Origin of the sequence: Nonomuraea wenchangensis (assembly GCF_900111685.1) — a bacterium.
Taxonomy (GTDB): Bacteria; Actinomycetota; Actinomycetes; order Streptosporangiales; family Streptosporangiaceae; genus Nonomuraea; species Nonomuraea wenchangensis.
Genome location: NZ_FOHX01000017.1, coordinates 1 through 55,510 on the forward strand (window position 1 = coordinate 1; position 55,510 = coordinate 55,510).

56 protein-coding genes and 1 pseudogene are annotated in these 55,510 nt (G+C 72.0%); 19 read left to right on the top strand and 38 right to left on the bottom strand.

The window, feature by feature from the left end; translation table 11 throughout:
* Together BMW85_RS36975 and BMW85_RS36980 are read left to right on the top strand one after the other, a co-directional pair.
* Positions 1-374, top strand: a pseudogene (locus BMW85_RS36975) (2-oxoacid:acceptor oxidoreductase subunit alpha); the annotation flags it as partial.
* Complete coding sequence (locus BMW85_RS36980) at positions 367-1,413, top strand: 2-oxoacid:ferredoxin oxidoreductase subunit beta (protein ID WP_091091128.1); 1,047 nt, start codon at positions 367-369, stop codon at positions 1,411-1,413. The pseudogene BMW85_RS36975 and the gene BMW85_RS36980, both read left to right, overlap by 8 nt.
* Positions 1,414-1,438: 25 nt before the next feature.
* Here BMW85_RS36980 and BMW85_RS36985 read toward each other — a convergent pair whose 3' ends face one another.
* From BMW85_RS36985 to BMW85_RS37025, 9 genes are read right to left on the bottom strand one after another with little or no spacing between them, the layout of a single operon-like run.
* Entirely contained in the window at positions 1,439-2,131 is a 693-nt protein-coding gene (locus BMW85_RS36985; RefSeq protein WP_091091577.1) for a hypothetical protein, read from the bottom strand.
* Positions 2,128-3,081 (bottom strand): NAD-dependent epimerase/dehydratase family protein, encoded by a 954-nt coding sequence (locus BMW85_RS36990; RefSeq protein ID WP_091091131.1) that lies wholly within the window; start codon positions 3,079-3,081, stop codon positions 2,128-2,130. Before BMW85_RS36990 ends, BMW85_RS36985 begins: the two co-directional genes overlap by 4 nt.
* Positions 3,078-4,379, bottom strand: a complete 1,302-nt coding sequence (locus BMW85_RS36995; protein ID WP_091091134.1) for a nucleotide sugar dehydrogenase — start codon at positions 4,377-4,379, stop codon at positions 3,078-3,080. The genes BMW85_RS36990 and BMW85_RS36995 overlap by 4 nt, the downstream gene beginning before the upstream one ends.
* 1 nt (position 4,380) lies before the next feature.
* The gene (locus BMW85_RS37000) at positions 4,381-5,283 is read right to left on the bottom strand and encodes a glycoside hydrolase family 191 protein (RefSeq protein ID WP_218156098.1); all 903 of its coding nucleotides are present in this window, start codon (positions 5,281-5,283) and stop codon (positions 4,381-4,383) included.
* Positions 5,280-6,149 carry an NAD-dependent epimerase/dehydratase family protein gene (locus BMW85_RS37005; protein WP_091091138.1) on the bottom strand — a complete coding sequence of 290 codons (870 nt, stop codon included), beginning with the start codon at positions 6,147-6,149 and terminating at the stop codon, positions 5,280-5,282. Before BMW85_RS37005 ends, BMW85_RS37000 begins: the two co-directional genes overlap by 4 nt.
* Entirely contained in the window at positions 6,146-6,874 is a 729-nt protein-coding gene (locus BMW85_RS37010) for a sugar phosphate nucleotidyltransferase (protein WP_091091139.1), read from the bottom strand. Before BMW85_RS37010 ends, BMW85_RS37005 begins: the two co-directional genes overlap by 4 nt.
* A 22-nt stretch (positions 6,875-6,896) precedes the next feature.
* Positions 6,897-8,303 carry a hypothetical protein gene (locus tag BMW85_RS37015; protein WP_143082529.1) on the bottom strand — a complete coding sequence of 469 codons (1,407 nt, stop codon included), beginning with the start codon at positions 8,301-8,303 and terminating at the stop codon, positions 6,897-6,899.
* Positions 8,300-9,709, bottom strand: a complete 1,410-nt coding sequence (pelF, locus tag BMW85_RS37020) for a GT4 family glycosyltransferase PelF (RefSeq protein ID WP_091091144.1) — start codon at positions 9,707-9,709, stop codon at positions 8,300-8,302. The genes BMW85_RS37015 and pelF overlap by 4 nt, the downstream gene beginning before the upstream one ends.
* Positions 9,706-11,697, bottom strand: a complete 1,992-nt coding sequence (locus BMW85_RS37025) for an Agd3-related carbohydrate deacetylase (protein WP_143082530.1) — start codon at positions 11,695-11,697, stop codon at positions 9,706-9,708. The genes pelF and BMW85_RS37025 overlap by 4 nt, the downstream gene beginning before the upstream one ends.
* Before the next feature lie 365 nt (positions 11,698-12,062).
* Here BMW85_RS37025 and BMW85_RS37030 point away from each other — a divergent pair, with 365 nt between their 5' ends.
* Positions 12,063-12,899 (top strand): AfsR/SARP family transcriptional regulator, encoded by an 837-nt coding sequence (locus tag BMW85_RS37030; protein ID WP_091091149.1) that lies wholly within the window; start codon positions 12,063-12,065, stop codon positions 12,897-12,899.
* Between the two features lie 2 nt (positions 12,900-12,901).
* Here BMW85_RS37030 and BMW85_RS37035 read toward each other — a convergent pair whose 3' ends face one another.
* Genes BMW85_RS37035 through BMW85_RS37045 form a run of 3 tightly spaced genes read right to left on the bottom strand, consistent with a single transcriptional unit; the run spans position 12,902 to position 17,027 of the window.
* Positions 12,902-14,245, bottom strand: a complete 1,344-nt coding sequence (locus tag BMW85_RS37035) for a hypothetical protein (protein ID WP_091091151.1) — start codon at positions 14,243-14,245, stop codon at positions 12,902-12,904.
* On the bottom strand, positions 14,242-16,290 hold the full coding sequence (locus BMW85_RS52140) for a glycosyltransferase (RefSeq protein ID WP_177241090.1): 2,049 nt from the start codon (positions 16,288-16,290) through the stop codon (positions 14,242-14,244). Before BMW85_RS52140 ends, BMW85_RS37035 begins: the two co-directional genes overlap by 4 nt.
* Before the next feature lie 2 nt (positions 16,291-16,292).
* Positions 16,293-17,027, bottom strand: coding sequence for a WecB/TagA/CpsF family glycosyltransferase (locus tag BMW85_RS37045; protein WP_177241076.1), 735 nt, complete (start codon positions 17,025-17,027; stop codon positions 16,293-16,295).
* Positions 17,028-17,216: 189 nt separating this feature from the next.
* Between BMW85_RS37045 and BMW85_RS37050 the strand changes: the two genes are divergently transcribed.
* A complete protein-coding gene (locus tag BMW85_RS37050) occupies positions 17,217-17,765 on the top strand; it encodes a dTDP-4-dehydrorhamnose 3,5-epimerase family protein (RefSeq protein WP_091091158.1) in 549 nt (182 codons plus the stop codon).
* On the opposite strand, the gene BMW85_RS37055 is transcribed toward BMW85_RS37050, so the two are convergent.
* Both BMW85_RS37055 and BMW85_RS37060 read right to left on the bottom strand, forming a co-directional pair.
* Positions 17,704-19,071 carry an O-antigen ligase family protein gene (locus BMW85_RS37055; protein ID WP_091091159.1) on the bottom strand — a complete coding sequence of 456 codons (1,368 nt, stop codon included), beginning with the start codon at positions 19,069-19,071 and terminating at the stop codon, positions 17,704-17,706. The two genes, BMW85_RS37050 and BMW85_RS37055, sit on opposite strands and share 62 nt — an antisense overlap.
* On the bottom strand, positions 19,068-19,781 hold the full coding sequence (locus BMW85_RS37060) for a hypothetical protein (RefSeq protein WP_091091162.1): 714 nt from the start codon (positions 19,779-19,781) through the stop codon (positions 19,068-19,070). Before BMW85_RS37060 ends, BMW85_RS37055 begins: the two co-directional genes overlap by 4 nt.
* Before the next feature lie 150 nt (positions 19,782-19,931).
* Here BMW85_RS37060 and BMW85_RS37065 point away from each other — a divergent pair, with 150 nt between their 5' ends.
* Entirely contained in the window at positions 19,932-20,732 is an 801-nt protein-coding gene (locus BMW85_RS37065; protein WP_091091165.1) for a 2OG-Fe(II) oxygenase, read from the top strand.
* Between the two features lie 3 nt (positions 20,733-20,735).
* On the opposite strand, the gene BMW85_RS37070 is transcribed toward BMW85_RS37065, so the two are convergent.
* On the bottom strand, positions 20,736-21,572 hold the full coding sequence (locus tag BMW85_RS37070; protein WP_091091168.1) for a GumC domain-containing protein: 837 nt from the start codon (positions 21,570-21,572) through the stop codon (positions 20,736-20,738).
* Between the two features lie 149 nt (positions 21,573-21,721).
* Here BMW85_RS37070 and BMW85_RS37075 point away from each other — a divergent pair, with 149 nt between their 5' ends.
* Positions 21,722-22,879 (top strand): acyltransferase family protein, encoded by a 1,158-nt coding sequence (locus BMW85_RS37075; protein WP_091091169.1) that lies wholly within the window; start codon positions 21,722-21,724, stop codon positions 22,877-22,879.
* Here BMW85_RS37075 and BMW85_RS37080 read toward each other — a convergent pair.
* Genes BMW85_RS37080 through BMW85_RS37115 form a run of 8 tightly spaced genes read right to left on the bottom strand, consistent with a single transcriptional unit; the run spans position 22,842 to position 31,077 of the window.
* Complete coding sequence (locus BMW85_RS37080) at positions 22,842-23,735, bottom strand: glycosyltransferase family 2 protein (protein ID WP_091091172.1); 894 nt, start codon at positions 23,733-23,735, stop codon at positions 22,842-22,844. The two genes, BMW85_RS37075 and BMW85_RS37080, sit on opposite strands and share 38 nt — an antisense overlap.
* Positions 23,735-25,183 (bottom strand): oligosaccharide flippase family protein, encoded by a 1,449-nt coding sequence (locus BMW85_RS37085; RefSeq protein ID WP_091091173.1) that lies wholly within the window; start codon positions 25,181-25,183, stop codon positions 23,735-23,737. The genes BMW85_RS37080 and BMW85_RS37085 overlap by 1 nt, the downstream gene beginning before the upstream one ends.
* A 19-nt stretch (positions 25,184-25,202) precedes the next feature.
* Positions 25,203-26,147 carry a hypothetical protein gene (locus BMW85_RS37090; RefSeq protein WP_091091176.1) on the bottom strand — a complete coding sequence of 315 codons (945 nt, stop codon included), beginning with the start codon at positions 26,145-26,147 and terminating at the stop codon, positions 25,203-25,205.
* Positions 26,147-27,415: a DUF4910 domain-containing protein gene (locus tag BMW85_RS37095; RefSeq protein WP_218156099.1), complete on the bottom strand. Its 1,269-nt coding sequence runs from the start codon at positions 27,413-27,415 to the stop codon at positions 26,147-26,149. Before BMW85_RS37095 ends, BMW85_RS37090 begins: the two co-directional genes overlap by 1 nt.
* Positions 27,412-28,431 (bottom strand): NAD-dependent epimerase/dehydratase family protein, encoded by a 1,020-nt coding sequence (locus BMW85_RS37100; protein ID WP_091091177.1) that lies wholly within the window; start codon positions 28,429-28,431, stop codon positions 27,412-27,414. Before BMW85_RS37100 ends, BMW85_RS37095 begins: the two co-directional genes overlap by 4 nt.
* 2 nt (positions 28,432-28,433) lie before the next feature.
* A complete protein-coding gene (locus BMW85_RS37105) occupies positions 28,434-29,105 on the bottom strand; it encodes a PIG-L deacetylase family protein (protein WP_245775279.1) in 672 nt (223 codons plus the stop codon).
* Positions 29,084-29,860 carry a sugar phosphate nucleotidyltransferase gene (locus tag BMW85_RS37110; RefSeq protein ID WP_091091183.1) on the bottom strand — a complete coding sequence of 259 codons (777 nt, stop codon included), beginning with the start codon at positions 29,858-29,860 and terminating at the stop codon, positions 29,084-29,086. The genes BMW85_RS37105 and BMW85_RS37110 overlap by 22 nt, the downstream gene beginning before the upstream one ends.
* The gene (locus tag BMW85_RS37115) at positions 29,857-31,077 is read right to left on the bottom strand and encodes a class I SAM-dependent methyltransferase (protein ID WP_245775280.1); all 1,221 of its coding nucleotides are present in this window, start codon (positions 31,075-31,077) and stop codon (positions 29,857-29,859) included. The genes BMW85_RS37110 and BMW85_RS37115 overlap by 4 nt, the downstream gene beginning before the upstream one ends.
* Positions 31,078-31,133: 56 nt before the next feature.
* On the opposite strand from BMW85_RS37115, the gene BMW85_RS37120 reads away from it, so the two are divergent.
* Positions 31,134-31,712, top strand: a complete 579-nt coding sequence (locus BMW85_RS37120; RefSeq protein WP_091091589.1) for a dTDP-4-dehydrorhamnose 3,5-epimerase family protein — start codon at positions 31,134-31,136, stop codon at positions 31,710-31,712.
* On the opposite strand, the gene rfbD is transcribed toward BMW85_RS37120, so the two are convergent.
* From rfbD to BMW85_RS37170, 10 genes are all read right to left on the bottom strand, one after another.
* Entirely contained in the window at positions 31,694-32,545 is an 852-nt protein-coding gene (gene rfbD / locus BMW85_RS37125) for a dTDP-4-dehydrorhamnose reductase (RefSeq protein WP_091091586.1), read from the bottom strand. The genes BMW85_RS37120 and rfbD overlap by 19 nt on opposite strands.
* Positions 32,542-33,468, bottom strand: a complete 927-nt coding sequence (gene rfbB / locus BMW85_RS37130; RefSeq protein WP_091091185.1) for a dTDP-glucose 4,6-dehydratase — start codon at positions 33,466-33,468, stop codon at positions 32,542-32,544. The genes rfbD and rfbB overlap by 4 nt, the downstream gene beginning before the upstream one ends.
* Positions 33,465-34,532: a glucose-1-phosphate thymidylyltransferase gene (locus BMW85_RS37135; RefSeq protein ID WP_091091187.1), complete on the bottom strand. Its 1,068-nt coding sequence runs from the start codon at positions 34,530-34,532 to the stop codon at positions 33,465-33,467. Before BMW85_RS37135 ends, rfbB begins: the two co-directional genes overlap by 4 nt.
* A gap of 2 nt (positions 34,533-34,534) precedes the next feature.
* Positions 34,535-35,992, bottom strand: coding sequence for a sugar transferase (locus BMW85_RS37140; protein WP_091091189.1), 1,458 nt, complete (start codon positions 35,990-35,992; stop codon positions 34,535-34,537).
* A 265-nt stretch (positions 35,993-36,257) separates the two neighbouring features.
* Positions 36,258-36,608 carry a hypothetical protein gene (locus BMW85_RS37145; protein ID WP_091091191.1) on the bottom strand — a complete coding sequence of 117 codons (351 nt, stop codon included), beginning with the start codon at positions 36,606-36,608 and terminating at the stop codon, positions 36,258-36,260.
* A gap of 77 nt (positions 36,609-36,685) precedes the next feature.
* The gene (locus tag BMW85_RS37150; RefSeq protein ID WP_245775297.1) at positions 36,686-37,306 is read right to left on the bottom strand and encodes a GntR family transcriptional regulator; all 621 of its coding nucleotides are present in this window, start codon (positions 37,304-37,306) and stop codon (positions 36,686-36,688) included.
* Between the two features lie 16 nt (positions 37,307-37,322).
* Positions 37,323-38,237 (bottom strand): DMT family transporter, encoded by a 915-nt coding sequence (locus tag BMW85_RS37155; RefSeq protein ID WP_177241077.1) that lies wholly within the window; start codon positions 38,235-38,237, stop codon positions 37,323-37,325.
* 54 nt (positions 38,238-38,291) lie between these two features.
* A complete protein-coding gene (locus BMW85_RS37160) occupies positions 38,292-38,687 on the bottom strand; it encodes a hypothetical protein (protein WP_091091198.1) in 396 nt (131 codons plus the stop codon).
* A gap of 46 nt (positions 38,688-38,733) precedes the next feature.
* The gene (locus BMW85_RS37165; protein WP_091091200.1) at positions 38,734-39,105 is read right to left on the bottom strand and encodes an MmcQ/YjbR family DNA-binding protein; all 372 of its coding nucleotides are present in this window, start codon (positions 39,103-39,105) and stop codon (positions 38,734-38,736) included.
* A 59-nt stretch (positions 39,106-39,164) separates the two neighbouring features.
* Positions 39,165-39,584: a VOC family protein gene (locus BMW85_RS37170; RefSeq protein ID WP_091091202.1), complete on the bottom strand. Its 420-nt coding sequence runs from the start codon at positions 39,582-39,584 to the stop codon at positions 39,165-39,167.
* 395 nt (positions 39,585-39,979) lie between these two features.
* Between BMW85_RS37170 and BMW85_RS51555 the strand changes: the two genes are divergently transcribed.
* The 7 genes from BMW85_RS51555 to cpt all read left to right on the top strand — a co-directional run bounded on the left by BMW85_RS51555 (position 39,980) and on the right by cpt (position 46,649).
* Complete coding sequence (locus BMW85_RS51555) at positions 39,980-41,875, top strand: glucuronyl esterase domain-containing protein (protein WP_091091204.1); 1,896 nt, start codon at positions 39,980-39,982, stop codon at positions 41,873-41,875.
* A gap of 97 nt (positions 41,876-41,972) precedes the next feature.
* Positions 41,973-42,377 carry a YbaB/EbfC family nucleoid-associated protein gene (locus BMW85_RS37180; RefSeq protein WP_091091206.1) on the top strand — a complete coding sequence of 135 codons (405 nt, stop codon included), beginning with the start codon at positions 41,973-41,975 and terminating at the stop codon, positions 42,375-42,377.
* Positions 42,370-42,753, top strand: a complete 384-nt coding sequence (locus tag BMW85_RS37185) for a hypothetical protein (protein WP_091091208.1) — start codon at positions 42,370-42,372, stop codon at positions 42,751-42,753. Before BMW85_RS37180 ends, BMW85_RS37185 begins: the two co-directional genes overlap by 8 nt.
* Before the next feature lie 27 nt (positions 42,754-42,780).
* Positions 42,781-44,985 carry an ADP-ribosyltransferase gene (locus tag BMW85_RS37190; protein ID WP_143082531.1) on the top strand — a complete coding sequence of 735 codons (2,205 nt, stop codon included), beginning with the start codon at positions 42,781-42,783 and terminating at the stop codon, positions 44,983-44,985.
* Between the two features lie 16 nt (positions 44,986-45,001).
* Positions 45,002-45,373: a hypothetical protein gene (locus BMW85_RS37195; protein WP_091091212.1), complete on the top strand. Its 372-nt coding sequence runs from the start codon at positions 45,002-45,004 to the stop codon at positions 45,371-45,373.
* Positions 45,374-45,408: 35 nt separating this feature from the next.
* The gene (locus tag BMW85_RS37200) at positions 45,409-46,083 is read left to right on the top strand and encodes an NADPH-dependent F420 reductase (RefSeq protein ID WP_091091214.1); all 675 of its coding nucleotides are present in this window, start codon (positions 45,409-45,411) and stop codon (positions 46,081-46,083) included.
* A gap of 32 nt (positions 46,084-46,115) precedes the next feature.
* Positions 46,116-46,649 carry a chloramphenicol phosphotransferase CPT gene (cpt, locus tag BMW85_RS37205; protein ID WP_091091217.1) on the top strand — a complete coding sequence of 178 codons (534 nt, stop codon included), beginning with the start codon at positions 46,116-46,118 and terminating at the stop codon, positions 46,647-46,649.
* Positions 46,650-46,664: 15 nt separating this feature from the next.
* Here cpt and BMW85_RS37210 read toward each other — a convergent pair whose 3' ends face one another.
* Positions 46,665-47,042, bottom strand: a complete 378-nt coding sequence (locus BMW85_RS37210; protein ID WP_091091219.1) for a glyoxalase superfamily protein — start codon at positions 47,040-47,042, stop codon at positions 46,665-46,667.
* A gap of 302 nt (positions 47,043-47,344) precedes the next feature.
* On the opposite strand from BMW85_RS37210, the gene BMW85_RS37215 reads away from it, so the two are divergent.
* Positions 47,345-47,800 carry a helix-turn-helix domain-containing protein gene (locus BMW85_RS37215; RefSeq protein WP_091091221.1) on the top strand — a complete coding sequence of 152 codons (456 nt, stop codon included), beginning with the start codon at positions 47,345-47,347 and terminating at the stop codon, positions 47,798-47,800.
* Here BMW85_RS37215 and BMW85_RS37220 read toward each other — a convergent pair.
* Entirely contained in the window at positions 47,739-48,416 is a 678-nt protein-coding gene (locus BMW85_RS37220) for a hypothetical protein (protein WP_091091223.1), read from the bottom strand. The genes BMW85_RS37215 and BMW85_RS37220 overlap by 62 nt on opposite strands.
* A 63-nt stretch (positions 48,417-48,479) precedes the next feature.
* On the opposite strand from BMW85_RS37220, the gene BMW85_RS52145 reads away from it, so the two are divergent.
* A complete protein-coding gene (locus tag BMW85_RS52145; protein WP_218156100.1) occupies positions 48,480-49,271 on the top strand; it encodes a MerR family transcriptional regulator in 792 nt (263 codons plus the stop codon).
* Here BMW85_RS52145 and BMW85_RS37230 read toward each other — a convergent pair.
* Together BMW85_RS37230 and BMW85_RS37235 are read right to left on the bottom strand one after the other, a co-directional pair.
* The gene (locus tag BMW85_RS37230; protein ID WP_091091226.1) at positions 49,228-49,944 is read right to left on the bottom strand and encodes a DUF4386 family protein; all 717 of its coding nucleotides are present in this window, start codon (positions 49,942-49,944) and stop codon (positions 49,228-49,230) included. The genes BMW85_RS52145 and BMW85_RS37230 overlap by 44 nt on opposite strands.
* A 40-nt stretch (positions 49,945-49,984) precedes the next feature.
* Positions 49,985-50,335, bottom strand: a complete 351-nt coding sequence (locus BMW85_RS37235) for a hypothetical protein (protein WP_091091228.1) — start codon at positions 50,333-50,335, stop codon at positions 49,985-49,987.
* A 145-nt stretch (positions 50,336-50,480) separates the two neighbouring features.
* Between BMW85_RS37235 and BMW85_RS37240 the strand changes: the two genes are divergently transcribed.
* From BMW85_RS37240 to BMW85_RS37250, 3 genes are all read left to right on the top strand, one after another.
* Entirely contained in the window at positions 50,481-52,475 is a 1,995-nt protein-coding gene (locus tag BMW85_RS37240; protein ID WP_091091230.1) for a sensor histidine kinase, read from the top strand.
* Positions 52,463-53,104: a response regulator gene (locus BMW85_RS37245; RefSeq protein WP_091091232.1), complete on the top strand. Its 642-nt coding sequence runs from the start codon at positions 52,463-52,465 to the stop codon at positions 53,102-53,104. Before BMW85_RS37240 ends, BMW85_RS37245 begins: the two co-directional genes overlap by 13 nt.
* Before the next feature lie 64 nt (positions 53,105-53,168).
* Complete coding sequence (locus BMW85_RS37250) at positions 53,169-53,777, top strand: DUF1707 SHOCT-like domain-containing protein (protein WP_091091235.1); 609 nt, start codon at positions 53,169-53,171, stop codon at positions 53,775-53,777.
* A gap of 26 nt (positions 53,778-53,803) precedes the next feature.
* On the opposite strand, the gene BMW85_RS37255 is transcribed toward BMW85_RS37250, so the two are convergent.
* The gene (locus BMW85_RS37255) at positions 53,804-55,129 is read right to left on the bottom strand and encodes a hypothetical protein (RefSeq protein ID WP_143082532.1); all 1,326 of its coding nucleotides are present in this window, start codon (positions 55,127-55,129) and stop codon (positions 53,804-53,806) included.
* Positions 55,130-55,510: the final 381 nt, after the last annotated feature.

A 55,510-nucleotide genomic window follows, 5' to 3' on the forward strand; every position in this document is an offset into this window, starting at 1 on the left:
GGGCCGCCAAGATCGCCGGCATCGACGTCCCCGACCTGGTCGTGGACGACCCCGACGGCGACGCGAAGGTGCTGGTCGTCGGGTGGGGCTCGACCTACGGGCCGATCGCCGCGGCCGCGCGCCGCATCAGGGCGGGCGGCGGCAAGGTCGCCCAGGCCCATCTGCGCCACCTCAACCCCCTGCCGGCCAACACCGGCGAGGTGCTCAAGCGTTACGACAAGGTGCTGCTGCCCGAGATCAACCTGGGCCAGCTCGCGCTGCTGCTGCGCGCCCGCTACCTCGTCGACGTCATCAGCTACAACCGTGTGCGCGGGCTCCCGTTCAAGGCCGAGGAGCTGGCCGGAGTCATCCAGGACGTGATCGACAGTGACTGAGCTCGTCAACGGCAGGGGCCTCAGCCTGGTCCCGAAGACCGACGTCAAGCAGGGCCTGAAGGACTTCAAGTCCGACCAGGAAGTGCGCTGGTGCCCCGGCTGCGGCGACTACGCCATCCTCGCCGCCGTCCAGTCCTTCCTGCCCGAACTCGGGCTCAAGCGGGAGAACATCGCCTTCATCTCCGGCATCGGCTGCTCCTCCCGCTTCCCCTACTACCTCAACACCTACGGCTTCCACTCGATCCACGGCCGTGCCCCCGCCATCGCCACGGGTCTGGCGGCCTCCCGCCCCGACCTCAGCGTCTGGGTCGTCACCGGCGACGGCGACGCCCTGTCCATCGGCGGCAACCACCTCATCCACGCGCTGCGCCGCAACGTCAACCTCAACATCCTGCTGTTCAACAACCGGATCTACGGGCTGACCAAGGGCCAGTACTCCCCCACGAGCGAAGTCGGCAAGATCACCAAGTCCACGCCGATGGGCTCGCTCGACAAGCCGTTCAACCCGATCTCGCTGGCCATCGGCGCCGAGGCATCGTTCGTGGCGCGGACCATCGACTCCGACCGCAAGCACCTGCAGTCGGTGCTGCGGGAGGCCACCGCCCACCGCGGCACCTCGCTGGTCGAGATCTACCAGAACTGCAACATCTTCAACGACAACGCCTTCGAGCCGCTCAAGGACCCGGGCCTGCGCGACGACATCACGCTGCGCCTGGAGCACGGCCGGCCGATCGCCAGCGCCACCAAGGCCGTGGTCCGCGGCGCGAACGGCGGGATCGAGGTCGTGGCCCGCGCGAGCGTGAGCGAGGACCAGATCCTCGTGCACGACGTGCACAACCCCGACCCCAGCCTCGCCTTCGCCCTGTCCCGCCTGGACGAGCCCGCCTTCGAGCACGTCCCGATCGGCATCTTCCGCAGCGTCGACCGGCCGTCCTACGAGACGCTGATGGCCGAGCAGCTCGACGAGGCGGCCGAGCGTCAGGGGCCCGGCGACCTGGGCGAGCTGCTGCTGGGCGGCGACACCTGGCGCATCAACTAGGCGCGTCAACTGACCGGCCGACAGCTCAGATCCGCGACAGCACCCTGTCGCTGACGAAGCAGAGCATCCCGAACTCGCGCGCCCGCCGGCGCGCGAAGTCGCACAGCTCGTCGTTGTCGGCGTAGTCGAGTGCGTAGAGGTCCACGTCGAGGCCGAGCAGCCGCTCGGCCACGGAGGCGTGGACCTCCAGCACGTCGTCCGGCCAGGGCGCGTAGCGGCCGGCGTCCACCCAGCGCGCCGAGAACGACTCGAACAGCACGCCGTCCACCAGGTCGGCGAGCTGCGGCAGCAGCCCGAAGCCCCGGTTGGCCAGCAGATACTCCGGCTGCGTCTCCTCGCGGATGGCGGCGATGAGATAGAGCAGGTGTGGCAGGTCCTCGGGGTAGGTCTGCTCGATGTTGAGCGTGTCGAGGAACAACCCGCGAAAGCCCTTCCCGATCGCCTCGCGGGCCTGCTCCAGCACGTGCGCCACCCAGCGGGGGTCGCCGGTGTGGACGAACGCGCCACCCCAGTCGGGGTTGTGCTCGGGGCGGTGCCACGGCGCGGGCGGCCCGACGTCCTCGGTCAGCGACAGGTAACCGAGGGTCTGCGTGCCGCGCCCGCGCAGCAGGTCCAGCTCGTCGGGGCGGTAGAAGTCCGCCTGGAGCACGACCTTGTCGAAGCCGGACAGCCGATCCAGCTCCCCCGCCCCGTAGTAGAACGCGATGGGCTGCGTCATCCGGTCCACGACTCCCGATACCAGGTGTAGGTCCGGCGGACGCCGTCCTCCAGGGCGACGCGCGGCTCGTACCCGGTCAGCTCGCGCAGCAGCGTGAGGTCGGGGCAGCGGCGCGCGACCGAGCCGGGGGGCGCGGGCACGTGCCGGATCTCCGGGTTCGTCCCCGCGATCCGCAGCACGAGCTTGGCCAGGTCGCCGATGTTGGTCTCGGCGTCGTTGCCGATGTGCACGATCCGGCCGGCCGCCCGCGGCTCGGCCATGAGCCGGACGACCGCCTCGACGGCGTCGTCCACGTGGCAGAAGGCGCGGCTCTGGTCGGCGCCGTAGAGCGTGAACGGGTCCTCGCCGCGCTCGGCCCGGAGCGACAGCTCGGGGATGACGTGGTCGGCGCCCATGCGGGGGCCGTAGACGTTGTGGAAGCGGCCGATGACCGCCTCGAACCCCTTGGCCCGCGCGGTGTGCAGCACCGCGGCCTCGCCGAGCAGCTTGCTGATCGCGTACGTGTGCCGCGCCGACCCCACGTCCTCGATGACGAGGGGGACGTCCTCGCCGGTCGGCACGGCGGCCAGCCCGGTGCTGACCGCCCCGGCGTACGCCTCGCTGGTGGAGGCGAAGAACAGCCGCCCGCGCCCCGGCCCCATCCAGTCCAGCAGGTGCATCAGGGCCAGCGTGTTGACCCGGAGCACGCGGGCCGGGTCGGACTCGACGTTGCGCACCCCGACGACGGCGGCCAGCATGAACACCTGGTCCCAGCCGGGTTCGAGGGCGTCGTACGCGGCCGGGTCGGTGAGGTCGGCCGAGCGCACCTCGACGGCCAGCCCGGCGAGCGCGTCGTCGCGCCGCCCCCGCGAGAAGTCGTCCACGACGGTCACCTCGTGCCCGTCGGCGAGCAGCCGGCGGGCCAGGTGCAGCCCGATGAAGCCGGCCCCGCCCAGCAGCAGTGTCCTCATGCCCGCTCCTCCGCCAGGTAGCCGATGCCGGCGTAGCGGACGCCGTGCCGGGTGATCGCCGCCTCGTCCAGGATGCGCCAGGAGTCGAACAGCACCCGCACCCCGGAGGTGGCGAGCCGGGACTCGACCTCCAGGCCGCGGTAGTCGGGATGGTCGTTGATGACGAGGAGGGCGTGGGCGTCGGCGAACGCCTTGTCCAGGCTGACGGGCTCGCCGCCGTACTCGCGGATGACCTCGTCGGGGACGAGCGGGTCGTGGCCGAGCACGGTCAGGCCGACGGCGCGGAAGAGCGGCATCATCTCGGCGATGGGCGTGCCGCGCATGTCGTCGGTGGCCGGCCAGCCCTTGTAAGCCCAGCCCAGCACCGACAGCCGCACCCCCTCGGTGCGTCCGGCGCTCTCGCGGATCAGCTCGACCATGCGTTCGGCGACGTGCGCGGGCAGCCGTTCGTTGAGCGCCCGCGCCCGGTCCACCAGGTAAGGCGGCCGCCGCGTGCTCGCGATCATCAGGTACGGGTCCTTCGACAGGCAGCCGCCACCGACGTACCCGGGCTTGGCCAGGTCGGGCCGGGGATAGTCGAGGTTGGCGGCCCTGATGACCTCCAGCGGGTCGAGGCCGTGCTGCTCGGCGATGAGCGCCAGCTCGTTGCCGAAGGCGTAGATCAGGTCGGTGTGGCAGTTGTTGGACAGCTTGACCATCTCGGCGGTCTCCAGGCCGGACACCGGCACGACCTGCTCGGCGAGGCCGGCGAACAGCTCGGCGCCCGCCCCCAGGCTCTCCTCGTCGAGCCCGCCGACGACCTGGGGCAGCTCGACCAGCTCGCGCAGCGCCTGGCCCTGGATGGTGCGCTCGGGCGCCATGACGAGCCGGACGTCGTCGCCCCAGCGGGCGGCGAGCGCGGGCAGCACGACGGAGCGGGAGGTGCCGATGGGTACGGTGCTGCGGACCACGACGAGGGTGCCGGGCCGGCAGGTGGCGGCGACGTGTTCGGCGGCGGCGGCCAGGTTGCGCAGGTCGGGCCGGCCCGTCGAGAGGTCCACGGGTGTGGAGACGGACAGGATCGCGGCGTCGAGCGGCGTGTCGGGCAGCCGGTCGGAGACGGTGATCCCGGTGCCGAGGTGCTCGGCGAACGCCTCCTGCACGCCGGGTTCGTACACGTGGATCCGGCCGTTGGACAGCGCCTCGACCACGCGGGGGTTCGCGTCCACGCCGTGCACGACGTACCCCTTGCGGGCCAGGGCGGCGGTCAGCGTCAGGCCCACGTAGCCCATGCCGATCACGCCGACGGTCTTCGGCATCTCAAGCTCCTTCTTTCGCAGCGGTGCAGAGGGGACTGACGCGGTCGAGGTCGACCACGGTGACGTTGCCCGCGATGCCGTGGCGGCGGTAGCGGGCGCAGGCCGCGGCCACGTCGGCCGGGCGGGTGGCGTAGTCGGTGGCGAGCACGGCCTTGCCGAGCCGGCGCAGGGCGAGCGCGTGCGCCAGGTTCTCGGCGCACCAGCCGGTGGTGCACGGCCGGCCGGTGGCGCGGAAGAACAGCTCCTCCATGCCGATGCCGTCGATCGCCTCGACGTAGCCGGGCTGGAGGCGCAGCTCGGGCGAGTTCTGCGGGACGACGAGGAAGCCGGGGCGCGCCTTCTTGGCATAGCGGCTGATCTTGACGATCAGCTCGTTCATCCGGCGGGCGAGGCTCGCGCGGGTCTCGCCGGGCACGCGGTCGAGGTGGATCTCCTCGTACGCGAGCGGCGTGTCGAGGTAGACCCCGTCGAACCCGGCCCGCAGCGCCTGGTCGACGCGCGGGCGCAGCACGAGGTCCCACCAGCGGGAGTCCCAGTAGCGGACGAAGTGCTCCTCCGGCCAGTCGAGCCAGCGGTTGAGCCGCAGGTCGGCGGGCAGGGTGCGGGCCTCGGTGCGGAAGCGTTCGATGCTGCCGATCTCGAAGTAGGCGAGGACGGTCTTGCCGGAGTCCCGGACCTTGGCGACCTCCTTCGCGGAGAAGTAGCCGGCCGTGGTGCCGTCGCGGGACAGGTCCACGATGGCGAGCTGGTGCGGCGCGCGGGCGACCGCGTCGAGCCGGCCGCCGGGGTAGTTCTGCAGGACGTAGGTGAAGGAGCGCACCTCGGTCAGCGGGACGCGGGGGGCGCAGGACGTGAGCGCGGCCGGCAGGCCGGCCAGCATCACGGCCGTCCAGAGCCTCCTCACGCGCTCTCCTTCACCGTCATGGCCTTGATCGAGTCGGTCAGCGGGACGGTGGCCCGCCAGCCGAGCACCCGCAGCGCCCGCCCGGTGTCGGCCTGGCTCCAACTGGTGTCGGAGCGGCCGGACTCGGGGGCGTTCTCCCGGATCTCGCCGGTGAACCCGCTCGCCGCGGCGAGCAGCCTGACCGCCTGCCGGACGGGCACGGGCCGGCCGCTGCCGACGTTGATCACCCGTTCGGCGGGATCGTCGGCGAAGGCGGCGCCGACCACCGCCGCGGCGACGTCGCGTACGTCCACGAAGTCGCGGGTGGCGTCGAGCGGGCCCAGCTCGATGTCGCCCGTCGCGGCGCCGATCAGGTCGCGGACCCGGCCGAGCACGTTGGCGGCGGACACCCCGGGGCCGACCGGGTTGAAGACGCGCAGGGACATGGCGTCCACCTCGCGGGCCCGTTCGACCAGCAGGGTGCCGGCCAGGTGGCTGATGCCGTACGCGCCGGTGGGGCGGGTGGGGCCGTCCTCCCGCTGGGCGGTGCCGGGGAGGGCGGGGCCGTACTCGGCGGCCGAGCCGAGCCGGACCAGCCGGGCGCGCGGCGCGGCGGCGGCCAGGGCCTCCAGCAGCACGGCGGTGACCCCGGCGTTGCCGCGGACCAGCTCGTCGTAGCGGCCGGACAGCCGGCCGACGCAGTTGAGCACGACCGAGGGGCGGCTCTCGCCCAGCAGGTCGGCCACATCGGCGGGGGCGGCGGCCAGCAGGTCGAGCTCGGCCCGGCGCGGGCAGATCAGGCGGGACACCCGTGGATCGCCCGCCAGCAGTTCGGCCACCGGGCTGCCCAGGAAGCCGGTGGAGCCGAAGACGACGACAGTGCTCATCGAACCCTTTCCCGATCCGTCGGCAGCAGCAGCGAGCGGATCTCCTCGAACCGGGCGTTGGCCTCGTCGTAGTCGTCGGGGCGGCCGATGTCGAGCCAGTAGCCGTCGAACTCGAAGCAGCCCGGCTGCCGGCCGTGGGCGAGCAGGTCGAGCACCAGCTCGTCGAAGCCGAACGGCATGCCCTCCGGGTAGTGGGCGATGGTGTCGCGCGACAGCGCGTAGACGCCCATGCTGACCAGGTAGCTGAGCAGCGGCTTCTCGCGGAAGCCGGTGATGTGGCCGCCGCTCGTCTCCAGCACCCCGAAGTCGATCTTCACGACTCTCGGGGAGGTCGCCACGGTCAGCGGCGCGCCGGCCTCGACGTGCCTGGACAGCAGCTCGGCGTAGTTGAGCGTGGTGAGGACGTCGCCGTTCATCACCAGGAAGTGCTCGGGCAGCCGGTCCCTGATCGGGAAGAGCGGCCCGATCGTGGACAGCGGGGTGACCTCCTCGGTGTAGTCCACCTCGAGCCCCCAGCGGGAGCCGTCGCCCACGAACGCCCGGATGAGCGGGCTGAGGTGGCCGACCGCGAGCGTGGCCCGGGTGAAGCCCTGGCTGGTGAGCTGCCTGAGGATGATGTCGAGGATCGCGTACTCCTCCCCTATGGGCACCAGGGGCTTGGGCAGCGCCGAGGTGTACGGGCGCAGCCGCACCCCTTTGCCGCCTGCGAGGATGACGACGTGCATGGGAAGCCTCCCGGTCGATGGTTCAGCGGTACTGCCTGACGTCCCTGAGTCCGCGGCTCATGAGGACCAGCAGGATCAGCAGGAACAGCAGCGCGGCGGCGGCGAAGAGCAGCACGTCGGCCTGCGCGGAGCCGCCCCCCGGCAGCAGGAGCCGCCCTGTGGGATGGACGGCCAGCGCCGCCGCCTGGGCCAGGCACAGGTGGATGACCTTGCCCTGGTTGGCGAGCAGGAACGCCACGAAGTAGGCGCCCCCGACGGTCACGTGGGCGACCGCCATGGTCACGCTCTCCGTGGTGAGCCCGCCCTTGACGTACAGGAAGACCAGCGGCAGCGAGGAGAGCGCCGACAGCGCCGCGAGGCAGATCAGCACGCCCTTGGCGACCAGCCACCGGCCGCGGCGGGTGAAGTCGGCGGGGTAGCAGACGTCGCGGACGGAGGCCCGCGCGTCGTCGTCGAACCGGTGCGCCCGGTACTCCAGGAGGCCCATGCCGAGCACGAGCCCCGCGCCGGCGACGGCGATGTCGCTCCGGTCGAGCACGTAGCGGGCCTCGGCCTGGAGCAGGAAGAGCGCGGTCAGCGTGGCCCAGGCCAGCGCGGGCAGCAGCCCGCGCAGGTGGGAGCGCGACAGGCGGCGCAGCGGTGGCTCGGCCGCGGCCGGCTCGCCCTGCGCGAGTGTGAGCAGCAGCGCGGACCCGACGACGCCGGCCACGCACACCACGCCGACGCAGACGGCCAGCAGGCCCACCCACCGGTCGGCGAGCGCGATGTAGGCGATGCCGGCGATGACCGCGGGCAGCATGATCACGCCGAGCCAGAGCTCGCGCCGGTAGAACAGCAGCATGCCGGAGGCGATCTGGAAGGCCAGCTGCGTGACGCAGAGCGCGACCAGCGCGAGCGGCCCGCCCATGGCGAGGGCGAGCAGGCCGGCCATCGCCGTGGCCCCGAGCACCCCGAGCAACATGCCTGACCGCAGCACCCGACCGGCCGAGCGGGGATAGCCCCGCCCCACCAGCGTGTACGCGAGATGCGCCGCCCCGCTGCCGATCACCCAGCCGAGCCCGGTGGTGAGCACCAGGCCCGGCATCAGCCACCGGGCGCCCACGAGCCCGGAGGCCGCGGGCAGCAGCGCGGCGGGCAGGCCGTAGAGCAGCCCGTGCAGCATCTGGGCGAGCGGCCTGGCCCGTTTGAGCGGCGCCTCGGCGAGCGGCGGGCGCGGCCTGTCCAGGGTCTTGATGTGCGTGTACGCGGCCTCGGCCAGGGAGAACACGTCGTCGTGCCCGTACCGCTCGCGGGCGATCCTGTCGCTCAGCCCCTGCGACTCCAGCATCGCCGCGACCTGCAGCGGTTCGACGGCGCGGAAGGCGCCGGTCCCCATCGGCTCGATGAGGTCGTCCATGGAGCGCGACGTCGACGGCTCCACAGCGGTCATGCGGTGACCCCCAGCAGTTCCTCGTAGACCGAGCGGTAGTCGTCCAGCGACTGCCGCAGGGTGAAGCGGGCGAGCACCCGCTCGCGGGCCAGCGCGCCGAGCCGGCGGCGCAGCCCCGTGTCGCGCAGCAGGCGCACCATCGCCTCGGCGGCGGCCACGTGGTCGCGCGGCGGCACCACGATCCCGGCCTCGCCGACCGCCTCGGCCACCCCGCCGACGTTGGTGACGACCACCGGCAGGCCGCACGCCATGGCCTCGACCACGGTGTAGGGGAACCCCTCGGAGATGCTGGTCAGCGCCACCACGTCGCCCGCGTGGTAGGCGGCGGCCGGGGTGGTGACGCGGCCCTCGAACCGGGCCGCGTCCGTGACCCCCAGCTCCTCGGCGAGCTCCATGCAGCTCTCCTGGTAGGGCTCGTTGCCGGCCGGGACGCCGCCGAAGATGCGCAGCCGCGCGTCGGGCACCTTCTCCCGCACGATGGCGAACGCGCGCAGCAGCGTGTGCAGGTCCTTCAGCGGGTCGATGCGCCCCATGAAGACCAGCGTGGGCTCGTCGGGGCCCGACTCGACCGGCGGGAAGTCGTCCGGATCCACGCCGTTGTACATGATCCGGATCCGGTCCGGGTCGGCGCCGTTGCGGATCTGCCAGCGCCGGTTGTACGACGAGTGCGGCGCGATCCGGTCGGCCGCCACGTACGCCGCCCCTGCCAGGCGGCGGAAGAAGCTGAGCAGCAGCACCCTGACGGCGTGCGAGACCGGCTCGTCCACGTACTGGAGGTAGCGTTCGCGCAGGTAGACGCCGTGCTCGGAGAGCACGATCGGGGTGCCGTGCCGCCACTTGGCGGTCATCGCGGTCAGCATGCTGAGGCCGTTCATGGCCACGTGCATGAGGTCCGTACGCGGTGCCGGCTCGGCCAGCGGGCGCAGCATGTGCCCCATCAGGTCGCCGGCCGTGATGGCGTCGGCCAGGGTGAGGCCGTCGGTCCTGTTCCAGTACCAGGCGTCCATGAGCTGGGTCAGCGACTCGTTGGCCGTGAGCGCGCCCACCAGGTCGCCGCCCTCGTGCGCGAAGCGGTGCAGCGACTCCAGCACCGCCAGGAACTCGGCGCTGCCGTCGCCCATGACGGCCGGCGTCAGCACCATCTCCAGGAAGCGTCCGTACGCCTCGGTGAAAGCGCCCCCCGGCGCCCGCGAGGGGCGCCGGGGCGCGTTGCCCCACAGTGGCACGGAGACCACCTGTTCGAGGTTGGCCGGCAGATCCCACACCGGCCGTTCCTCGCCGTCCACGGTCATCGTCACGACGTCCCAGCGGTAGTCCGGCATGCCCCGGATGAGCTGGTCCATCCAGACGCTGACGCCGCCCATCGCGAACGGGTAGGTGCCCTCGGACACCAGCGTCACCTTCACGGGCGCACGCTCGCGGGGACGGTGACAGGGACCCCGGCGGTGAGCGTGAGGCGGGCGACCTTGTCGGTGCCGTACGCCGTGGCGCCGGAGGCGTTGACGTTCGTCGCGAAGACGGCGGCGTCACTGCCGGCGGTGAAGGTGACCGTGCCCGCCACCCGGTCGTAGACCGCGCTGACGCCGGACAGCCCGGCGAAGTGCGTGGTCCGCTGGTCGACGTACTGGGCAAGCGAGCCCCAGTTCGGCGTGAGGAGCGGGACCTTGTACCAGGTGTTGTACCTGGCCATGACGCCGTTCAGCCAGTCGAAGACCAGGCTGCGGTTGGAGCCGTAGTTGCGCAGGTTGCCCTGGTGGAAGGTGTGCGTGTAGACCGACCCGGACATGACGTGCTGCATCGCCACGTCGCTCTCGTGGTCGATGACCTGGGTGTAGGTCTGGTTGACCGGCCAGTAGGGGAACTTGCCGCTGGGGCCGTAGTAGGAGTTGTAGAAGAGCGTCTCCTCGGCCGGCGTGGTGGTGTGGTAGGCGATGTTGGTCGGCCAGTCGGGCACGATCGTCAGCGCCGGCTGCAGCGGGTGGCGGATGCCGCAGTTGAAGCAGGACGGCTGGTGGCTGGCGAACGACATGTTGCCGTGCAGGTACTTCACGCCGAGGTCCTTGGCGGCCTGCAGCAGGTTGGGGTTGGAGGCGGCCAGGCCGTAGTCGGTGGGCGGGTCGATGTCGTTGTTGGGGTCGGGGTGGTAGACGCCGAGGCCGGAGTACTCACCGGTCTTCAGCACCGTCGGGTCCACGGAGAGGCCGAGCGCGGCGGCCCTGGTGAGGTTGTTCTGGATCTCCGCCCGGCTCGTCGCGTAGTCCGTGGAGTTCATCTTCGGGTGCGAGAACGTGTGGTTGACCCAGGTGAAGGAGGAGGCCCGGCAGCGCGAGTAGTTGGTGAGGGCGTCCTGCAGGAGGATCGGGAGCAGGCAGGACGGGAGGGCGTACTGGTCGGCGCCCTCGCCGTTGTAGGCGATGTTCAGCTTGAACGCGTTCGCCAGCGTGTTGGCCGACCGGAAGCTGTTCTGCTGGTTGTACGTGCTCACCGCGTCCGACCAGGTCAGCCGGTAGCCGGGGTTGGTCTCCAGGTGGCCGTCGGCGTAGAGGTGGTCGGTGTTGTTGAACCAGTCGTCCACGTCGGCGTTGAGGTAGTGACGCTGCTCGCCGAGGAACAGCCCCCGGGTGGCCCAGCGGAACAGGCCGTAGGTGAGCAGGTCCGCCTGTGGCAGGTACTGGTTGGAGGTGAACGTCAGCGCCATGCGCTCACGGCCGTCGGCGGACGTGCTGCGGACGCCGAGCACGTCGGAGCCGCTGGTCAGCACGGCGTCGGCGGTGCAACCGGAGGCCAGCGTGGAGCGGTAGACGTAGGACTGCGAGATCGGGACGTTCGCGGTGTTCTTGAGGTAGTCGAAGACGCCGGCGCCGGTCGTGGTGAGCGCGGTCGCGATCGGGGTGGCGCCGACGCCGCCCTCGCTGCCGGCGCGCAGGCAGTAGTCCTCGGGCCAGGTGCCGTAGGCGGTGTAGAGGGAGACCTGGCGGACGCCGTAGTCGCGTTCGTAGGCCCAGAGAACGTTCCATTCCGAGGCGTCGAGGCCGCTGACGTAGCCGGAGCCGTCGGAGTAGAGCAGCGAGTTGTTGCTCAGCAGGACAGCGTTGTACTTGCCGGCCCCGTCGGCCTGCACGAGGTCGGCGGCGGTCAGCGGCTGGGTCTTGCTGTAGAGCACGTCGTACTGGGCGCCGACCCGGTTGAGCACCGAGCGCCAGGTGGCGACGCCCCAGTCGTCCTCGTCCACGCCGACGACGAGCACGCGCAGCCCGACGCGGTCGTTGGCGGCGGCGGCGAGCGCGGCGGAGGAGCGAGCGGCCGTGGTCGAACGTTCTACGGGTATTGTTCCTTTCTTCTCCGGTAGTGGTCCGAGTTTGTCTACTTTCGGACGGTCGATGGGCGCACGCAAAGGAGCTGCGTGCGCGTAATGATCGCCGGTTTCGGTTTCGGTTTCGGTCGTGGTCGCCAGCGCCGGAACGGCGCTCGGACCGATGATGATGGCGGTGGCGCTGACCAGGGCCAGCGCACGCCTCGACGGCACAAAAGCCGTCATTCGGAAATGCCGAAAAGAACCCACCATATCCCCCCATTCGGCACTGATGGCACGAATGCTCCGTTGGCTGACGTACGCACCATCAGCCAGTTCACGAGTGTGCGGATGACCAATTTCATTTACGTTTCAACACAGTTTCCTCACGAGCGTTTTACGGCGCATTCGCGCGGCATATCCTCGGTCAGCGAAAAGAAGATCGGACACGTGCAGCTGGGGGAACCATGCAGTTCCGCATCCTGGGCGCTCTGGAGGCGACCGGCGCAGGCGGCCTCGTGCCCCTGCGCTCGGTCAAGCAACGCAGCCTCCTCGCCCTGCTGCTCTGCCACGACGGGACCGTCGCGCACAGCGACGTCCTCATCGACGCGCTCTGGGGAGCCGAGGCCGGGGACGCCGGGCAACAACGCCTGCGTCTCCAGCTCCACCGGCTCAGACGCACGCTCGGCGAGCACGTCCCCATCGCCCACCAGGCCACGGGCTACCGGCTCAGGGTGCCGGCGGAGGACGTGGACGCCCGCCGGTTCGAGCTGCTGGTCCGGCAGGGCCGCTCGGCGCTCGCCTCCGGGAACGATGCAAAAGGCAGCGCCCTGCTCCGCGCGGGCCTCGACCTGTGGCGCGGCCCGGCGCTGTCCGGGCTGGACGACATCCACCTGCTGCACCGCCAGGCCACCCGGCTGGAGGAGCTGCGGCTGGCGGCGCTCGGCGAACGCGTCGAGGCCGACTTACGGCTCGGCCGGCACGCCGCCCTGGTCGGCGAGCTGTCCACGCTGGTGCGCGAGCACCCGCTGCGCGAGACGTTCCGCGGGCAGCTCATGCTGGCGCTCTACCGCAGCGGGCGGCAGGCCGAGGCGCTGGACGTCTACCAGTCCGGGCGGCACATCCTCACCACCGACCTCGGCCTGGAGCCAGGCCCCGAGCTGCGCAAACTGCACGCGGCCATCCTCAGCAGCGACTCCTCGCTGTCGGCCGGGCGGGCGGCGCCGCACGGCCGGCACGTGCACCGGCGCGCCGGCCCCCGGCACGGGCGCGGCTGCCCGCACTGCGCCTCCCGGCGTCACTGATGTCAGGAGGGCGTGATCCGGTAGATGTGATAGGAGCTCTCGCTGGTGAAGGTGTCGGTGAAACGTCCTGAGGAGTCCACGGGCAACCGCCGGTTCTCGAACATGACCTCGACCTGACCGGGTGACAGGCCGCCGGGCAGCGCGAACGTGTGCGCTCCCGGCCGGCCCTCCACCGACGGCATGGCGAACAGGTAGTACGCGCCCTGGTGCGCCTTCAGCATGGTGTCCACGCCGGGGCCGAAGCCGTACTCGACGGACTGGGTGTTGAGCACGGGGGCGAGCTGCCTGATCTGCCGGTTCACCTCGATCACGGCGGGCCGGGTGGTGACGCCGCAGGCGTCGCGGAGCACGTGCTGGCTCTGGCAGGGGCCGCCGAAGCTGTGGTTGAAGTAGATGACGCCCCTGGCCCCGTGGATCAGGGAGCTCATCACCGCGCCCTTGACCTCGTCCGGCTCGATCTGCCGCCGGTCCTCGGCGGCGGGGCGGCCGACCTCGACGAAGGCGTAGATGGGCTGGAGCTTGCCGTCGAGGGCGTCCAGCTTGCGCTGGCGGTCGATGAGCAGGCCGTAGTTGGCCGCGCGGCGGCACCGCTCCTCGCCGGACCAGTGCAGCCAGTTCTGGCCGTCCAGGCAGGCGAAGTAGCTGGTGTACCAGTAGACGTCGAGGGAGACGAGATCGGTGTAGTCGTTGAGGAACCGGCCGGCCTGGCGGTCGTCCTGGTAGATCATGACGCCTTTGCCGTAGTTGGCGTAGTGCGGGCGGCCGTCCTTGGGCAGCCGGTCCTTCAGCGTCTTCATGACGGTGTAGCCGCAGCGTTCCTTGTGCGGGTCGTCCGGGATGCAGAGGGGGCCCTCACCGGGGAAGTTGCCGGTCCAGCCGTCGTCGCCGGGTCCTGCCCACATGTCGGCCTCGTCGGTGATCAGCCAGGCGACGGTCTCGGCCCCGTAGTCCTTCAACGGCTTGCTGGGGACGGCGAACAGGCCGTTCTTCCTGATCAGCGCCATGTCGCTGGTCTCGGTCAGCTCGATGTAGGTGTTGATGCCGGCCTCGACGTCCTTGTCCACGTCGTCCTGGGTGATGACGGACTCGTACCAGACGCCGACGGGGAAGAACGCCGGGTTCGTCCAGCCGGCGGCCTTGGTGCTCGCGAAGCGGTCGTAGTAGGCGGGGCCGCCCTCCCAGGGGACGCGGGGCAGCCCGGCGACGTCCGGGCGGGGGGCGGCCGTGCCGGACGCCGACGGGCGCGGGCCCGGCTCGCCCTCCGACATGCCGGCGACCGCCCACACCAGGGCCGCGGCGGCGAGCAGCGCCACCGCGCCGAGGACCAGCCGGCTCGCCCGCGTCAACGCTCCCCCTCGGCCAGCTCCAGAAGCCGCTCGGCCTGCAACGACCAGGACATCCCCAGCACCGACGCCCGCAGCTCGGCGGCCGGCCGCGGGCCGCCCTCCGCCAGCGCGGCCTTGACGGCCGCCACGAACGCGTCGGGCGTGGCCGCGACCCGCACCCGGTCCCGGTAGTGGGCGAGCTCGGGGAAGTCCGTGCTGACCACCGGCAGGCCCAGGGCCAGGTACTCCTTCAGCTTGATCGGGTTGGCGTGCCTGATCCACGCGTTGTCCTGCCACGGCATGATCGCCACGTCGAAGCCGGACGCGTACGCCGGGATGCGCTCGTAGGGCACGAAGCCGAACCAGCGCACGTTGGGATGGGCGGTCAGCCGGTCCATCGGCGCGGTGGCGTCGCCGATGAGCACGAGCGAGGCCTGCGGCAGCTCGGCGGCCAGGCGTTCGAGCAGCCCGACGTCCACGACGAACTCGTCCAGCGCGCCGAAGAACCCCACCCGCGGCCCCGGCACGGCGGCGAGGTCGGGAGGCGGCTCCGCGACCCTGGTGAAGTGGTCGAGGTCCACGCCGTGGTCGAGGAAGCACGCCCGCTCGCCGGTCAGCTCGCGCTCCTCGGCCATCAGCGTGCGGCTCGCGTAGAGGACCCGGTCGGCGCGGGCCAGCAGCTCGTTCTCCAGGGCCCCGATGACGGCGGCGTCCGCCTCGGGGAAGGCCGAGTGCCGGTCGGAGCGGTTGTAGAGGAGCGCGTGCCGGGGCATCGGGCGCACCACGTCCCAGGCCGTGGGGATGGTGACCACCATCACCGGGCGGCGCAGGCCGAGCGCCAGGCACACCGCCCGCACCTGGGCGCGTACGAGCAGGGCGTTGACCCGGCGCAGGACCGGCGAGCCGTAGAACGGCAGCGGCAGCGGCGACATCACGTGGAAGCCCGGGAACGGCTGCCGCAGGAACTTCGCCACGCTGCGCAGCTTGCGCAGGATACGGCGGGTGACGTGGGTGGTGGTGCCCGGCGCGGGCATGCGCATGCCGATGCTGTTGACCACCAGCACCTTGCGCCGGCCGGCGATGGCGCGCATGAGCTGGAAGTCGGAGTGCGCCCGGTTGTGGTACCACCAGTCCTGGGCCGCGAAGCAGACGTAACCCGGCGGGTCGGGCGCGCCGGGCGGCTCGGGCCAGCGCGGCAGGCGGACGAGGGCGCGCAGGGCCGCCCGGTGCTTGGCGCCGCCCTCGCCGGTCCTGGCGAGCGCCCGGATCGCCTCGTTGAGCAGCACCGCGCCGCGCATGGCGAGGGCGCGCGCCCGGCCGTGCCGCTCGCGGTGCAGCCGGACCCGGTTGGCGGTGGCGAGCGCCCAGAGCCGGCTGGAGGTGGCCTGCTCGCCGCCCAGGTGCACGGCCCGTGCCCGCGGCTCGTAGCGGACGGCGAAGCCGTGGTCGCCGGCCCGCAGCATGTACTCGGTCTCCTCGGAGTAGAGGAAGTAGCGCTCGTCCAGCGGCCCGAGCGCGTCCAGGCAGGCGCGGGAGACGAGCCAGGCCGCGCCGGTCGCCCAGTCGGCGGTGCCCGGCCGCTCGTACGCGCCGGCCGCCACGACCAGCTCCCCGAGCGCCGGGATCCGCCCGGCCCGGTGGCCGCCGAGCAGCGCCTCGCCGAGCGCGCGCGGCACGGTGGGCCGCCTGCGCAGCGAGAGGTGGACGGTCCCGTCCTCGGCGGTGAGCCGGGGCACCGCGATCCCGGTGCCGGGCACGGCCAGCGCCTCCTTCAGCGCGGTGATCGCGCCGGGGGCGAGCCGGATGTCCGGGTTGAGCACGAGCACGTCGCAGCCGGACGCGGCGGCGATCCCGGCGTTCACGCCGCCGGCGAAGCCCGCGTTGCGGCCGGTCGGGACCACCTCGACGGCGGGCAGGGCGGCGCGGGCCGCCGCGATCGTGCCGTCGGCCGAGTCGTTGTCCACGACCAGCACCCGGGCGTCTCCCGCGCCGGCGTCCTGGAGCGAGCGCAGGCAGTCGCCGATGACGCGCTCGCTGAAGTACGTGACGATGACGATCGCCAGCATGCTCACCTTCCCAGGAGACGGAGACGGGCGCGGAGCGCGCCGGTCAGCAGGCGCACGGCGAAGGGTGCGTCGTGAAGCAGGTAGCGCCGGAGCAGACGGCGCGGTTCGAGGGCGAGCCGGTGCAGCCACTCGCCGCCCGCCCGCTGCAGGGCCTCGGGGGCGCGGCTGAACTGGCCGGCGGCCATCGCGATGCCCGCGCCGCAGCCCAGGAACCAGGCGGCGGGCAGCTCCGGCCGCAGCTCCATGATCAGCCGTTCCTGTTTGGGGAAGCCGAGTCCGACGAGCACGAGGCCCGGCCCGGCCTCCCTGACGCGCTCGACGACCGCGCGCCGCGCTGCGGGGTCGGCGTCGAACCCGTACGGCGGTGAGTGCGTGCCCGCGATCCGCAGCCCCGGGTAACGTTCCAACAGGGCCCGCGCGGCGGCCTCCGGCACTCCTTCGTCGCCGCCGAGCAGGTAGACGGGCCGGCCGTCGCGGGCGGCGCGCCCGGCGAGTGTGTGCACGAGCGAGGAGCCGGTCACCCGCTCCGGGATCGCGGCGCCGGCCAGGCGGCCCGCCCACACGACCGGCATGCCGTCGGCGACGACGAGCTCCGCGCGGGCGACGAGGGCGGCGAGCGCCGGGTCGCGGGTGGCGGCGCGGACGATGTCCACGTTCGCGGTGACGATCGCGCCGCCCCGGCCGGCGGCCCACTCGCGGGAGACGTGGTCGGCCACTCCGGTCTCGGTGACGGCCATGACGTGCACGGCTCCCACGCGCACGCGCGCGGGAGGACCGGCCGTGGTGAAGGGGTCCGCCGGAATGTCCTCGCTCCTTCGCCCTGGCCCAGCCCAGCCCGACCTTTCGCCCGAATCATCGGCATAACGGAGAAATCCGTTACGTGTGGGTCTGGCAGGAAGTGTGGGCCCGCCAGCAGGATGAGGGGCATGAGAGTGGAGCGCGGCGCCCTGGAAGGCGTCCTTCTCTTCGTTCCGACGCCGCACCACGACGACCGGGGGTGCTTCACCCGGACGTTCGACGCCGCCGTCGCCGCGAAACACGGTCTCGATCCCGGCGCCTTCATCCAGGACAGCCAGTCGCGCTCGCGGCTCGGCACGGTCCGGGCCCTGCACGGGCGGGTGGGGCGCGGCGAGGCCAAGCTCGTCAGGTGCGCCCGCGGCGCGGTCCACGACGTGCTGGTGGACGCCAGGCCCGGCTCGCCGACGTACGGCCGGAGCATGAGCGTGCGCCTCGACGACGAGGACTTCGCCTGCCTGTACGTGCCACGCGGCTTCCTGCACGGCTTCCAGGCGCTCACCGAGCAGGCCGACGTCTGCTACCGCATCGACAGGGAGCACGACCCGGCCGAGGACGTCTCGGTCCGCTACGACGACCCGGACCTGGCCGTCGCCTGGCCGCTGCCGGTGACCGCGATCAGCGCGCGGGACCTGGCGGCGGGGTCGTGGCGGGAGGCGCAGGCGCGGCTGCTCGCCTGAGCCGGGCCTCCCTGGCCAGCGCGCCCGCCGAACCGACCAGCAGGAACGACAGCCCGGTGATCACCGCGTACGAGCGCAGGTCGAAGGTAGCGGCCCCGATGAGCGGCACCACCAGGCAGGCGGCCAGCGTCAGCCCGAGGTCGCGGTCCGCGGGGTCGGTGAGCAGCCGGCGGGCGCGCAGCGCCGACCAGATCCCGGCCAGGAAGAGCCCGGCGAAGGCCAGCACGCCGATGATCCCGGTCTCGACCGTGGAGAGGATGTACTGGTTGTCGAAGACCAGGTATTTGGGGGCGTACCAGGTGCCGAGGCCGCGGCCCAGCCACGGGTGGCGGGAGATCTCGGTGGCCGCGGCGGCGTAGTCCATGGTCCGCCAGCGCAGGCTGGAGTCCGTGGACAGGCCCGTGAACAGGTCCAGGATCGCGCCGAGCACCCCCGGCACGACCACCTTGACCGCGCCCAGGAAGAGCACCATCGCGCCCAGCGCGAGCAGCCGCCGCCGGCGCGGCCAGCCCACCAGCAGCACCGCCGCCGCCCCCGCCACGCCGACGAAGGCCGAGCGCGACACCGAGAACACCATCCCGGCCGCGATCAGCCCCGCGCACAGCCACCAGCGCAGGTGCGGCTGCCGGCGTTCCATCGCCTGGAAGGCGAAGTGCAGCGCGATCGGCAGGATCATCGCGCACACCACCGCGAACTCGATCGGATGCCCGGTGGTCGCCGCCACCCTGCTCAGCCCGTTGCGCTCCACCACGAACAGCTCCTCCTGCGTGAAGCGCAGGCCGGGCAGCACCATGTACGGGGTCGGGTCGAACCTGAGCAGGAACTGCGCCGCGCCGATCACGCCGAGCACCGCGCCCATCACCGCGACGGTCTTCAGCACCAGGTCGAGCCGGGCCCGGCCGCGTACGCCGTCCACGACGAGCAGCACGATCCCGATCATCGCGAACGCGCTCACCAGCATGTGGTCGGCGAGGTCGAGCTCGTCCCTCGGCAGGTTCCCCGCGGCGGCGTAGGCGTAGGTGGCGATCAGCGAGGAGGCGTAGACGAAAACCGCGCTGCGGACGAGGGTGCGGCCCTTGGCCGCGCCGAGCGTGGTGGTGAGCTGCGCGCAGAACCACCACACCAGCGCGAACAGCCCCACGGCCTCGGCCGGCGTGATGGCGAACGAGAGCCCGCGGAACACCAGCCGGGCCGGGACGATCATCAGGATGACCACGAAGACGACGCCCAGCGTGGCCCCGTCGGCCGGGTGCGGCCGGGGCAGGCCGGCCACGGGCTCCGTCCCGGTGAGGGCGATCGCCTTCACAGGCGCAGCGCCAGCGGCTCGGCGCGCTCCGCCGGCTCGACGGGGCCCGGCCCGGCCCGTCTGCGGCGCAGCGCCGCGGCGAGGCTCTCCATCGCGTAGCCGGCGGTCAGGGCGGCGAACAGGCCGAGCGCCAGCACCGCCATGGCCGTGCGGCTCTTGCCGCCGCGCTGCTCCTGCGGCTCGGTCGGCGGCACCATCGGCGTGAGCTGGATGTAGGTGCTCACGGGCGCCCCCAGCGCGGCCTGACGGGCGGCGAGCTCGCGCCCCGCCTGCTCCACGAGCCGGGTGACCAGCGTGTGCGCGGTCCCGGCGGACGGCGACCTGGCGTTGATGATCACGAACGGCCCGCTGGCCAGCAGCTCGGGGTTGGGGCTGCCGTTGTGGACGACGTACGTGGTCTCGCCGCCGGGCGGCGCCCCCAGCCGGGCGGCGGTCTCCGGGGCGCTCAGCGCCTGGAGCAGGATCGAGGCCGCGACGTTGAGCGAGCCGTTGTAGTTGAGCAGCGGGTTGGTACGGGGGTTCGGATAGGCGGGATCCGTTGGAACGCTCCCGCCCGTCACGGGGATGGTGAGCACGAGGACCGCGCCCGACTGGTAGACGGTCGGGACGGTGCGGTAGACGGCGTACGAGCCGCCGAGGGCCAGCAGCAACGCGGGTATGGTGACGTACCAGCGCCGGAACACGACCAGGACCGTCCCCCAGAAGTCCAAGGCGTTTTCCCTCCCGAACCGGATCAACCCTCGATACGGTCATCGGCCCCGGACATATCCGGCGTTACGCGGAAATCCGTAACGAGATCACGTTATTTCACGATGTCACACCCGGGGTATTCACGCCATTTCCGTAGGGTGGGAGCATCGATGCCGTTTTCCGGCTTCACCTTCAAACGTGACAATCTCCTTCCGCTGGCGGACAGCCTGCGGGAGTCCTTCCTCAAGGCCAGTCCCTTCCGGCACGTGGTGATCGACGACTTCCTGCCCCCGGAGGCGCTGGAGCCGGTGCTCGCCGAGTTCCCCGAGCCGCGCGACGTCGAGTGGCAGCGCTTCGACAACGCCCGCGAGATCAAGCTCGCCCTCGCCGACACCGAGAAGATGGGGCCGGCCACCCGGCACCTGCTGTCGGAGTTCAACGGGCAGGTGTTCGTCGACTTCCTCGAACGGCTCACCGGCATCGAGCACCTGGTGTCCGACCCGCACTACGACGGCGGCGGCCTGCACCAGATCAGGCCGGGCGGCTACCTGAAGGTGCACGTCGACTTCAACCGGCACCGCAGGCTCAACCTCGACCGCCGGCTCAACGGCCTGCTCTATCTCAACAAGGACTGGGAGGAGTCCTACGGCGGGCACCTGCAGCTCTGGAACAAGGACATGACCCGCTGCGAGCACAAGGTCCTGCCGGTGTTCAACCGTTTCGTGGTCTTCGCCACCACCGACGACGCCAACCACGGCCATCCCGAGCCGCTGACCTGCCCGGAGGACCGGGCCCGGCGCTCGATGGCGCTCTACTACTACACCAACGGCCGGCCGGACGACGAGACGCTCGACGAGCACGACACCAGGTTCAAGCAGCGGCCCGGCGAGGAGTGGAAGAGCAATTTCCGCCAGGTGGCCAGGCGGTGGGTGCCGCCCGCGCTGGCCGACCTGGTCGGGCCGCGCAAGTAGGGCTCAGCGGTCGCCGCCGCCCCTGATGACGTCGATGGGACCGGTCTCGGCGTCCGCGTCGGCGGCGGCCTGGTCCGTGGCGGCCTGGTCCGTGGCGGCCTTCTCGTGCGGGGTCCTGCCGTTGAGGCTGCCGGTCTTCTGGAGGGTCCCGTTCTCCTTGTTCTCCCGCACAGGAGGTTCAGGGTGGAGGCGGGCGGGCAGGCGCAGCTTCCCGCGTACGGCCGCGTAGGCCGCCCCGAACCCCGCCACCAGGCCGAGCAGCGCGCCGCCGACCGCCCCTTGGAGCTTGGGCGCGCGGTCCGCCTCCGGTCCGAGCCGCACCACGTCGTCGAGCTGGACGAACGTGACGGGGTGCGCCTTGAGCTCGTTCTGCCGGTCCTCCAGCTCCTCGCGGAGCCGTTCCTGGGCCGCCGCCAGCACCTTCGTCACCTCGGCCCTGGAGGCGGCCTCGACCTCGACGTAGACGAACGGGCCGGTGGTGCCGACGCCGAGCAGGGTCGGGTTCGTCCGCCCGTCGTCGATGGTGAGCTCGACCGGGCCGTCCTCGGGGGCGCCGACGGACTTGAAGACGTCGGGCGAGTTCATGGCCAGGATGAGGATGCTGGCGGTGGTCCTGAGGTCGTCGGAGAACTGCAGCAGCGGGTTGGTCTGCGCCAGCGGTTTGGTCCGGTCGATCGAGCCGCCGCCCGACGGGGTCACCAGGACCATGGAGGCGCTGGCGACGTACCGTTCGGGCAGGACGAGGTATCCCGTGAGGGCCAGGGCCGCGGTGAGCACGGCCACCGGGACGGCGACGAACTTGTTGCGGGCGAGACCCAGAATGGCCGTCCAGAATTCCATATATCCCCAGCCCGATTTGCCACGCAACGGGACGTCGTTCATCCCCCCAGAAATACCGTTCCAATCAGGACATCGCACCTTTCGGTCTGCTTGTTACGCGAGCCCGGCAAATCGCGATATATCCAGGGCGATTCGGGGGCGGGGTGGGCATGGACGGCGGCGGGGGCGGGGCGCGGCTCGGCGGGCTGGACGGGATCCGCGGCCTCGCCGCGCTCTTCGTGGTCCTGCACCACTGCTGGCTGCTGTCCTTCCCCGGCTTCCCCGCCGACACCGGGCCCGGCTGGGCGGGCTGGCTGCTCTACGGCCACTTCGCCGTCGTCGTCTTCATCGCCCTGTCGGGCTTCTCCCTCGCGGTCTCCCCCGCCCGCTCCGGCTGGCGGCTCGGCGGCCTGCGCCGCTTCGCCCGCCGCCGCGCCTGGCGCATCCTGCCGCCGTACTGGGCGGCGCTGCTGTTCAGCCTGGCGGTCGCCTGGCTGCTGGTGCCGCAGCCCGGCCAGCCCGTCCCGACCGCGAAGACGGTCGTCGTCTACGGGCTGCTGCTCCAGGACGTGTTCGGCTCGCCCAGCCCCAACGGCGCCCTCTGGTCGATCGCCGTCGAGGCGCAGCTCTACTTCGTCTTCCCGCTCCTGCTGCTCCTGGTGCGGCGGCTCGGCGCGTGGGCCATGGCGGGCGTGGTCGCCGCCGTGGTGGTGGCGGTGGGGGTCCTGGCCGCGTACGTGCCGGCGGTGGGGCTGCTGATGCGGCTGACCCCGCAGTTCGCGGTGCTGTTCGCGGCGGGCGTGCTGGCGGCGGCCGTGCTCCGGACGCGGACCCGGGTCCCGCTGCACTGGGCGGCGGCCGGGGCGGCGGTCCCGGTGCTCGTCCTCATCGTGGTCCAGGGCTCGGAGTGGACGGTCGCCAGGTTCTTCTGGGTGGACCTCGCGCTCGCGCCCGCCGCCGGGCTGCTGCTCGCCGCGGTCGCCCAGGGGCGGCCCCGGCCCCTGGTGCGCCTGCTCGACACGCGGCCGGTGCGGACGCTCGGCTCCTTCTCCTACAGCCTCTACCTCGTCCACGCGCCGATCGTGGTCGCCGTGAACCACTTCCTCGTGGCCCCGCTGCTGGAGCCGGGCACGGGCCGGCTGCTCGCGCTGCTGGCGGTGGCCGCGCCGGCGTCGGTGCTGTTCGCGTGGGGCTTCGCCGCGGCGTTCGAGCTGCCGTTCCAGCGGCACCGGAGCGCCGCCGCGCTCCGCGAGGCGATGCGCGCCCGCCTGGCGGGGGGAACGCGCACCGCTACCGGCCCGCCCCCAGCAGCCGAGTCGTCGCCATGAGCTTGCGACCCCTGCGCACGGCCGTCACCCCGTGCCTGCGCAGGTACATCCGGGCCACCAGCGCCCGCCCCCGCCGCCGCTGCGCGGGCGTCAGCCCGGCCTCGCCGAGCGCGCGCAGCAGCTCCCTGCACTGCAACAGCAGGGCCACACGGACCTGCCAGGCGGGCACCCCGAGCTTGCGCGCGATGTCGCCCTGCTGCTGGACCTCCCACTCCCGCCCGGCCAGGATCTCGGGAACGTGGCCCCACGGCCCGGCCAGTGCCATGCGGGCCGCGTAGATCTCGTCCTCGCGCAGCATGGCCCGGCCCCGGTCCACCCGCATGATCCGCTCGCGCCGCATGAGGGCGTAGAGGGGGTCCATGGCGAGGGGGTCCTCGTTGAGCATGCGCAGGCACTCGGCGAAGCGGTCCACCGGGTCGTCGGCGAGGTAGCCGGTGCCGGTGTAGGGAGCGGTCCTGGTGGAGCCGTCCGGGCCCGCGTACGCCTGCTGCGTGGTGACCAGCAGCAGGCGCTCGTCGGCGGCGAAGACCTCCAGGCAGCGGGAGACGTACGTGGGGGCCAGCCAGTTGTCGTCGCCCGCCCACCGGTAGAACACGCCCCGCGCCCGCCTGATGGCGTCGGCGAAGTTGGGGAGCTGCCCGATGTTCTCCGGCTGCCGGTGGTAGACCACGCGAGGGTCGCTCGCGGCCCAGTCGCGGCAGATCTCCTCGGTACGGTCGGTCGAGGCGTTGTCGCAGATGACCAGCTCAAGGTTCTGGTGGTCCTGGGCGAGCACCGAGCGGATCGTCCCCTCGACGCGGGCGGCCCCGTTGTAGACGGGCACCCCCACGGAGACCAGCGAGTCGGCGAAGGTCATCAAGCGCTCCTAGTGACGAGTTTCCTCAGCGCGGCGCCCGGCACCACGACCAGCACGAAGGCCAGCATCCCGGCTCCGCCCGCCACGCCGAGCTGCACGAGCGCGTGCTCGCCCCGGGTGACGCCCTCCAGGACGGCCATGACCGTCCCCGCCGCGACCGCGCCCAGGGCCGGGCGCACCAGGCCGGGCAGCACGGGCGCGAGCCGCACCCCCACGCGGTGCAGGATGAACACCGCCATGGGCACCGCGACCAGCACCGCGACCAGGGCGTGCGAGACGGCCGCGCCGCGGATCCCGCCGAGGTGCGCCCCGGCGATCAGGGCCGGCAGCAGGACGACCGCCCAGCCGAGGTTGAGCCAGACGGTGGTCTTGGTCGCGCCGAGCCCGGTCAGGATGTCCACCGCCAGGTACGAGATGAGCATCCGCACCACCATCAGGACCGCCAGCCAGCGCAGCACCCCGGCCGAGAAGTCCCACCGCTCGCCGTAAAGGAACGTGATGAGCGGATGCGCGAGGAAGGCCATCACCAGCGCGGGCGGCAGCACGAACGCCACCATCACCGGCACCGACCTGCGCACCCCCTCCGACAGCGCCGCCGGGTCCTCCGACAGGCGGGAGAAGCTGGGCAGCGACACGTAGCGCAGCGCGGTGCCGATGATCCCCGGCACCCAGCTCGACACGTTGAACGCCAGCAGGTAGTAGCCGAGCTGCTCGGCCCCGAGCGCGTTGCCGACGACGACGTAGTCGGCGTTCATGAGCAGGGCCTCCAGCCCGAACCCGACCGCTGACGGGATGCCGATCCGCAGCAGTTTGCCGGCGGTCTCCCTGTCCCAGCCGACCCTGATCGGCAGCCAGCCCCAGAAGAAGATGAGCACGCCGGTGACCAGCGAGGCGGTGACCTGGCCCCAGGCGAAGGCGTACGCGCCCGCGCCGGCGAAGGCCAGGCTGACCGCCACGGCCGCGTTCGCCACGAAGCCGATCATGATGGCGAGCGTGAGCCGGTCCTGCTGGAAGCGCACCAGGAGGGCGGCACTGCGCACGGCGGTGAACGCCTCGATGAGGACGACCGCGGTGAGCAGGCGCACCACGCCGGTGGCCTCCTCGTTGCCGGACAGCCGCGCGAAGACCGGTGCGAACAGCCAGAACGCGCCATAGGCCAGCGTGGTGACGGCGAAGTTGAGCACGCTGGCGGTGGGCGCGATGTCCTCCACCCGCCCGCGCCAGTGGATGATCGCCGCCTGGATGCCGATGTCCTTGACGTGCATGACGATCTGCGTCGCCGCCAGCGCCACCGCGTAGACGCCGAAGTCGTCGGCGGCGAGCAGCCTGGCCAGCACCAGCCCCATGGCGAAGGAGCCGGCCCGGGTCACCAGGCTGCCGAGCACGGTCCAGCGCAGCCCGCGGCCCGCCCGGGCGCCTACCTCCTCGACACGTTCGGTCTCCTCCATGCGTTCCTTTCCTGTGCGGTCACACCCGTTCGAGCCAGATCTCCCGCCAGAACGGCACGAACTCGCGCGGGCAGTTGAGGCTGTGCAGGCCCTGGCAGACCACGTCCTCCAGCGTCACGCAGGGCGTCTTCATGGTGAGCAGCTCGCCGGTGCGCTCGTCGACGCAGCGCTCCACCACCGACTGGACGCGGGTGACGGTGCCGCAGTAGCGGGCCATCTCCTCCTCGAAACCGAGGCCGCGGTTCTCCATGCGCTCGTTGAGCGTCGCCATGATCTCGTCCTTGGACCGGACGCGGACCAGCTCGCCGGGCTTCAGGTCGAGCGTCGCCGTCGGCGTCCGGCCGCGCAGGCCGGGCTTGAGGAAGCCCCAGCGGCGCCCTTCCCTGAGCCGCAGCCGGCGGGGCAGCACCCGCGTGCTGACCGCCTGGAGCCGGTTGAAGCCGCCGATCAGCAGGGCGTGGAGGGTGCGGCGCAGGCCGGCGTTGCCGGTGCGCACGTCGGTGACGTACTGGCCCATGCTGCGCACCGGCAGGCAGGCAGGCGCGGCCCGCAGCAGCTCGGTGGCCTGGCAGGAGTAGTGGTCGGGCCGGTCCGGCTTGCGGGTGCCCACCTCCAGCAGGGGCAGCAGGCGCGGGTCCGGCGCGGGCGCCCCCGACGTCTCGCCGACCCGTCTGATCCAGGCGTCCTTCCAGTACATCGAGCAGTTCGTCTGGCAGCCGCCGTGGGCCGCGCCGTCGCAGCGCGCCCCGGTCAGGTGCACGGCCCGCTCCATGCGGCGCAGCCCGGTCCTGGTCTGGGTGTCGCACAGCTTGTGCGCGACCTTGTGCACGGTGAGGCGCCTGCCGCAGTAGGCCGCCATCTCCGGCATGAAAGGCAGGCCGTCGAGCTCGCCGCGCTCGTCCAGGGTGGCGCGGATCTCGGCCTCGCTCCGCACTTCCACCACGTCACCGACCTTGAGGTCCATCAGGCCTTCTCCTTCAGCAATCCGGCGTCCAGCAGTGACTGCGCCGCCTCCTTCACGGCGGCGAACGGCAGTCCGGACCGATCGGCGATGTCGAGCAGGCCATGCTCTCCGTCTGACAGGTTCAACACCCATAACATCGCCATCTGGGCCTGTTTCGTGTCACTCCGGCCGCCCAGAGATCCGTAGAGCCCGCGGCGGCCGAGCTGCGGCTCGCCGTACGGGCTGAGGTTGAGGTACGTGCGCTCGTGCTCCAGCACCTCGACGACCCGCGTGAGGGCGTCGAGGGTGTCCTCCATGGCCTGCGGGGTCACGAAATCCGGGTTGTCCCCCGAGGTGTGATATTCCGGGTATCCCGCGTACGGCGTCCTGGTCAGGCTGCCGAACGGCAGGTCGAAGCCCGGCGAGCAGAACTGGCGCTCGTCGTACCCGTACGGGGAGAACTCCAGCACCTCGTGCGGCCGGCCGCGCAGCACGTGCGTGACCGCCCGGTCGATGAGCGCGTCGCCCCGGCGGCTCCGCTTGTACGTCAGCGCCCCCGGATCCCCCGCGCAGGCCAGCGTCAGCCCGCCCGCGACGAGATGCAGGCGCTCCCTGTTGCGCGCCAGCCAGGTGATGGCCCCGATCGTGCCCGGCGCGAACAGGAACCGGTAGGTGTGGCGGGGCTCGCGCAGCCGCCGGGCCAGCGCCACGGCCACCGCGATGCCCGCCAGGTTGTCGTTGGCGAGCGACGGGTGGCAGACGTGGCAGGAGATCATCACCTCCTCGGGGAGCCGGCCGGGGACGACGTACTCGCCGTAGGTCAGCGAGCCGGGCGCGAGCGTCGAGTCGATGCGCACCTCGAACGGGCCGTCCTCGTCCCGGAGCCGGTCGAGGGCGTCCTGGCTGAGGCAGAAGCCCCACGTCTCGGCGTAGTAGCTGGTCCGGTACGGCACCAGCCCCGGCTGCTCGGGCAGCGTGTGCAGCCGCGGACGCAGCTCGGCCAGCGAGTACGTCCCCGCCACCGGCACGCTGTAGCCCACGACGTGCAGGTTCGACTCCCGGAAGTCGATCACCCGCCGCCCGGAGGCGTCCTTGACGTAGGCGTCGCGGACGTTCCACTCCTTCGGCACCGTCCAGTCCAGCACCTCGGTCCCGGTCGGCACCTCGCGCACGGTCAGCGGCAGGTGCTCGCCGACGATCTCCAGGGTGCCGCGCACGCCGTCGCCCGTGATGCTCCGGCACAGGGGGTAGAGCCGGCGGACGAGGTCGTGCATCTCCTCGCCGGTCACGGCCGCAGCCCGGCGTCGATCGTGCCCGCCGCGCGCCGGTCGGACAGCCGGGCCAGCCGGGTGTAGCGCCGCTCGAAGTCGTGCTTGGTCAGCCCGTACGTCCGGTAGGCCGTCACCAGCTCCTCCGCGCCGGCCTTGACCGTCCAGCCGGCCTCGTAGCCGGGCAGCGCCCGCCGGATGCGCGAGAAGTCGACCCGGTAGGAGCGCGGATCGCCGCCGCTCTCGCCGGTGATCGTCAGCTCCGCGCCCGGCACCGCCGCCACCACCTCGTCGGCGATCTGCCTGACGGTCACGTTGTTGGCCTCGGTGCCCACGTTGAACGCGCGGGCGTGCACGGCCTCGCGCGGCGCCTCGATCGCCCGCAGGAACGCCTCGGCGATGTCGCGGGCGTGCACCAGGGGCCGCCACGGCGTGCCGTCGGACAACACCCGCACCACGCCGGTCAGCACCGCGTGCCCGGCCAGGTTGTTGAGCACGATGTCGGCCCGCAGCCGGGGCGAGAACCCGAACGCGGTGGCGTTGCGCATGAACACCGGCGAGAAGTCGTCGTCGGCCAGCTCCGCGAGGTCGTCCTCCACCCGGACCTTCGACTCGGCGTACGGCGTCACCGGCCGCAGCGGCGCGTCCTCGTCCACCAGCGTGTCCCCGCCCGAGGCCCCGTAGACCGAGCAGGTGGAGGCGTAGACGAACCGGCGCACCCCGGCCTCGCGCGCCAGCCGGGCCAGCCGGACCGAGGCGTGGTGGTTGATGTCGTAGGTCAGCTCGGGCGCGAGCGAGCCGAGCGGGTCGTTCGACAGCGCCGCGAGGTGCGCGACGGCGTCGATGCCGGTCAGCGCCTCGGCGGGGACGTCCCGCAGGTCCACGGCGTGTCCCGGGGGGTCGTCGGGAGCCGGTCCGAGCACGCAGTCGGCGAACAGGCCGGAGTCGAGGCCGATCACCTCGTGCCCCGCCTCGGCCAGCACCGGGGCCAGCACGCTGCCCAGGTAGCCCTGGTGGCCGGTCAACAGAATCCGCAAGGTCAGCCTCCGGAGGCCAGGTCGATGACGATCTTGTTGGTGTGGAACGCCTCGGCGTACCTGGCGCCGCACTCGACGCCGCGGACGCGGGCCAGGCCGAGGAAGGTCTCCCGGTCGTACCAGGGGCGGTGCCGCTGGGAGGGGTAGTGCTCCTGGAGCAGCCGCACCTTCGCCTCGGCCGTCTCCGGGTCGAGCGGCTGGTAGACGGAGGGGCGGCCGAGGTCGCCGTCCCACTTGACGATCTCGTAGCCGAGCGCGAGGCAGCCCCGCCAGACGGTCGGCACGAGCTCGGCCAGGCCGCGGTGGTCCTGGTGGGCGTCGCCCTGCCAGGGGGCGAGGATCAGGTCGGGCGCGGTGCGGGCGCGCAGGTCCTCCAGGGCGTTCTTGGCCTCGTCCCAGTGGGCGGGCAGCCGGCCGTCGGGCAGCTTGAGCACCGTCACTGCGAGGTCGGCCCTCGGGCAGAACGCCGCCAGCGCGGCCCGCTCCTCGTCCTCCCGCCCGGTGCCGCCGCCGGACAGCACCAGCGCGTCCACCCGCAGCCCGGGACGGCCGGCGCAGAGCGTGAGCAGGGTGCCGCCGGCGCCGATCGCGAGGTCGTCGCAGTGCGCGCCGAGCGCCACGACCGCGTCGAGCCGGGCCGGGCGCAGGCCCGTCATCTCTCCCACAGCGCCCACGGGCGTTCGCCCCTCGCCCAGGCGCTGTCCAGCTCCAGGCGCTGGTTCACGGTGTCGCTGGGCCGCCAGTAGCCCCGGTGCGGGTACGCGATCAGCCGCCCCCGCTTGGCCAGCTCGGCGCAGGCGTCCGCGACCAGGTCGCCGTCGCGCGGAAGGTGCTCGAAGACCTCCTGGCGCAGCACGAAGAAGCCGCCGTTCACCCAGAGCGGCAGCTCGGCCACCGGCGTGATCGCCCCGACCTGCCCGCCCTCGCCGACGTCCACGACGTGGAAGGTGTTGGTGGGCGGCACGACCATCATCGACGCGCCGGCGTCGGCGGCGGCGAAGCGGGCGATGATGTCCGGCAGCGGGGCGTCGGTGAGCACGTCCGCGTAGTTGGCGAGGAACATCTCGTCGTCACCGAGGAACGGGCGCACCCGGCGCAGCCGCTCGCCGATGGTGGCGTCGAGGCCGGTGTCGATCAGCGAGATCCGCCAGTCGGAGATGTCGGTCGACAGCAGCTCGACGCGCCCGTCCCGCAGCACGAAGTCGTTCGAGCCGGTCTCCTGGTAGGTGAGGAAGAAGTCCTTGATGTGCTGGGCTCCGTAGCCGAGGCACAGGATGAACTCCTTGTGCCCGAAGTGCGCGTAGTAGCGCATGACGTGCCAGACGAGCGGGCGCGGGCCGACGAGCTGCATCGGCTTCGGCATGGTGCCCCCGGGTAAGTCGCTGCGCATGCGGGTGCCACGCCCGCCGCAGAACAGCACGACCTTCATCCCACGACCTCCAGGCTCGGGATGGGGAAGACCAGCCGGCCGCCCCACTCGCGGACGTACGAGAGCTGTTCGACCAGCTCTTCACGCAGGTTCCACGGCAGCACCAGCACGTAGTCCGGCCGGTCGGCGGCGATGCGCTCGGGCGGGTGGACGGGGATGCGCGAGCCGGGCGTGTACCTGCCGTGCTTGTACGGATTGCGGTCCACCGTGTACGCCAGCAGGTCCGGCCGGACCCCGCAGTAGTTGAGCAGCGTGTTGCCCTTGCCGGGAGCCCCGTAGCCGACCACCGTCTCGCCCGCGTCGGCGGCGTCGATGAGGAAGCGCAGCAGGTCGCGCCGGACCTTGGCCACCCGGGCGGCGAAGTCGGCGTACCCGGACAGCTCGTGCAGCCCGGCCGCCTTCTCCCTGGCGAGCACGTCCACCACCCGCTGCGACACGGGCGCCTCCTCCGGCTGCGCCCAGAGCCTGATCGAGCCGCCGTGCGTCGGCAGCAGCTCCACGTCCACCAGGTGCAGCCCGCCGCTCGCCAGGGCGCGCTGGGCCGAGGCCACCGTGTAGTACTGGAAGTGCTCGTGGTAGATCGTGTCGAACTGGTTGAGCTCCATCAGCGTCAGCAGGTGCTGCACCTCGATCGAGACCCGGCCGTGGTCGGCCACCAGCGCCCGCAGCCCCTCCGTGAAGCCGACCACGTCGGGGACGTGCGCGTAGACGTTGTTGGCCACCACCAGGTCGGCCGGGCCGTGCCCGGCCCGCACCTGCCGCCCGGTCTCGGGGGTGAGGAAGCCGGTGAGCGTCGGCACGCCCTTCTCCCTGGCCGCCCGGCCGACGTTGGCCGACGGCTCGATGCCGAGGCAGCGCACGCCCCGCTCCACCACGTGCTGGAGCAGATAGCCGTCGTTGCTGGCCACCTCCACCACGAAGTCGCCGGGCTGCGGCCCGGCCTGCTCGACGAAGCGGCGCGCGTGCTCCACCCAGGAGGTCGAGTAGGAGGAGAAGTAGGCGTACTCGGTGAACGTCTCCTCCGGCGTGATCAGCGGCGGGAGCTGGGCCAGCCAGCAGCTCGTGCAGACCCGCAGGTGCAGCGGGTACGTCGGCTCCGGCGCGGCCAGCCGGTCGGCGGTGAGGAACAGCTCGCACGGCGGGGTCGCGCCGAGGTCCACCACCCCCGCCAGCTCGTCCGCGCCGCACAGACGGCAGGTCGTCACCTCGGTCGTCATCTGAAGATCCCTCCCAGGGCTCGTGCGCAGGAGCGGTGGTCTGGCATGCTGCGATCGTGGATCAGCTCTCGATCGAAGGCTCGTGGCTCTTCACCCCTCGCGTTCACGCCGACCCGCGCGGCGCCTTCCTGGAGGCGTTCAAGGCCGCGGAGCTGCCGCACCCGCTCGGCGTGGCCCAGGTCAACTGCTCCGTCTCGCGCGCCGGCGTGCTGCGCGGGGTGCACTACGCGGACGTGCCGCCGGGCCAGGCCAAATACGTCACCTGCGTGTCCGGGGCCGTCCTCGACGTGGTCGTGGACCTGCGCGCCGGCTCCCCCACCTTCGGCCGGTGGGAGTCGGCGGTGCTGGACGACGAGACCCGCCGGGCGATGCTCGTCGCCGAAGGGCTGGGGCACGCGTTCATGGCGCTCAGCGAGCAGGCGACGGTCGTCTACCTGTGCTCCGCGACCTACAACCCGGCCGGTGAGCACGGGGTCAACCCGCTCGACCCCGACCTCGGCATCGACTGGCCGGCCGGGCTGGAGCCGGTGCTGTCGGACCAGGACGCCGCGGCGCCGTCCCTCGCCGAGGCGCTGGCGGCCGGGCTGCTCCCCGACTATCGCACCTGCCGAGAGTTCTACGCCACGTTGCACTGACGGCTCCCCACCAGCACCGGCCAGGCGGCGTGCAGCGCCTCGCGCCAGTGGCGGATCGGCTCGCCCTTGCGGCAGGCGAGCACGCTGTTGGCCGGGCGGCGGGCGGGCCTCGGGAAGTCGCCGGTCGGCACCGGGCGCACCCGCTCGGGGTCCGCGCCGAGCAGCGCGAAGATCTCCCTGGCGAAGCCGTGCCAGCTGGTCTCCCCCGCGCTGGTCGCGTGGTAGACGCCGGGCGGCAGATCCGCGCGGGCCAGCCCGACGAGGCTCCCGGCCAGGTCGGCGGCCCACGTCGGCTGGCCGCGCTGGTCGTCCACGACGTCCACGCTGGGCCGCTCCCCGGCCAGGCGGATCATCGTGCGGACGAAGTTGGTGCCGCGCGCGCCGTAGAGCCAGGCGGTGCGGACGACGTACTGGCCGTGGTCCAGGGCGGCGAGCTCGCCCACCAGCTTCGTGCGGCCGTAGGCGTTGAGCGGGCCCGTCGGGTCGTCCTCCCCGTACGGCCCCGCCGCCGCCCCGTCGAAGACGTAGTCGGTCGACACCTGCAGCAGCCGCGCGCCGGCGCCCTCGCACGCCTCGGCCAGCCACCGCACCGCGTGGCCGTTGACCGCCAGCGCCTCGGCCTCGTGCGTCTCGGCGTCGTCCACGGCGGTCCAGCCCGCGCAGTTGATCACGGCGCCGGGCCGGTAGGCGGCCACGAACTCGCGCACCGCGCGCCGGTCGCGCACGTCCAGCTCGGCGCGGCCGAGCGCGAGCACCGGCTCGCCGGTCCGGGTCAGCCGGTCGAGGACGTCGCCGGCCAGCATGCCGCCCGCACCCGTGATCAGCCACCTCATCGGTCCCACCAGTCCCGGTTCTGGGCGTACCAGCGGACGGTGTCCTTGAGCCCCTGCTCGAACGGGATCTCCGCGCGGTAGCCGAGCGCCCGCAGCTTGCTGTCGTCCAGCGAGTACCTGCGGTCGTGGCCCTTGCGGTCCGGCACCTGCTCGACCAGGTCCCAGTCACGGCCGCACGCCTCCAGCAGACGCCCGGTCAGCTCCCTGTTGGTCAGCTCGGCCGTGCCCGCGATGTGGTAGACCTCGCCGGGCGCGCCCTTCTCGGCCACCAGGCGGATGCCGGCGCAGTGGTCGCTGACGTGGATCCAGTCCCGTACGTTGCCGCCGTCGCCGTACAGCGGCACCTTCTCGCCGCGCAGCAGCCGCGTGACGAACAGCGGGATGATCTTCTCCGGGTACTGCCGGGGGCCGTAGTTGTTGCCGCAGCGGGTGATCGAGACGTCCATCCCGTACGTGACCGCGTACGCGCGCGCGATGAGGTCGCCGCCCGCCTTGGACGCCGCGTACGGCGAGCGCGGCCGGACCGGCGCGGACTCGTCCCACGAGCCGATGTCGATGGAGCCGTACACCTCGTCGGTGGACACCTGCACCACCTTCGGAACCCCGGCCTCCAGACACGCCTGGAGCAGCGTCTGGGTGCCGAGCGCGTTGGTGCGCATGAACTCCGCCGCGCCCGCGATCGAGCGGTCCACGTGGGACTCGGCGGCGAAGTTGACCACCAGGTCGTGGCCGGGCACGACCCGCGCGAGCAGGCCGGCGTCGCAGATGTCACCGTGCACGAACTCGTGCCGCACGCCCTGGAGGTTGGTCAGGTCGCCGGCGTAGGTGAGCTTGTCGAGGACGGTGACGTACACGTCGTTGAGGCTTCGGGCGAAGTGCGAGCCGATGAACCCCGCACCCCCCGTCACCAGGACTCTGGTCATGTGGAGATCTGTACCTTGCTGTGATCGCCGAGCACCAGACGGTGAGCTCGGGGCGTGTTGGGCGCGGGCGTGACCTCGGCGTCGTGGCCGATGAGCGAGGACTCCACGCGGCCCACCCCGGTGATGGAGGCGCGGGGCATGACGATGGAGTAGGCGATCTCGGCGTCGGCGAGCACGCAGTCGGCCCCGACCGAGGTGTAGGGGCCGACGTAGCTGTCGCGGACGCGGGCGCGCTCGCCGATGATCGCCGGGCCGACGACGCGGGAGCGCTCGACCGTCGCGCCCCGCTCGACGACGACCCGGCCGACCAGCTCGCTGGCCGCGTCCACGTGCCCGTCCACGCGCGGCTCGACCGACTCCAGGACCAGCCGGTTGACCTCCAGCATGTCGGTGACGTTGCCGGTGTCCTTCCAGTAGCCGGAGATCACCGAGGACTCCACCCGCAGCCCGGCCTCGATGAGCCACTGGATGGCGTCGGTGATCTCCAGCTCGCCCCGCCAGGACGGTTTCAGCTCGGCGACCGCCGCGTGCACCGCCGGGCTGAACAGGTAGACGCCCACCAGCGCGAGGTCGCTCTTCGGCCGCTCGGGTTTCTCCTCCAGCCCGATCACCCGGCCGGCCGCGTCCAGCTCGGCCACGCCGAACTGACGCGGATCGCCGACCCGGGTGAGCATGATCTGGGCGGACGGCCGCTCCCGCGCGAACCGCTCCACCAGGCCGTTGATGCCGCCGACCACGAAGTTGTCGCCCAGGTACATCACGAAGTCGTCGTCGCCGAGGTAGTCGCGGGCGATCAGCACGCCGTGCGCCAGCCCGAGCGGCGCCTCCTGCCGCAGGTACGTCACCTGCAGTCCGAACGCCGAGCCGTCGCCCACGGCCGCCTCGATCTCGGCGTGGGTGTCCCCGACCACCAGCCCCAGCTCGGTGATCCCGGCGGCGGCGATGGCCTCCAGGCCGTAGAACAGCACCGGTTTGTTGGCGACCGGCACGAGCTGCTTGGCCGAGGTGTGCGTGATCGGCCGAAGCCGTGTGCCCGACCCCCCGGCGAGCACGAGTGCTTTCACCGCTAGTACGCCCCTTCTCCACGGGTGACGACGGACCAGGTCTTCCACAGGATCTGCAGGTCGAGGATGAGCGACCAGTTCTCGACGTAGCGCAGGTCGAGCCGTACGGACTCCTCCCACGTCAGGTCGGAACGGCCGCTGACCTGCCAGAGCCCGGTCATCCCCGGCTTGACGACGAGGCGGCGGCGCACGTCGGTGCCGTACTCGGCGACCTCCCGCGGCAGCGGCGGGCGCGGACCGACGAGCGACATCTCGCCGCGCAGGACATTGAGGAGCTGGGGCAGCTCGTCGAGGGAGTATTTCCGGAGGAAAGCGCCTACAGCGGTGATCCTTGGATCGTTCCGCATCTTGAAGAGCACGCCGTCGAACTCGTTCGAGTCGAGCAGCGCGTCCTTCAGCCGTTCGGCGTCGGCGACCATCGTCCGGAACTTCACCAGCCGGAACTCCGCGCCGCCCTTGCCGACCCTGGTCTGGTGGAAGAACGCCGGCCCGGGGCTGGTGAGGCGGATCAGCAGCGCGATGCCGAGCAGCGGCAGGGCGAGCAGCAGCAGCGCGAGCGCGGCCACCAGCCGGTCGAAGACGGTCTTGACGAGCTGCTTGGTGCCGTCGAACTCGGGATGCTCCACGTGCAGCAGCGGCATCCCCGCGACCGGCCTGATGCTGATGCGCGGCCCCGCCACGTCGAGCAGCGCCGGCGCGACGAACAGGTCGGTACGGGCGCTCTCCAGGCTCCACGCGAGCCGGCGCAGCGCCGCGCCGTCCAGCTCCGGGCAGGCCAGCACGGCCACGGCGTCGGCGCGCTCCCGATCGGCCACCCGCGCCACGTCCCCGAACGTGCCGAGCACCGGCACGCCGTCGAGGTCGGCGTCGAGGTCGTGGTCGGGCGGCAGGCAGGCGCCCACCACCCGCATGCCGTGGTACGGCTGCCGCCTGAACTGGATCACCAGGTCGATGATCGACTCGCGGTGCCCGACCGCGATGACCTGGCGCATGTAGTCGCCGACGGCCCGCCTGCGGTGCAGCCGCTTGCGCATGCGGAAGCGGAAGCCCAGCGTGGCGGCCAGGGCCAGCGGCAGCATCGCCATCACGAAGCTGCGGGCGATCACGGTCTGCGTGGCGTAGGCCATGATGGCGACGGTGGCCATCAGCCCGACGCCGCCGTTGAAGACGGACTTGAACTCCTCGGTGCCCTCGCCGTTGGCGCGCTGGCGGTAGGCGCCGCCCATCGCGAGCGCCAGCGGCCAGCCGGCGACCAGGCCGAACCCCAGCAGATACTCCACCCAGGGGACGAACGCCCCGCCCAGCAGCCGCGCGCCCAGCACGCAGACGCAGGCGAGCAGCGCGCACGTCGTGTCCCCGTACAGCAGCAGCCGCAGGTACGCCCGCGTCCAGATGCTGGACGCGCGGCGTGGCGCGGCTTTGAGGAGCACGACAGCGGACTCCCCGGTCCCCACCCTCATGACACCACCCTGTGAACTCCGTGCTCCCTGATAACGTGACGCCCCAATCACCACATGGGTTGACGAAACCCCGCATAAGGGCGGCGACCCCCACTAAAGATTAAAGATCGGCTCCGGCATGGGGAATGGCAACAAACGTCCACAATCGGACGTTTGATGGGGACGCCGAGGGGTTGACGGAACGCTCCATTTGGTGCAGCGGTCCACAAGAGGGATTTAGGAGGTTTACGGCGACATTTCGGCAGATGGCCGGGTAGTGAACCTTTTAGTCGTATTCGAGGTCGGGCAGCGCCGACGGCGGATCCGGGCTGCGCCAGACCACCACGACCCCGTCATGGGCGGAGTCGGCCGCGAGCGTCAGCCGGTCGAGGTCGAAATCCGGCAAATAGCGCAGACGGGCGAGGAACGTCGCGTCCGTGGCGGAGCGGGGCACGACACAACCCTCGCCGTCACGATCGAGCAGAATGAAAAGGACGTCCTCGCCGGACTCGGTGACCACACGGACCTCCACGACGTCCTCCCACGCGAGGGCCTCGACGCTCCCGTCCGCGTAGTGACGGGTGACGCCCTCTTCCGTGACATACACGTAGGAGTCCGGCATCGGATTGCCGTGCATGGCCGCGATTCTTGCGAGTTACATGGCCGTCCCGCAAGGGTTCGCGCGCATTGGCGCATGGAGCGCCTTCGCGGCGTTCAAGCGCCGCCGCCCCAGGAGTGGCCGAGATGCGCGGCCACCGCCGCCCTCGCCTCCTCAGCGGTGCCGCCGGCGATGGCGTCCAGCAGGGCGCGGTGCTCGCGGACGAGCACGTCACGGTCCTCGTACACCTCGCGCAGGCGGACCAGCCCGAGCCGGGTCTCGGCCGCCAGCACGCCGTAGAGCCGCTCCAGCCGCGGGCTGCCGACGGCCTCGATCAGCGCCTCGTGCAGCGCCATGTGCTCGGCCACGCTCTCCGACCAGAGCGCCTCGGCGGGCAGCGCCGCCATGCGCCCCAGGGCGGCCTCCGCCGCGGGCACCCGCCGGCCGGCCACGGCCTGTGCCATCAGGTCCTCAAGCGGGCGGCGTACGTACATGAGGTCGTCGAGGTCGGCGAGCGTCACCTCGGGGACGTAGGCGCTGCGGTTGCGCTCCCGCCTGAGCAGCCCCTCATGCACCAGGACGGCCAGCGCCTCGCGGACGGTGGGCCTCGCGACGCCGTAGGAGGCGGCGAGCTCCTGCTCGGGAAGCGGGGTGCCGGGCGCGATCTCGCCCGAGAGCACCCTGCTGCGCAGGGCGTCGGCGAGCGCCCCCACGGTGGAGACGGGTCTGAGGGGCATCGTCACGCCTGCGACTCTAACGCCGTTCCCGCACGCCTGGGGCTCCCGCTTCCGCGGGTACGCGGACCTCCGGCCGCGCCGCCCGCTCGGGGATCGCCACCGCGGCCAGGCTGAACGCGAGCAGCACGAGCCCGGCGACCGACACCGGCGCCAGGCGCTCGCCGAGCACCACGACCCCGAGCAGCGCGGCCACGGCGGGCTCGGCCAGGGCCAGCGTGGCCGCCGTGGCGACCGGCGTGGTGCGCAGCCCCCGCCCGTACAGGAAGTAGGACAGCGCCGTCGTCCCCAGGCCCAGGTAGAGCACCGCGACCAGGCCGCGCGGCTCCCAGCCGACGCCGCCGTTGACGACGAGCACCGGCAGCATGATGAGCGCCGCGCCGCCGAACATGACGCCCATCACCGCGTTCGACTCGCCGCCGTCGCCGATGGCGCGGGCCGCCATGACCGCGTAGAAGGCGTAGAGCAGGCCGCCGAGCAGCGCGAACAGCACCCCGGACACCACCTGTCCCGAGGTCGATCCGCCCGCCGAGACGCCGCCGCCGACGATGAGCGCGGCGCAGCCGCAGATCGCCGCGGCCGTGGCCATGACCCAGCGGCGGCTCGGCCGCCGCCTGTGCAGCAGCCAGGACAGCAGCCCGGTGAAGACGGGCCCGCTGCCGATCGCCACCACGGTGCCGATCGCGACGCCCGTCCGCGCCACGGAGGCGAAGAAACAGAGCTGGTAAGCCGCCACCGCCACGGCCCCGAGCAGCAGCCCCGGGCTCAGCACCCGCCGGATCCCGGACCCGGCCATCAGCGCCAGGGCCGCGCCGCCGACGACGAGCCGGGCGGCGGCGAGCGCGACGCTGTCGGCCGAGACGAGCAGGCCCGCGGTGCCCGCCGTCCCCCAGAGCACGGCGGCGGCGACCACGGCGATAGGTCCGTTCCTCATGTCCTACATTGTCAGACAACCAGACAATGAAGTCCAATAAATCACGGGATGAGGTTAGGCGAGCTCCTCCAGCAGCCGGTCGATCACGCGGTTCGCGGCCTCGGCCACGTCGCTCGCATAGTCGTCGAGGACGGCGAGCGCGTCCCGGACGTCGGGCAGGACCTTGCGCGGCAGGTCGAGCAGCGTCTCGCTCGCGGCGCCGGTCAGGCTCTCGACGGTGATCGAGCCCTCGACGTGGAAGACGTCACCGGCGGCGGCGACGGAGACCTCGAAGCGCACCTCGCGGCCGTCGGGCAGCACGAAGGCGACGCCGACGCGGACGCCGGCGGGCGGGAAGAAGGTGGAGACGTGCTCGTGCCGGACGAAGGGGTGCCGTAAATCGGCGAAGATCTCCACCGTCCGGCTCAGCGCGGCCAGGAGGCCGGCCGCGGCCAGACTCTCGCTGTCCACCCGAAAAGGGTAGATCACCCTGGCGGAATCGGCACGACGCCGGGGATCACCCGGACTGCACCCGTTGCCCGATGGGGTGGGTCGCCTCGAAGTCCGCCACCATCTGCCGGGGCGCGGTCAGGCACCACGCCTCGGCCACGAGCTCGAACAGCTCGTCGGCGTCGATGCGGGCGAGATGCACGACCACCCACCCGAAGCGCCCCGCGGTGAACTGCACCTCGAACACCTCGGGCCGCTCAGCCACCAGCGCGAGCTGCTCCTCGACCGTGGCCTTGAGCCCGACGGTCTCGGTCTTCTCCCAGAGGTAGCCGAAGCCCTTGTCGCGCACCTTGATGCCGATCCACTCGCCGCCGTGGCTCACCTTGACCCCGGGCAGCTCGTCCAGCATCTCCAGGAACTCATCGACGCTCACACCCATGCCGCCTGTCTACCAGAGCCCACCGACAACTTCCGATCGCGACGGGGGCGGCGCCCGGCTCACTCGTAATATCGGACCTCGATGACATTGCCGTCGGGGTCGGGGAAATAAATCGTCTCGGGCGCGATTCCGCGCGCGCCGAACGAGTTCGTTCCCGTGCCGGTGACCTCGATCTCGTTCTGCTTGAGCCGCACCTGGAGCGCGTCGAAATCCTCGCGATTCACGGCCAGGCAGAAGTGGTTGAGCGGGTGCCCCGCCGTGCCCCGCACCCCGGTGCCCTCGTCCACGCCTCTGGCGCTCTCGTACGGCATGAGGTCGAGGATCGTCCCGTCCGCGACCCGGACGCTCGGGAACCCCGCCCTGCCTTCTCGGAACTCCTCGGCCCGCACCCCGGGCAACCCGACCACCCGCTCGTAGAAGCCCAGCGAGACGGCCGGGTCGGCGACCCAGCAGACGAGATGGTCCAGGCGTGCCTCCATGAATGAACCTCCTTGCTCCCAATATCGTCTTCCTTATTCACCCTGTCCACCTGCGCGGCGTGAAAATGGCGGATTAACGCAGCGTTCACAGTAATGACGAAGAAAATTGCCACCGGCGCCGCCCGATGAAGCAATTACCGGCGTCCGTGAACACACGTCAATATGTCCTGACCAATATGGCCGCCTATTTCCAGCCAGATGTGGCTTCCGAAAGTTTCGGTCGGGCGGCGACCTTCCACGCCTGCCCGCTGACCTCAGGCTAGACGAAGAAACTTTCACTGCCCAGGCCCGAATCAGGCCAGGCCAACCTTTCGCGTGCCGAAATATTTCAGACAATTATTGACACTTTTCGTACCGCTTCGCACACTGACCATCGGTCCCCCTGGAAGGAGAGCATGGTGATCATCTACTCGGGCCGTTCCAGGCTCCGCGCGGCGGTCGCCGTGCTGGCGGCGGCGACGATCGCGATCCCCGGAGCGGTGCGGGCGGCGAGCGCCGACGCCGGCGTGCGCCTCGCCGCGGCGGGGGTCGAGGACGACGGCGCCGGCTGCGCGGTGCCCGGCCTCCCTGACGCGGGGTCCCTGCCCACCGTCTCCCGGCTTCCCGACCCGTTCACGAAGCTCGACGGCACCCGCGTCACCGCCAGGTCCGACTGGCGCTGCCGCAGGCAGGAGATCAGGAAGCTGGCGGAGAAGTTCGTCTACGGCGAGAAGCCGCCGAAACCGTCCAGCGTGACCGGTACGGTCACCAGCAGCGGCATCACCGTCAACGTCTCCCACAACGGCAGGAGCGCATCCTTCTCCGCGGGCGTGCAGCTCCCGACCGGCGGCGGCTCCGGCCCGTTCCCCGCCGTCGTCGTCCTCGGCGGCCTCGGCGCCGACACCGCCACCATCCGCGCGGCCGGCGCGGCCGTCATCAGCTACGACCCCCTCGCCGTCGGCAGGGAGGGCACGTCCCGCAGCAACAAGCAGGGCGCGTTCTACACCCTCTACGGCGCGACCAGCGGCACCGGCATCCTGGCCGCCTGGGCCTGGGGCGTGAGCCGGATCATCGACGTCATCGAGCAGTCCGGCGGCTCGATCCTGCGGGCCGACGCGACCGGCGTCACGGGCTGCTCCCGCTACGGCAAGGGCGCCTTCGTGACCGGCGCGTTCGACCAGCGCATCACGCTGACCATGCCCGTCGAGTCCGGCAGCGGCGGCGTCGCGGCCCTCCGCGCGATCCCCGGCGAGAGCGGCGCCCAGCCGCTGAGCAGCGCCTACTCAGAGCAGCCGTGGCTCGGCGACGCCTTCGGCTCCTTCACCGGCGGTCCGGCCCGGCTCCCGGTGGACACGCACGAGGTCGTCGGCATGATCGCGCCGCGCGGGCTGTTCATCATGGACAACCCGCACATCGACTGGCTGGCCGCCCGGTCCGCGAGCGTGGCCGCGCTGGGCGGCGCCGAGATCTACAAGGCGCTCGGCGCGGGCGGCAACCTCACGTACTGGTCCGACGTCCAGGACGGCACCCACTGCGCGACCCGGCCCGAGTGGCGGACGCCGATGCAGCAGTACATCCAGAAGTTCCTGCTGAACACGGGCGCTTCCACGGGCACGATGCGGATCGCCGCGAGCAAGAGCGGCAACCTGGCCGAGTGGCGTGACTGGACGACCCCGGCGCTCGGCGACCCCACCTCCGACACCTCGCCGCCGACGGCGCCGTCCGGCCTGGCCGCCTCGGCCACCACGTCCACGGGCACGACCCTGACCTGGACGGCCGCCACGGACGACACCGGCGTCACCGGTTACGACGTCCTGCGCGCGCCGGGCGCGAGCGGTAGCACGTTCGCGCAGGCCGGCACCTCGGCCACGACCTCGTTCAGCGACACCGGCCTGACGCCCGGCACCACCTACCGCTACCAGGTCAGGGCCAGGGACGCGGCGGGCAACATCTCCCCGGTCTCGAACACGGCGCAGGTCACGACGCAGCCCGGCTCGGCCACCGGGGGCTGCACGGCCGTGCCGACCGTACAGACGCAGTGGGCGACCGGCTACGTCATCCAGCCCCTCACCATCACCAACACCGGCTCCTCGGCCATGACCGGCTGGACGGTCACCTTCACCCTGCCCGCCGGCCACACCCTGACCGGCTCGTGGAACGGCGCCGTCACCGTCTCCGGCCAGACCGTCACGGTGCGGAACGCCGCCCACAACGGCGCCCTCGCGCCGGGGGCCGCCACCGCCACTTTCGGCTTCCAGGCGACCCGGCCGAACGGCGACACCGCCTACCCCTCCGGTTACCGCTGCTCCTGACATTCGGCCCGCACGGGGACTCCGGACCCTATATCGTTCCTGTTACGGCAGTGAAAAAAAGCCATTTATGGTGCTTTCGGAGGCGGAAGGTGGTTGCTTGAGCGAGGAGTTCCGGCTGACCGTCGAGGAGTTGGCCAAGGAGTACAACCGGCAGGCCACCCAGTTGCGCGAGGCGTACGGCAAGCTGTCCGAGCTGACGGCGACCGCCGAGTCCCGCGACCGGATGGTGAGCGTCACCGTCGGGCCGCGCGGCCAGGTCCAGAACATCAAGCTCGACCCCCGGGTGTACCGCAAGCTCTCTCCCTCGCAGCTCGCCAGGGCCATCATGGAGCAGATCGGCGCGGCCACCGGGCAGGTGGCCGGCCAGACCAAGGAGCTCATGGCGCCGTTCATGCCGCAGGGGATCCCTCTGGAGGACGTCTTCGGCGAGGGGGCGAGCATCGAGTCGTTCCTGCCCCAACCGGTCAGGCTGCCGCCGGAGGGGCAGGAAGACCGTGGCTAGCCCGTCCCAGCAGGGCTACCGCGCCGTCTTCAGCGGCCTGCGGACCCGCTCGTCGAAGGCCGACGCCTCCCTCGACGCGCTCATCGAACTGCACGATCACTTGTCCGACGTCTTCTACCGCGAGGGCAACCCCCTGGGACGGGACCAGTACGGCGAGGAACTGGCCAAGAACCGGTTCAAGATCGAGGACGCGGTCTTCGGCGCCTTCCGCAACCACCTCGACGAGTTGGAGTACCTCCGCGACGGACTGCGGGACAACGCGCGCAACTACGAGGACGCCGAGGGCTACGGGGAGACCGGCGACCTGAGCGGCCCGGACGCGCCGCGGTTCGGAGACCCGCCCGGCGACGACCCCTCGTACCCCGAGGGCTGGTGACCAACGTTGGGGTTCGACGGTTTCCTCGTGCCTGACTGGGCGAAGCCGTACGTCGGCTTCGCCGTCGGCACCGACTGGCCGGAAGGCGACGAGGACGGCTGCTTCCGGCTCGCCGACGCGTGCGCGTACACCGCCGGGGCCGTCATGGAAGAAGAGCTGTTACAGACCTTCGGCCGGCCGGGAGAGGACTGGGACGGCGACGCGCTCATGGAGCTCGTCGAGCGGGTCCAGTACGTGTTCGACCCGACGCTGAAGGAGCTCATCGAGCAGCTCGTCTCGGCCGCCAAGTACTACAACAACCTCGGCGTCCAGGTGCAGTACACCAAACGGATGATCGAGGTCTCCGTCTGGTTCCTGATCGTCCAGATCGGTTGGCTGCTGGCCGCCTCGATGGGTCCCTGGGGAGCGATGTCGCTCGCCACGATCGGAGCCCGCGTCCAGCTCACCCGGCTGGCCATCGCCCAGCTCGCCAGGCGATTGCTGATCAACATCGGCCTGTTCGGCGGCCTCATGGCCGGCATGGACGTGGCGGTGCAGGCCAGTCAGTCGCGGCGCGACCACCTCGACTGGGAGCAGGTGCTCAAGTCGGGCGGCACGGGAGCCCTCCTCGGCACGTTCCTCACGGGTTTCACCGGGCTCCTGCCCGCCCGGTCGATGGCCGGCCTGATGCTCAGGTCGGGTTTCGCCAGCGCGGGCACGGACTTCACCGTGCAGCTCGCGAGCGGGCAGTTCGACCCGATCAGGTTCATCAAGAGCTTCACCTCGGGCGTGGTGGGCGGCGCCGATGCCCACTGGGCGAGCTGGAGCCCGTACGCGTCCGCCAAGCCGGGCACCCGTCACGGGTCACCCGCCGTCACCGACAATCCCCTCTGGAGCAGCCGCACCAAGAGCCACAGCTCCCCGCCCAGCACGGTCTCGCTGCCGATCACCGCTCACACCACGCTGAGCGGCTCCACTCCGCACGCCCTGCCGAATCAGACGCCGGGACCGTTCCGGATCCTCGACAACCCCGGCAGGTCGGGCGACGGTTACGTCCAGGGCGGCCTCTGGGGCAGGTACGGCGCCGCGGGCGTCCTCATCCGCAGCACCGACGGCCCGGGCCAGGCCCGCTACCTGCTCATGCAACAGAGCCAGAACGTCTCCAACGCCGGCAAGTGGCAGTTGCCCGGCGGCGCCCTGGACAGCCTCGAAACGCCGGTGAACGGCGCCGCCCGCGAGCTCGGCGAGGAGCTGGGCGTGGGCCAGAGCTACCTCGACCAGCTCCAGCTCAAGGGCGAGCACGCGGTGGAGGTCGGAAACAACGGCTGGAAGTACACCAACCTGGCCGCCGACGGGCCGATGTTCACGCCGAGGCTCGACACCTTCGAGGCCAGCGCCGCCCGGTGGTTCACCCTGCCGGAGATCGCCCAGATGGCGAACCACCAGGAGCTGCACCCCGCCCTGGCCAAGGCCCTGCCGGACATCCTGGACCTGTACCACGACACCCCCGCCACCCCGCCGCCCAAGGACCACTACGTGGCGACGGGGACGGAACGCCGGTTCAAGCCGCCGGTGGACTTCTCCACCTACTCGGGGCTGTCCACGGACGGGCCGAGCCCGCCGCTGCAGCAGACCATCCGCCGCACCGAGACGGGCCTCTACTACAGCGCGCCGGCCCCGCACATCCCCCTGGACGCGCCCTTCGGCGCCCGCCTCGTCCACCCATCGTTCGGTGAGACGGTCTGGCAGCCGGTGCTCAAGGACCTGTCGGGGAGCGAGCTGGACGTGGTCCGCCACTACGCCGGCAACGGCTACATCGAGATGAACGGCCGCCTGCGCGGCGGCGAGGACCCCCTCCTCTACCCGGAGGGACGCGTCGAGCGGAAGATCGAGCTGCTGAACGACGTGCTGCGCCGCCAGACCGTCCCGGAGACGATCGACGTGTACCGGGTGGTGCGCCTCACCAACAAACTGTTCACGGTGCCCGTCCACGAGCTTCCCGGAACCGTGCAACGCGACCCCGGCTTCTTCTCGACGAACATCGGCACCGAGCCGATCTTCGGCGGGGACGTCGTGCTGCACCTGCGGGTGCCGCCCGACACCCCGGCCCTGTACGTGAAGCCCATCAGCAATCTGCCCGAGAACGAGCTGCTGCTGGGCTCCGGCGTATCGTGGTTCGCCGAGGACGTGCGGCGGGTGTACGGCAAGTGGCACGTCTACGGCTGGGTGCTGCCCGACGATGCCGGGCCCTGACGAAGGAGGGTGAGCGATGTCGTTGAAGGATGAGCCCGCGTTCCAGACGGTCCTGGCTCCCGACTCCTATCCGCGGACCACGGCCTCCCCGATCCGCTACATGCCGATTCTCAAGGACGACGTCGTCATCGGCTACCTGTGGGCCGCGACCACCGACGACGCCGCCCAGTACGTGCCACGGGAGCAGGCCGGCGACCCGGCCCTCGACGCCGCCGTGGCCTGGACGCGGCGGCTGCGCTGGGCGAAGGCCAACGGCGTCAGCCCGCTCGCGGCCCTGCGGCACTGGTCGGGCGAGCCCGAGGACGGGCGGGCGGGAAAGGTGCCGGTGGGCCGGCCCTTCGAGCTGCCGACCCTGGCCGCGCTGGAAGAGCTCGCCGCCGCCGGCTGAGGAATGCCAGAGCGTCTCCCGGTGATAGAGCATGCATGACGACTATCGCTCTCATCGGCAGCGGACACATCGGCGGCACCGTCGCCCGGCTCGCCGTCGCGGCAGGCTACGACGTGGTGCTCAGCAACTCACGCGGTCCCGAGACGTTGCGTGACCTCGTCGGGGAGCTCGGCCCGAAGGCGCGGGCGGCGACGGCGGCCGAGGCCGCGGCGGCCGGCGACCTGGTGGTGGTGAGCGTCCCGCTCAAGGCGTACCGCGAGGTGCCGGTGGAGCCGCTGGCCGGCAAGACCGTCCTCGACACCAACAACTACTACCCGGAGCGCGACGGGCGCTTCCCCGAGCTCGACGACGACTCGACCACGTCGAGCGAGCTGCTCCAGCGGCACCTGCCGGAGTCGCGGGTGGTCAAGGTCTTCAACAACATCTTCTTCCGGCACCTCGCGACGCTGGCCCGGCCCGCCGGCGCCGCCGACCGCAGCGCCCTGGCGATCGCCGGCGACGACGCGGCGGCCAAGGCGGAGGTGGCCGCGTTCCTCGACGCGATCGGCTACGACGCCGTGGACGCGGGCGCCCTGGCGGAGGGCCGGCGGTTCCAGCCGGGCACCCCCGTCTACGCCGATCCGTACGCCGGTGACGCCGCGAACTTCTGGGAGTCGCCGGGCGTGCCGGCCTCCGCCGAGACCATCCGGTCCGGCCTCGCCGCGGGCTGAGGCTCCGCCCCCGCGTCCCGTACGATGGCGCGATGACCACTCAGGTGATCGTTCTCAACGGCGGCTCCAGCTCGGGCAAGACCACGATCGCGCGGTCTCTTCAGGCGGTCCTGCCGGACCCGTGGCTCGCCTTCTCGGTCGACACCATGGTCGAGGCGCTGCCTCCCTCTCTGCGGGAGTCCGACGCGGGCGTCGCCTACGCCTCCGACGGCAGCGTGGTCGTCGGACCGGAGTTCAAGATCCTGGACGGCGCGTGGACGGCGGGCATCGCCGCGATGGCCCGCGCGGGGGCCCGGGTCGTCGTGGACGACGTGTTCATCGGCGGCCCGGACTCCCAGCAGCGATGGCGGCAGGCCCTCGCCGGGCTGAGCGTGCTGTGGGTCGGCGTGCGGTGCGACGCCGACGTCGCCGCGGCCCGCGAGGCGGCGCGCGGCGACCGCCCCGCCGGCATGGCCGCGTCCCAGGCGACGGCCGTCCACCAGGGCATCTCGTACGACGTGGAGCTCGACACCACCCGTACGGACCCGCTCGACTGCGCCCGCGCCGTCGCCGCCCACGTCAAGTGACTTTTCGCTGGACGCTCAGAGCTGCTGGGTGAGGTTGATGAGGTTGCCATCCGGGTCGGTGACGTGGGCGACCCGGTGGCCCCACGGCATGTCGTTGGCCGGGCCACGCACCTTCCCGCCGGCCGCCTCCACCCGCGGCAGCAGCTCGTCCACGTCGGGGACGAACACGGCCACGATGACCCGGCCCGGCGGGACCTCGACCCCGGGCCCATAGGCGACCAGCCCCAGGCCGGCGTCGCCGATCCGGAGCTCCACGGAGAACGGCCCGTCGTCGCCCGGCACGCGCATGCGCTCCTCCGCGCCGAACACCTCGACGTAGAAGGACCTCGACCGCTCGATGTCGGCGGTGCAGAAGATGGGCTGGATGGCGTACGTGCTCGACTGAGTGCTCATAACTCCTTAGACCGTTTTCCGGCCCGAAAATCATCGCTCCGCCGGCCGAAAATGGGCTCTCAGCGTTCGTAGAGGTACCACGCCGTCGGCGTCAGCTCGCAGCGGTACCCCCCCGTACTCGGTGGGCGGGAAGGTGCTGATCAGCGTCGCCGCCTGGGCGGGGGCGGCGAGCAGGCTCAACGGCAGGTCGATGCCGCACCGCCGACGGTAGGTCCGGCAGCGGACAACTCCCTGGATCTCCCGAACCTGGGTTGCAAACTTCGACCACGGCGGACGAACGGGCAGCGGCCCGGGAGCTCGGGATGTTCCTCCGTTCCCGGCGCGCGAGGACCACCCCGCAGGACCTCGGGCTGGAGCCCGGCCCGAGGCGGAAGGTCGAGGGACTGCGGCGCGAGGAGGTCGCGGCCCTCGCCGGGCTGAGCACCGACTACTACCAGCGCCTGGAACAGGGCAGGAACGTACGCCCCTCCGACGCGGCGCTCAGCTCGATCGCCGACGTGCTCGACCTGGACGAGGTGGAACGACGTCACCTGACGAGACTGGCGCAGCTGACCCGCGGCCCGCGACCGCCGGCCGGCCACGCGGCGGACCGGGTGCCGAGGAACGCGAGGCTGCTGCTGGCGGCGATCGACCTGGAATTGTCTGACCCGGCCCATTCCATCTCCTTGACGGGGACGGGCGCGTCCTGGACGACATCTACCGGCGGGAGTTCTGGCCGCGCAGGTAGCACCGGCCCAGGACCCCGTACCAGATCATGATCGGCAGGTGGAGTGCGTACCCGAGCTGTTCCAGCGCCACCGTCGGCCCGTCGGTCCCGGTCGTCCACGGAAGCACGACCGCCGCCGCACCCGACACCGCGGCGAGCGCACCGGCGACGCGGAGCCGGGCCGGCATCGGGACGCCGGCCGCCGCCGCGACGGTGGCGGCGACCCACAGCAGCCCGGCCAGGTTGACCGCCCATTTGGCGGTGAGCAGCACCGCCCAGGCCACGGTGGCGACCGCCGGGGCGGCGGGACGGGCAGCCAACTGGGTCAGCGCCAGGTTCCCCGCGTCATGGAGCAGACCTGCCAGCCCGGCGGCGGCCAGCAGTCCGCCGGCCGGCGTCGTCAGGTGCGGTCCGGGCGCCTGGGCGGGACGAGCGGCCATCACGAGCCCGGCCGCCGTCAGTGCCAGCCAGCCCAGTACGTCGAGGGCCAGCTCGGTCAGGTGCAGCCCGGGCTGCTCGCGCACCGCGGCCAGCGCGGCTACGGGATCGGCCGAATTCAGGGTCAACCCCGATGGCACCACGATGGCCGCACCGGCGACCATGGCCACCAACGAGGTCAACAGCAGGACACCGGTGAGCCGGTTCGTCCGAGGGTTCGCGTCGGTCATGGACGGTGACGGTAGGACCTTGCCGCAGGGACAAAGTCAACCTGCCGCGGGAAGGAGCGAGGGGTGTGGCGGATCGGGCAACTGGCGCGGATGGTCGGCGTCTCCGAACGGACCCTGCGCCACTACGACAGGATCGGCCTGCTGCCTCCCGCCGCGGTGGACCGAGTCACCGGCTATCGCCACTATGGCGTGGCCGAGCTGGCACGGCTGGAACGCATCCGCGGCCTGCAGCGCCTCGGCCTGCCGTTACGCCGGATCGCCGACCTGCTGGACGCCCCTGAAGCCCAGCTGCGACAGGCCCTGGCCGAGATCGTGACGGGCCTCAGGCAGGACATCGCCGCCCTCGCCGCCGCCGCGGCCCACGCCGAGGACCGTCTGACCACGCCCATGTCGATCTTGCCCCAGGAGACCACGCTGGGCTCGCGCCGCCTGCGCGTCCGCCGGGTGCGCCTCGACCACCCGTCCGAGCTCGCCGCGCTGTGCCCGGGGCCGCCGGCGACCCTGCTGACCTGGCTGCGCGGGGAGCCGACCGGCGCGTTCACGGCGGCGGTGAGCGCCGATCGCGACGGCGAGCAGCTCATCCTGCCCGCTCGCGCCGTCGTACGAGCCGTCGTCCCGCCTTCGACGGACGTGGTCCGCGCCGGGCAGGACCTGTTCGGCTGGCTGGGCCGTCACCATCTCGCCGTCACCGGCCCCACGGTGGAAGAACACCTCGTCGACGCCGACGGCGCCCATGCCGTCGTCCTCGAAGTGTCCGTACGCCCCTCGACCGGACCGCACCTCACGCTCGCCCGGTCGAGGGGCCACCTGATCACGGGCGGGGGCGAGGCGCGGCCAGGAGGCGAGCGCCGGTGACCACCAGGCCGACCGCCTGCAGGACGGCGCCCGTGACCTCGAACCACTCGCTGCCGACCACCAGTCCGATCACGTGGAGCGGAGGCCAGGCGAGGACCCCGGCGGCGGCCCAGACCGGGACCCTGCGGCTACGGAGGAGGGCCAGGCCGAGCAGCAGCGTCCCGACCAGGTTGCCCAGCACGAAGAGCAGGAACACCCACAGCGTCGACGGGTCGCTCTGGCTGTTGTCGATGACGACCGCGTAGTCCTGGACGGGGCCGCCGTGCTCGGCCATGGCGACGTCGGTGATCCCGCTGAGCGCGACCCCGAAGTAGCAGATGTATCCAGCGGCCATCATCACGGCGCCGACGAAAGCGAGTTTCGGACTCCGGTCTCCCACGAGCCGTTTGGCGCCGAGAACCGCCGGGACCATGAGCATGCTGGCCAGCATCGCGGCGACGTTGGCGAGGCGGTACAGGCCGGGGTGGGCCGCGGCCAGGGCGAGCGCCTCCGCGCCGCTGCCGTCGCTCCCCCCGGAGCGGGTGACCCACGCGTAGGCGCCGTTGGCGACGATGAACCCCCATGGCGCGGCGAACAGCGCCAGGGCGAGCGGAACACTGCGGATGGGCGACGGATCGGCCGGCGCGGGCACGCCGCCGGAGGACGGTACGGAGGACGGGACGGACGTTTCCATGATTCTCCTTCGGGAGGAAGCAGCGGTAGGGGTGCGGGGGTCAGCTCTGGGACCGCAGAGCCGGCGCGACCAGTGCGACGCCGCCGAGGGTGAGCACGACGCCGACCACGGCCGCGGTCATCGCCTCGGCGGGAACCCCGTCGACGAAGAACGCGGGCACGGCGGTCAGCCCCGACAGCAGCCTGCTGACGATCACGGCGACCGCACCGGCCCGGCTGCCGCGCCAGGCCGGCACGATGCCGGCCAGGGTGATCACTCCGAGGGCGGCTCCGGCGGCGGCCACCGCGAACGGAGGGTGCTCGCCGTCGCCGAACGGCAGCATGACCACGTCGATGAGTCCGAGCAGGCCGCACACGATCAGCCCGGCGACGAGGAGACGGGAACGCTTCATGGGATCCTCCCTGTGAACGAAGCGGAATCTGTACCGATCCGGAGTCTCCGCCGCCCGCCCTCCCTCCCGGATCCGGGCAGGCACGGGACGTGTCTCCGTACTGGCACGTATTCACCCGGCGGTCCCGGGGGCCTAGCGTTCAGGTGTGACCACCTCCCGTCTGTCCGCGTTCGCCCTGGCGGCCCTGACGACCGTGCTCGCGGGCGCCGGGGTGGTGCTGGCGACGATCAGCGGCGACGCAGGCGCCACGGCGAGGTTCGCGACCGGCGCGACGCTGGCGCTCCCCTCGGTGGTGCTCGGGACGCTGGTCGCCGTCCGGCGTCCGGGCAGCGTGGTCGGCCCGCTGCTCATGCTGGTCGGCGCGACCGCGGTGTGGGTCACGGTCGACGACCTGTACGCCTCGGCCGTCGCCTGGCGGCCTGACCTGCCGGTCCCCGAGCTGTACGTGGCCCTGTCGCAGGGCGACTGGATGTTCCTGTACGTGCCGGCGGCGCTGCTCATGCTGGTGTTCCCCGACGGGCGGCTGCCGGGACGGCGGTGGCGCTGGGCGGTCGCCGGGCTGCTGGTCGTACCGACGCTCTTCATGCTGATCTCGGTGTTCGACCCCGATCCCTACCGGCCGCCGTTCGAGGCCGTGCCGCACCCCTTCCGGCTCCCCGAGTCCTACCTGCCGGTGCTGCGGACGGCGGCCGTCGCGCTGCTGCCGGTCTTCCTCGGACTGCTGATCGGCTCGGCGGCGGCCGTGGTGCTGCGCTACCGCAGGACGACCGAGGAGGTGGCGCGGGCCCAGCTCAAGTGGCTCGCGCTCGGTGCCGCCTGTCTCCCGCTGACGCTGCTGCTCTGCTGGGCCGGCTACCTGTTCTTCGACGGGCCCGAGCCGGCGCTCATCGGCCTGGCGGCGACGGCCCTGACCATCCCGGTGGCGACCGCGATCGCCGTGCTGCGGCACGACCTCTACGACATCGACCGCGCCATCAGCGCCGCCGTCACCTACGGCCTGGTGACCGCGCTCCTGCTCGGCTTCTACACGGCCGCCTCGTTCCTGGTGGGGCTCGGCACCGGCCGGAGCTCGCCCGTCGCCGCGGCCGCGGGCACGGCCATCTGCGCCGCCGCGCTGTCCCCGCTGCGGGTCCGGCTCCAGCGCTGGGTCGATCGCCGGTTCTACCCGGCCCGGCAGGCCGTGCTGAGCGCCGTCGAAGAGCTGCGTGACCGTACGCACGCGGGCCAGGCTCAGCCCGAGGAGCTGGAGGCGACGCTGCGCACCGCGCTGCGCGACCCGGCGCTGCGGGTCGGCTACCGGCTGCCCGGCACGTCCGGGCTCGTGGACGCGGCCGGCGCCCCGGTCGACCCCGGGGACGCCTTCGTCGCCCGCGTACGGCTCGGCGGCCACGACATCGGCGCCATCGTGCGCGGCGGAGCGGGCACCCGGGAGCTGCTGCGGGAGGCGGCCACCGCGGGCGCCCTGCTCATCGAGGTGGTCCGGCTGCGCATCGAGGTGAGCCGGGCGCTCGACGAGGCCGAGGCGAGCCGTACCCGGCTGCTGCACACCGGGTACGAGGAGCGTCGGCGGCTCGAACGCGACCTGCACGACGGGGCGCAGCAGCGCCTGGTCTCCCTCGGCATGGCGATCCGGCTGGCGCAACGCCATCTCGACGACGGCACCGTCGATGTGGACGGCCTGTTCGACCAGTGGGTGGCGGAGCTGGCCTCCGCGGTCACCGAGCTGCGGCAGATCGCACACGGCCTGCGGCCCAGCAGCCTCGACGACGGGCTCGGGAACGCGCTGTCCATGCTGGCCGGCAAGGTGCCGGTCCCCGTGACGCTCGACGTGGCGGCCGACGTGGCGGCCGACGACCTGCCCGACGACGTGGCGATGACCGCCTACTACGTCGCGAGCGAGGCGATGACCAACGCGGTGAAGCACGCCGGACTCGCGGCGATCGGCGTCCGCGTCAGCCGTGCCGACGACCGGGTCACCGTACGGGTCAGTGACGACGGGCCGGGAGGAGCCGAGATACGCCCGGGGACGGGGCTGGCGGGCCTCGTGGACCGGGTGCAGGCGGCCGGCGGCACGTTGCGGCTGTCCAGCCCGGCGGGCGGCGGAACCCTGGTGGAGGCGGTGCTGCCGTGCGCATCGTGATCGGCGAGGACTCCGCCCTGTTCCGGGAGGGGCTGGCCCGCCTGCTCTCCGACGCCGGGCACGAGGTCGTGGCCAAAGCCCAGGACGCCCCCGGTCTGATCGCCGCCGTCGCGTCCGCGAGCCCGGATCTGGCGATCATCGACATCCGGATGCCGCCCGACCTCACCGACGACGGCGCCCGGGCGGCCAGGCAGATCCGCGACAGCCACCCGGAGCTCGGCATCGTCCTGCTCTCCCAGCACGTCGAGACCCGGCATTCCGTCGATCTGGTGTCCCGCGGGCGGTTCGGCTACATGCTCAAGGACCGGGTCTTCGACGTGGACGACTTCTTCGACGCGCTGCAGCGGGTGGCCGCGGGCGGCTCCGCCCTCGATCCCGAGGTCGTCGCGCGCCTCATCGGCGGCCGGCGGGCCGACGACCCTCTGGCGTCGCTGAGCGCGCGGGAGCGCGAGGTGCTGGCCCTGATGGCGGAGGGCCGTACGAACGTCGGCATCGCGCGGCGCCTCTGGCTGACCGACCGGACGGTGGAGACCCATGTCAGCTCGATCCTCGCCAAGCTCGGCCTGGCCAACTCGGAGGAGGACCACCGCCGCGTACTGGCCGTCCTCCTTTACCTCAACCGCCCCTGAACGGTGACTGCGATCGGCTGCTCCGAGCCCCAAATCGAGACAAACGCGTACTATCGTGACCGGTATGGAAAACAGCCCCTCGCCCAGGGACCCCCAGCTGTCACACCTCCGCGCCTCGGACAGCAACAGGGAGCAGATCGCCTCCGTGCTCGGTGAAGCCATGAGCACCGGCCAGCTCAGCCACGAAGAGTACTCCGAGCGCCTGGACAAGCTCTACCAGGCCAAAACCATGGGAGAGCTCCAGCTCCTCACCCAGGACCTCCAGATCGACCGGCGCCACCCGGTGACCCCGAACCTGGTCTCCAACCCGTCGGCCACGGAGTCCGCGCCCGAGAACGTCATCGCCGTCTTCGGCGGCAGCGAGCGCAAGGGCCGCTGGCGCGTACGGCGCCGGACCACGGGGTTCGCCCTCTTCGGCGGCATGCGGTTCGACCTGACCAATGCCGAGTTCGAGGCCAGGGAAGTCGAGTTCAGGATCACCGCGATCTTCGGCGGGGCCGAGATCATCGTGCCCGAGGGGATGGAGGTGCGCAGCGAGGGCATCGGGATCTTCGGCGGCTTCGACGTACGCGGCAGCGAGGACGTCGACCCGTCGGCGCCGGTGCTCGTGGTGAAGGGCCTGGCGCTGTTCGGCGGGGTGGGCGGCAAGCCACGCCGCCGGGACAAGCGCTGAGCGCCCGGCCGCGCTCACCGCGTCGCTCAGCCCGCACGCCAGAGGGCGGCGTGGGAGACGTCGAAGGCGTTCTCCTTCTCCGAGGTCACCGACCCGACCGCGTAGACCTGGCTCGTGCCGGGCCGCCGGGCCAGCGAGCTGACCTTGGCCGCGTACCCCGCCGGCGCGGGCACCCGGTGGCGGGTCCAGCGCCCGTCGGACAGATGCCAGAGCAGGTCGTCGCGCCCGAGCACCCACAGGCCGCCCCTGCCGTCGGGCTCCGCCTCGCCGAACCTGGTCATCCGCCCAGCAGGACGCCCCGAGCTCGACCCCAGCGGGCCCCAGTGGCAGGTCCACGAGCTCCCGTTCCAGTGCAGAGCCACCGGGCGGCCCCGTTCCAGTGGCTCGTGCTCGTCGTCGTACTCGTGCTCCATCAGCCACGAGACCCCGCCCACCACCCACACGTCATCGGGACCGATCACGCCGACATCCCGGAGCACGCCGCCCGACACCTCGTGGTCCGGCGTCTCGAGTACGGGCACCCCGATCAGGCGCCAGCCCGTCCGCTCCCAGCGCATCGCCACCGGCTGCCCGCTGTGCTCCCCCGTCACCGCCCAGACCTGCTCACCCTCCGAGCCGAGCGCGCCCGCCCGAGCGGGCAGCTGATGGCGGTGCCACTCCCGCCCCGTCCACAGCAGCCCCACCTGACCGTTCACCGCCCACGTGCGGTTTGCTCCAACGGAGCGCGCGGAGGTGTAGGCCCACCCGATCGCGTCGGCCGCCGGCTTCGCCAGCGCCTCCGTACGCCACCGGCCGCCCTCGTACGTGCCGATGAAACCGACCGTGTCCGCACCCTTCCTGTCACTGGACTGGCCGAACACCCAGGCTTGATCCGCTGAGTCGGCGGCGACCGCGACGACCGACTGCCCACCACGACCGGGAAGGGCAGGAATCTCGAACGTCTGCCACGCGTCCCCGTCCCACCGACGCACCCCTCCGCTCCTGCCCTCCAAGGCGCCTCCGCGCTCCCTTTCCTCCCAGAAGGTGGTCCAGAGCGTGCCGTCCGCGGCTGCGGCGAGCAGACCCATGGATCCGCGGGCCCGGTCGACCCAGAGCGTGCGCCACGCCGTCGCGACCTCGGACGCCCGCAGGTCGTCACGCCCCTCCGGCGGCAACGCGCACCTCGCCGGCCGAGCCGGCAACGCCTGAAGCTCCACGGCACCGGCCGGACGCGGCGAGATCACGCCTGCCGGCCCCGCACTGTCGTCGCGGCCAGGCGAGGACGTACGGCCGGCGGGGGCCGTATCGGGACTGAACGCACAACCGGCAACGGCCACCATCAGCACGGCCAGCACCCGACTCGCCGCTCTCATGCGGGGAGTCTCGCACGCCGGCGCATCTGCCGGCCACTGATCGGTTCTGGACATAGGGCGGGCTTCAGCTCATAGATGTTCTGCTCGGCCCTGCTTCGACCGGTGCTCAGCCCACATGTCGACGGCCTCTTGGAGACCAAGAGCGGCGATGAACACCGTCGGTGGCGGCTCCACTTTCCTGGCAAGGTCGAAGCGCAAAGTCTGGGCCGGCCGATTCCGCCCGAGGCGTGGGAGAACCTCGGCCACCGCGGCCCGGGGAAGCTCGGCGACTTCGACGACCGCGTCGAGTACCTGCGTACGGACTACGCCTACCTGAGCCGTCTGCCCACCGAGCCGGCGAAGATGTACCAGCACCTCTACACCGGCCTCACGCACGGCGCC

Coding starts and splice junctions, on each gene's coding strand:
- BMW85_RS36985 (WP_091091577.1), bottom strand. CDS start 2,131: ATGACGCAGCCCATCGCGTTCTACTACGGGGCGGGGGAGCTGGATCGG.
- BMW85_RS36990 (WP_091091131.1), bottom strand. CDS start 3,081: ATGAGGACACTGCTGCTGGGCGGGGCCGGCTTCATCGGGCTGCACCTG.
- BMW85_RS36995 (WP_091091134.1), bottom strand. CDS start 4,379: ATGCCGAAGACCGTCGGCGTGATCGGCATGGGCTACGTGGGCCTGACG.
- BMW85_RS37005 (WP_091091138.1), bottom strand. CDS start 6,149: ATGAGCACTGTCGTCGTCTTCGGCTCCACCGGCTTCCTGGGCAGCCCG.
- BMW85_RS37010 (WP_091091139.1), bottom strand. CDS start 6,874: ATGCACGTCGTCATCCTCGCAGGCGGCAAAGGGGTGCGGCTGCGCCCG.
- BMW85_RS37015 (WP_143082529.1), bottom strand. CDS start 8,303: ATGACCGCTGTGGAGCCGTCGACGTCGCGCTCCATGGACGACCTCATC.
- BMW85_RS37030 (WP_091091149.1), top strand. CDS start 12,063: ATGCAGTTCCGCATCCTGGGCGCTCTGGAGGCGACCGGCGCAGGCGGC.
- BMW85_RS52140 (WP_177241090.1), bottom strand. CDS start 16,290: ATGCTGGCGATCGTCATCGTCACGTACTTCAGCGAGCGCGTCATCGGC.
- BMW85_RS37045 (WP_177241076.1), bottom strand. CDS start 17,027: ATGGCCGTCACCGAGACCGGAGTGGCCGACCACGTCTCCCGCGAGTGG.
- BMW85_RS37050 (WP_091091158.1), top strand. CDS start 17,217: ATGAGAGTGGAGCGCGGCGCCCTGGAAGGCGTCCTTCTCTTCGTTCCG.
- BMW85_RS37065 (WP_091091165.1), top strand. CDS start 19,932: ATGCCGTTTTCCGGCTTCACCTTCAAACGTGACAATCTCCTTCCGCTG.
- BMW85_RS37070 (WP_091091168.1), bottom strand. CDS start 21,572: ATGGAATTCTGGACGGCCATTCTGGGTCTCGCCCGCAACAAGTTCGTC.
- BMW85_RS37075 (WP_091091169.1), top strand. CDS start 21,722: ATGGACGGCGGCGGGGGCGGGGCGCGGCTCGGCGGGCTGGACGGGATC.
- BMW85_RS37080 (WP_091091172.1), bottom strand. CDS start 23,735: ATGACCTTCGCCGACTCGCTGGTCTCCGTGGGGGTGCCCGTCTACAAC.
- BMW85_RS37085 (WP_091091173.1), bottom strand. CDS start 25,183: ATGGAGGAGACCGAACGTGTCGAGGAGGTAGGCGCCCGGGCGGGCCGC.
- BMW85_RS37090 (WP_091091176.1), bottom strand. CDS start 26,147: ATGGACCTCAAGGTCGGTGACGTGGTGGAAGTGCGGAGCGAGGCCGAG.
- BMW85_RS37110 (WP_091091183.1), bottom strand. CDS start 29,860: ATGAAGGTCGTGCTGTTCTGCGGCGGGCGTGGCACCCGCATGCGCAGC.
- BMW85_RS37115 (WP_245775280.1), bottom strand. CDS start 31,077: ATGACGACCGAGGTGACGACCTGCCGTCTGTGCGGCGCGGACGAGCTG.
- rfbD (WP_091091586.1), bottom strand. CDS start 32,545: ATGAGGTGGCTGATCACGGGTGCGGGCGGCATGCTGGCCGGCGACGTC.
- rfbB (WP_091091185.1), bottom strand. CDS start 33,468: ATGACCAGAGTCCTGGTGACGGGGGGTGCGGGGTTCATCGGCTCGCAC.
- BMW85_RS37140 (WP_091091189.1), bottom strand. CDS start 35,992: ATGAGGGTGGGGACCGGGGAGTCCGCTGTCGTGCTCCTCAAAGCCGCG.
- BMW85_RS37145 (WP_091091191.1), bottom strand. CDS start 36,608: ATGCACGGCAATCCGATGCCGGACTCCTACGTGTATGTCACGGAAGAG.
- BMW85_RS37150 (WP_245775297.1), bottom strand. CDS start 37,306: ATGCCCCTCAGACCCGTCTCCACCGTGGGGGCGCTCGCCGACGCCCTG.
- BMW85_RS37155 (WP_177241077.1), bottom strand. CDS start 38,237: ATGAGGAACGGACCTATCGCCGTGGTCGCCGCCGCCGTGCTCTGGGGG.
- BMW85_RS37165 (WP_091091200.1), bottom strand. CDS start 39,105: ATGGGTGTGAGCGTCGATGAGTTCCTGGAGATGCTGGACGAGCTGCCC.
- BMW85_RS37170 (WP_091091202.1), bottom strand. CDS start 39,584: ATGGAGGCACGCCTGGACCATCTCGTCTGCTGGGTCGCCGACCCGGCC.
- BMW85_RS51555 (WP_091091204.1), top strand. CDS start 39,980: ATGGTGATCATCTACTCGGGCCGTTCCAGGCTCCGCGCGGCGGTCGCC.
- BMW85_RS37195 (WP_091091212.1), top strand. CDS start 45,002: ATGTCGTTGAAGGATGAGCCCGCGTTCCAGACGGTCCTGGCTCCCGAC.
- BMW85_RS37200 (WP_091091214.1), top strand. CDS start 45,409: ATGACGACTATCGCTCTCATCGGCAGCGGACACATCGGCGGCACCGTC.
- cpt (WP_091091217.1), top strand. CDS start 46,116: ATGACCACTCAGGTGATCGTTCTCAACGGCGGCTCCAGCTCGGGCAAG.
- BMW85_RS37210 (WP_091091219.1), bottom strand. CDS start 47,042: ATGAGCACTCAGTCGAGCACGTACGCCATCCAGCCCATCTTCTGCACC.
- BMW85_RS37215 (WP_091091221.1), top strand. CDS start 47,345: ATGTTCCTCCGTTCCCGGCGCGCGAGGACCACCCCGCAGGACCTCGGG.
- BMW85_RS37220 (WP_091091223.1), bottom strand. CDS start 48,416: ATGACCGACGCGAACCCTCGGACGAACCGGCTCACCGGTGTCCTGCTG.
- BMW85_RS37230 (WP_091091226.1), bottom strand. CDS start 49,944: ATGGAAACGTCCGTCCCGTCCTCCGTACCGTCCTCCGGCGGCGTGCCC.
- BMW85_RS37235 (WP_091091228.1), bottom strand. CDS start 50,335: ATGAAGCGTTCCCGTCTCCTCGTCGCCGGGCTGATCGTGTGCGGCCTG.
- BMW85_RS37250 (WP_091091235.1), top strand. CDS start 53,169: ATGGAAAACAGCCCCTCGCCCAGGGACCCCCAGCTGTCACACCTCCGC.
- BMW85_RS37255 (WP_143082532.1), bottom strand. CDS start 55,129: ATGAGAGCGGCGAGTCGGGTGCTGGCCGTGCTGATGGTGGCCGTTGCC.